The organism is Stenotrophomonas sp. 1L-E-5-B-C3 (genome assembly GCF_057292075.1).
Genome location: NZ_JBXAWS010000022.1, coordinates 1 through 57,498 on the forward strand (window position 1 = coordinate 1; position 57,498 = coordinate 57,498).

At 65.9% G+C, this 57,498-nt stretch carries 46 protein-coding genes and 12 tRNA genes; 18 read left to right on the plus strand and 40 right to left on the minus strand.

Annotation, left to right across the window (positions count from 1 at the left end; translation table 11 throughout):
- Positions 1-161: 161 nt before the first annotated feature.
- Positions 162-252: transfer RNA gene (locus AC0Z6F_RS20035), tRNA-Ser, on the minus strand.
- A gap of 167 nt (positions 253-419) precedes the next feature.
- Between AC0Z6F_RS20035 and AC0Z6F_RS20040 the strand changes: the two genes are divergently transcribed.
- Complete coding sequence (locus tag AC0Z6F_RS20040; RefSeq protein ID WP_004146411.1) at positions 420-1,124, plus strand: PP2C family protein-serine/threonine phosphatase; 705 nt, start codon at positions 420-422, stop codon at positions 1,122-1,124.
- 69 nt (positions 1,125-1,193) lie between these two features.
- Here the strand turns inward: AC0Z6F_RS20040 and dnaQ are convergent, their stop codons facing one another.
- From dnaQ to AC0Z6F_RS20055, 3 genes are read right to left on the minus strand one after another with little or no spacing between them, the layout of a single operon-like run.
- The gene (dnaQ, locus tag AC0Z6F_RS20045; RefSeq protein ID WP_004146409.1) at positions 1,194-1,925 is read right to left on the minus strand and encodes a DNA polymerase III subunit epsilon; all 732 of its coding nucleotides are present in this window, start codon (positions 1,923-1,925) and stop codon (positions 1,194-1,196) included.
- 4 nt (positions 1,926-1,929) lie between these two features.
- Entirely contained in the window at positions 1,930-2,382 is a 453-nt protein-coding gene (gene rnhA, locus AC0Z6F_RS20050) for a ribonuclease HI (RefSeq protein ID WP_012510199.1), read from the minus strand.
- A gap of 13 nt (positions 2,383-2,395) precedes the next feature.
- A complete protein-coding gene (locus tag AC0Z6F_RS20055; RefSeq protein ID WP_012510198.1) occupies positions 2,396-3,040 on the minus strand; it encodes a methyltransferase domain-containing protein in 645 nt (214 codons plus the stop codon).
- An 11-nt stretch (positions 3,041-3,051) separates the two neighbouring features.
- Between AC0Z6F_RS20055 and gloB the strand changes: the two genes are divergently transcribed.
- Positions 3,052-3,816: a hydroxyacylglutathione hydrolase gene (gene gloB / locus AC0Z6F_RS20060; protein ID WP_012510197.1), complete on the plus strand. Its 765-nt coding sequence runs from the start codon at positions 3,052-3,054 to the stop codon at positions 3,814-3,816.
- On the plus strand, positions 3,813-5,012 hold the full coding sequence (locus tag AC0Z6F_RS20065; protein ID WP_012510196.1) for a lytic transglycosylase domain-containing protein: 1,200 nt from the start codon (positions 3,813-3,815) through the stop codon (positions 5,010-5,012). Before gloB ends, AC0Z6F_RS20065 begins: the two co-directional genes overlap by 4 nt.
- A gap of 209 nt (positions 5,013-5,221) precedes the next feature.
- On the opposite strand, the gene AC0Z6F_RS20070 is transcribed toward AC0Z6F_RS20065, so the two are convergent.
- From AC0Z6F_RS20070 to AC0Z6F_RS20155, 18 genes are all read right to left on the minus strand, one after another.
- A complete protein-coding gene (locus AC0Z6F_RS20070; protein WP_012510195.1) occupies positions 5,222-7,177 on the minus strand; it encodes a peptidyl-prolyl cis-trans isomerase in 1,956 nt (651 codons plus the stop codon).
- A gap of 193 nt (positions 7,178-7,370) precedes the next feature.
- A tRNA-Asp gene (locus tag AC0Z6F_RS20075) sits at positions 7,371-7,447 on the minus strand.
- 106 nt (positions 7,448-7,553) lie between these two features.
- Positions 7,554-7,630, minus strand: a tRNA-Asp gene (locus AC0Z6F_RS20080).
- Positions 7,631-7,717: 87 nt separating this feature from the next.
- Positions 7,718-7,794, minus strand: a tRNA-Asp gene (locus AC0Z6F_RS20085).
- A gap of 85 nt (positions 7,795-7,879) precedes the next feature.
- Positions 7,880-7,956 (minus strand) — tRNA-Asp (locus AC0Z6F_RS20090).
- A gap of 26 nt (positions 7,957-7,982) precedes the next feature.
- A tRNA-Val gene (locus tag AC0Z6F_RS20095) sits at positions 7,983-8,057 on the minus strand.
- A gap of 11 nt (positions 8,058-8,068) precedes the next feature.
- Positions 8,069-8,341, minus strand: a complete 273-nt coding sequence (locus AC0Z6F_RS20100) for an HU family DNA-binding protein (protein WP_004146343.1) — start codon at positions 8,339-8,341, stop codon at positions 8,069-8,071.
- A 217-nt stretch (positions 8,342-8,558) separates the two neighbouring features.
- Positions 8,559-11,009 (minus strand): endopeptidase La, encoded by a 2,451-nt coding sequence (gene lon / locus AC0Z6F_RS20105; RefSeq protein ID WP_004146342.1) that lies wholly within the window; start codon positions 11,007-11,009, stop codon positions 8,559-8,561.
- Between the two features lie 142 nt (positions 11,010-11,151).
- Complete coding sequence (gene clpX / locus AC0Z6F_RS20110; RefSeq protein WP_004146319.1) at positions 11,152-12,441, minus strand: ATP-dependent Clp protease ATP-binding subunit ClpX; 1,290 nt, start codon at positions 12,439-12,441, stop codon at positions 11,152-11,154.
- Positions 12,442-12,567: 126 nt separating this feature from the next.
- Entirely contained in the window at positions 12,568-13,194 is a 627-nt protein-coding gene (gene clpP, locus AC0Z6F_RS20115) for an ATP-dependent Clp endopeptidase proteolytic subunit ClpP (protein ID WP_004146318.1), read from the minus strand.
- Positions 13,195-13,270: 76 nt separating this feature from the next.
- Entirely contained in the window at positions 13,271-14,566 is a 1,296-nt protein-coding gene (tig, locus tag AC0Z6F_RS20120; RefSeq protein WP_012510193.1) for a trigger factor, read from the minus strand.
- Between the two features lie 189 nt (positions 14,567-14,755).
- A tRNA-Leu gene (locus AC0Z6F_RS20125) sits at positions 14,756-14,840 on the minus strand.
- A 107-nt stretch (positions 14,841-14,947) separates the two neighbouring features.
- Positions 14,948-15,316: a hypothetical protein gene (locus AC0Z6F_RS20130; protein ID WP_485618256.1), complete on the minus strand. Its 369-nt coding sequence runs from the start codon at positions 15,314-15,316 to the stop codon at positions 14,948-14,950.
- A gap of 225 nt (positions 15,317-15,541) precedes the next feature.
- Positions 15,542-15,617, minus strand: a tRNA-Lys gene (locus AC0Z6F_RS20135).
- 197 nt (positions 15,618-15,814) lie between these two features.
- A tRNA-Lys gene (locus AC0Z6F_RS20140) sits at positions 15,815-15,890 on the minus strand.
- A gap of 79 nt (positions 15,891-15,969) precedes the next feature.
- A tRNA-His gene (locus AC0Z6F_RS20145) sits at positions 15,970-16,046 on the minus strand.
- 174 nt (positions 16,047-16,220) lie between these two features.
- A tRNA-Arg gene (locus AC0Z6F_RS20150) sits at positions 16,221-16,297 on the minus strand.
- Between the two features lie 38 nt (positions 16,298-16,335).
- Positions 16,336-16,412: transfer RNA gene (locus AC0Z6F_RS20155), tRNA-Pro, on the minus strand.
- Positions 16,413-16,592: 180 nt separating this feature from the next.
- Between AC0Z6F_RS20155 and AC0Z6F_RS20160 the strand changes: the two genes are divergently transcribed.
- Both AC0Z6F_RS20160 and AC0Z6F_RS20165 read left to right on the plus strand, forming a co-directional pair.
- On the plus strand, positions 16,593-17,351 hold the full coding sequence (locus AC0Z6F_RS20160; RefSeq protein ID WP_012510191.1) for a Bax inhibitor-1/YccA family protein: 759 nt from the start codon (positions 16,593-16,595) through the stop codon (positions 17,349-17,351).
- Positions 17,352-17,505: 154 nt separating this feature from the next.
- Entirely contained in the window at positions 17,506-18,126 is a 621-nt protein-coding gene (locus tag AC0Z6F_RS20165; RefSeq protein WP_065722643.1) for a flavin reductase family protein, read from the plus strand.
- A 3-nt stretch (positions 18,127-18,129) separates the two neighbouring features.
- On the opposite strand, the gene AC0Z6F_RS20170 is transcribed toward AC0Z6F_RS20165, so the two are convergent.
- The 6 genes from AC0Z6F_RS20170 to grxC form a co-directional block, all read right to left on the minus strand.
- Positions 18,130-18,891, minus strand: a complete 762-nt coding sequence (locus AC0Z6F_RS20170; protein WP_485618259.1) for a sulfite exporter TauE/SafE family protein — start codon at positions 18,889-18,891, stop codon at positions 18,130-18,132.
- A gap of 25 nt (positions 18,892-18,916) precedes the next feature.
- Positions 18,917-19,825, minus strand: a complete 909-nt coding sequence (locus AC0Z6F_RS20175; protein ID WP_004146204.1) for a LysR family transcriptional regulator — start codon at positions 19,823-19,825, stop codon at positions 18,917-18,919.
- A gap of 83 nt (positions 19,826-19,908) precedes the next feature.
- Positions 19,909-20,643 carry a cysteine hydrolase family protein gene (locus tag AC0Z6F_RS20180; RefSeq protein ID WP_012510188.1) on the minus strand — a complete coding sequence of 245 codons (735 nt, stop codon included), beginning with the start codon at positions 20,641-20,643 and terminating at the stop codon, positions 19,909-19,911.
- A gap of 259 nt (positions 20,644-20,902) precedes the next feature.
- Positions 20,903-21,907, minus strand: coding sequence for an isocitrate dehydrogenase (locus AC0Z6F_RS20185; RefSeq protein ID WP_012510187.1), 1,005 nt, complete (start codon positions 21,905-21,907; stop codon positions 20,903-20,905).
- 357 nt (positions 21,908-22,264) lie between these two features.
- Positions 22,265-22,657 (minus strand): carboxymuconolactone decarboxylase family protein, encoded by a 393-nt coding sequence (locus tag AC0Z6F_RS20190; protein ID WP_004146041.1) that lies wholly within the window; start codon positions 22,655-22,657, stop codon positions 22,265-22,267.
- Positions 22,654-22,944, minus strand: coding sequence for a glutaredoxin 3 (gene grxC, locus AC0Z6F_RS20195; protein WP_004146039.1), 291 nt, complete (start codon positions 22,942-22,944; stop codon positions 22,654-22,656). The genes AC0Z6F_RS20190 and grxC overlap by 4 nt, the downstream gene beginning before the upstream one ends.
- Before the next feature lie 142 nt (positions 22,945-23,086).
- Between grxC and AC0Z6F_RS20200 the strand changes: the two genes are divergently transcribed.
- From AC0Z6F_RS20200 to lpxH, 10 genes are all read left to right on the plus strand, one after another.
- Positions 23,087-24,733, plus strand: a complete 1,647-nt coding sequence (locus AC0Z6F_RS20200; protein WP_485618262.1) for a M48 family metalloprotease — start codon at positions 23,087-23,089, stop codon at positions 24,731-24,733.
- A 116-nt stretch (positions 24,734-24,849) separates the two neighbouring features.
- Positions 24,850-25,539 (plus strand): phosphate regulon transcriptional regulator PhoB, encoded by a 690-nt coding sequence (phoB, locus tag AC0Z6F_RS20205; RefSeq protein WP_004146035.1) that lies wholly within the window; start codon positions 24,850-24,852, stop codon positions 25,537-25,539.
- 106 nt (positions 25,540-25,645) lie between these two features.
- Positions 25,646-26,977, plus strand: a complete 1,332-nt coding sequence (phoR, locus tag AC0Z6F_RS20210) for a phosphate regulon sensor histidine kinase PhoR (protein ID WP_485618264.1) — start codon at positions 25,646-25,648, stop codon at positions 26,975-26,977.
- Positions 26,978-26,981: 4 nt separating this feature from the next.
- Positions 26,982-29,069 carry a polyphosphate kinase 1 gene (gene ppk1, locus AC0Z6F_RS20215; RefSeq protein WP_153675037.1) on the plus strand — a complete coding sequence of 696 codons (2,088 nt, stop codon included), beginning with the start codon at positions 26,982-26,984 and terminating at the stop codon, positions 29,067-29,069.
- Between the two features lie 356 nt (positions 29,070-29,425).
- Positions 29,426-30,952, plus strand: coding sequence for an exopolyphosphatase (gene ppx, locus AC0Z6F_RS20220; RefSeq protein WP_004146015.1), 1,527 nt, complete (start codon positions 29,426-29,428; stop codon positions 30,950-30,952).
- Between the two features lie 294 nt (positions 30,953-31,246).
- Positions 31,247-34,174 (plus strand): TonB-dependent receptor domain-containing protein, encoded by a 2,928-nt coding sequence (locus tag AC0Z6F_RS20225; RefSeq protein WP_012510184.1) that lies wholly within the window; start codon positions 31,247-31,249, stop codon positions 34,172-34,174.
- A gap of 332 nt (positions 34,175-34,506) precedes the next feature.
- Entirely contained in the window at positions 34,507-37,431 is a 2,925-nt protein-coding gene (locus AC0Z6F_RS20230; RefSeq protein ID WP_012510183.1) for a TonB-dependent receptor domain-containing protein, read from the plus strand.
- 144 nt (positions 37,432-37,575) lie between these two features.
- Positions 37,576-38,721, plus strand: a complete 1,146-nt coding sequence (locus tag AC0Z6F_RS20235; RefSeq protein ID WP_012510182.1) for a glycosyltransferase family 4 protein — start codon at positions 37,576-37,578, stop codon at positions 38,719-38,721.
- Positions 38,702-39,241: a phosphatase PAP2 family protein gene (locus AC0Z6F_RS20240; protein WP_004145998.1), complete on the plus strand. Its 540-nt coding sequence runs from the start codon at positions 38,702-38,704 to the stop codon at positions 39,239-39,241. Before AC0Z6F_RS20235 ends, AC0Z6F_RS20240 begins: the two co-directional genes overlap by 20 nt.
- A gap of 160 nt (positions 39,242-39,401) precedes the next feature.
- Positions 39,402-40,148 carry a UDP-2,3-diacylglucosamine diphosphatase gene (gene lpxH / locus AC0Z6F_RS20245; protein ID WP_012510181.1) on the plus strand — a complete coding sequence of 249 codons (747 nt, stop codon included), beginning with the start codon at positions 39,402-39,404 and terminating at the stop codon, positions 40,146-40,148.
- A gap of 87 nt (positions 40,149-40,235) precedes the next feature.
- Here lpxH and AC0Z6F_RS20250 read toward each other — a convergent pair whose 3' ends face one another.
- A complete protein-coding gene (locus AC0Z6F_RS20250) occupies positions 40,236-41,489 on the minus strand; it encodes a zinc-dependent metalloprotease (protein WP_012510180.1) in 1,254 nt (417 codons plus the stop codon).
- Positions 41,490-41,714: 225 nt separating this feature from the next.
- On the opposite strand from AC0Z6F_RS20250, the gene AC0Z6F_RS20255 reads away from it, so the two are divergent.
- Positions 41,715-43,172 (plus strand): DUF2235 domain-containing protein, encoded by a 1,458-nt coding sequence (locus AC0Z6F_RS20255; RefSeq protein ID WP_012510179.1) that lies wholly within the window; start codon positions 41,715-41,717, stop codon positions 43,170-43,172.
- A 67-nt stretch (positions 43,173-43,239) separates the two neighbouring features.
- On the opposite strand, the gene AC0Z6F_RS20260 is transcribed toward AC0Z6F_RS20255, so the two are convergent.
- The 7 genes from AC0Z6F_RS20260 to AC0Z6F_RS20290 all read right to left on the minus strand — a co-directional run bounded on the left by AC0Z6F_RS20260 (position 43,240) and on the right by AC0Z6F_RS20290 (position 51,939).
- Positions 43,240-44,064: a ferritin-like domain-containing protein gene (locus tag AC0Z6F_RS20260; protein WP_485618269.1), complete on the minus strand. Its 825-nt coding sequence runs from the start codon at positions 44,062-44,064 to the stop codon at positions 43,240-43,242.
- 9 nt (positions 44,065-44,073) lie between these two features.
- A complete protein-coding gene (gene purF / locus AC0Z6F_RS20265) occupies positions 44,074-45,540 on the minus strand; it encodes an amidophosphoribosyltransferase (RefSeq protein ID WP_012510177.1) in 1,467 nt (488 codons plus the stop codon).
- Between the two features lie 30 nt (positions 45,541-45,570).
- Positions 45,571-46,350 (minus strand): CvpA family protein, encoded by a 780-nt coding sequence (locus AC0Z6F_RS20270; protein ID WP_004145964.1) that lies wholly within the window; start codon positions 46,348-46,350, stop codon positions 45,571-45,573.
- A 46-nt stretch (positions 46,351-46,396) separates the two neighbouring features.
- Positions 46,397-47,437 (minus strand): SPOR domain-containing protein, encoded by a 1,041-nt coding sequence (locus AC0Z6F_RS20275; RefSeq protein ID WP_012510176.1) that lies wholly within the window; start codon positions 47,435-47,437, stop codon positions 46,397-46,399.
- Between the two features lie 81 nt (positions 47,438-47,518).
- The gene (folC, locus tag AC0Z6F_RS20280) at positions 47,519-48,790 is read right to left on the minus strand and encodes a bifunctional tetrahydrofolate synthase/dihydrofolate synthase (RefSeq protein ID WP_485618272.1); all 1,272 of its coding nucleotides are present in this window, start codon (positions 48,788-48,790) and stop codon (positions 47,519-47,521) included.
- 41 nt (positions 48,791-48,831) lie between these two features.
- Positions 48,832-49,476: a histidine phosphatase family protein gene (locus tag AC0Z6F_RS20285; RefSeq protein ID WP_010483945.1), complete on the minus strand. Its 645-nt coding sequence runs from the start codon at positions 49,474-49,476 to the stop codon at positions 48,832-48,834.
- 300 nt (positions 49,477-49,776) lie between these two features.
- Positions 49,777-51,939, minus strand: coding sequence for a S46 family peptidase (locus tag AC0Z6F_RS20290; RefSeq protein ID WP_485618274.1), 2,163 nt, complete (start codon positions 51,937-51,939; stop codon positions 49,777-49,779).
- Positions 51,940-52,246: 307 nt separating this feature from the next.
- Between AC0Z6F_RS20290 and tdh the strand changes: the two genes are divergently transcribed.
- On the plus strand, positions 52,247-53,269 hold the full coding sequence (tdh, locus tag AC0Z6F_RS20295; protein WP_032952044.1) for an L-threonine 3-dehydrogenase: 1,023 nt from the start codon (positions 52,247-52,249) through the stop codon (positions 53,267-53,269).
- A 161-nt stretch (positions 53,270-53,430) separates the two neighbouring features.
- Here tdh and AC0Z6F_RS20300 read toward each other — a convergent pair whose 3' ends face one another.
- Positions 53,431-54,126 carry a TorF family putative porin gene (locus AC0Z6F_RS20300; protein ID WP_012510172.1) on the minus strand — a complete coding sequence of 232 codons (696 nt, stop codon included), beginning with the start codon at positions 54,124-54,126 and terminating at the stop codon, positions 53,431-53,433.
- Between the two features lie 205 nt (positions 54,127-54,331).
- Between AC0Z6F_RS20300 and kbl the strand changes: the two genes are divergently transcribed.
- Positions 54,332-55,540: a glycine C-acetyltransferase gene (gene kbl / locus AC0Z6F_RS20305; protein WP_485618277.1), complete on the plus strand. Its 1,209-nt coding sequence runs from the start codon at positions 54,332-54,334 to the stop codon at positions 55,538-55,540.
- A gap of 99 nt (positions 55,541-55,639) precedes the next feature.
- Here kbl and AC0Z6F_RS20310 read toward each other — a convergent pair whose 3' ends face one another.
- The 3 genes from AC0Z6F_RS20310 to AC0Z6F_RS20320 form a co-directional block, all read right to left on the minus strand.
- On the minus strand, positions 55,640-55,975 hold the full coding sequence (locus tag AC0Z6F_RS20310) for a hypothetical protein (RefSeq protein ID WP_065722659.1): 336 nt from the start codon (positions 55,973-55,975) through the stop codon (positions 55,640-55,642).
- 84 nt (positions 55,976-56,059) lie between these two features.
- Complete coding sequence (locus AC0Z6F_RS20315) at positions 56,060-56,866, minus strand: pseudouridine synthase (protein WP_485618279.1); 807 nt, start codon at positions 56,864-56,866, stop codon at positions 56,060-56,062.
- Between the two features lie 20 nt (positions 56,867-56,886).
- Positions 56,887-57,393, minus strand: a complete 507-nt coding sequence (locus AC0Z6F_RS20320) for a hypothetical protein (RefSeq protein WP_012510168.1) — start codon at positions 57,391-57,393, stop codon at positions 56,887-56,889.
- Positions 57,394-57,498: the final 105 nt, after the last annotated feature.

The window sequence follows — 57,498 nt, forward strand, 5'->3', positions numbered from 1 at the left end:
GCCCCTCTGTTGAGGGGCTGCCCCGACAGGGGCGGGGAGAGGCCGGCAAAGGGAGGGGCCCACAGGTTGCGCAGCAACGTGTGGGGCGGCGCGCAGAGCGCGTCGCGTCCCGCGCCAGATATAGAAAAAGGGCTGCCTTTCGGCAGCCCTTTTTCTATATCTGGCGGAGAGGGGGGGATTCGAACCCCCGAGGCGCTATAAACGCCTGCCTGATTTCGAGTCAGGTACATTCAACCACTCTGCCACCTCTCCGGGTGGTCCCCGGCGGACCGGGGACGCGCATCATACGAGGAAGTGAGGCCGACGACAAGTCATTGCGGCCAACCCGATGAAAATTTCGCGGGCGCATGCCTTGCCGGATCCCGGCCGCCACCCGATGATGCCTGTCTCCCCCCGCAATACCGCGCCCGTTGCCCACCATGATCGAATTCGGACATCTCACCCATCCCGGCATGCGCCGCGAGCTCAACGAGGACACCTACTACGGTGACAGCGAGCTCGGCCTTTGGCTGGTGGCCGATGGCATGGGCGGGCACGCCTGCGGCGAGGTCGCCAGTGCGCTGGCGCGCGAAACCATCGTGCGCGAGATCCGCCGTGGGGCACCGCTGGCGCAGGCCATCCGTACAGCCGATGAAGAAATCATCCGCGCCTCGCGCCGCCGCAACGACACCCTGCCGATGGGCACCACCGTGGTCGCCGCACGCGTGCACGGCAACCGCTATGAAGTAGCGTGGGTCGGCGACAGCCGTGCCTACCTGTGGCGCGACGGCCAGCTGGCCCAGCTCAGCCAGGACCACAGCGTGGTGCAGGAACTGGTCGCCCAGGGCAACCTGACGGCCGAACAGGCACGCGCGCATCCGCATCGCAACGTGGTCACCCAGGCACTGGGCGTGACCGATCCGGCGCATCTGAACGTGGCCACCACCAGCGGCGAACTGCGCCCGGGCATGCAGCTGCTGCTGTGCAGTGACGGCCTGACCGAGGAAGTGGACGACCGCGGCATCGCGCGCACCCTCGCCTTCGACGACGCCAGCGCGCAGGAATGCGTGGATACGCTGGTCGCGGCCGCGCTCGATGGTGGTGGCCGCGACAACATCAGCGTGATCCTGGTGCGCTGCCACTAACCGGTAGATCCACGCCATGCGTGGATGCGACGCTGCCGGCCAGCGGCCGGCACTACCCCACCCCAGGCATTACGCGCTGGCAGGCTCTTCCACCTTCGGGCCATCCCACAGCGCGTGGCCGGCCTTCTTGCGCAGCCGTTCCAGGCGTGCGGTGTGCGCTTCCAGTTCCGACGGCGTAGCCACCACGCGCGGGCGCGGCAGCAGCTTGCTGGTATCGAAAGCCTGCAATGCCGCACCGGCAGCGCCTGCCTCGTCATCGCCCAACCCGAAACCGATCTCTTCCTGGCCCGAGGTCAGGGCGATGTAGACGTCGCCCAGGATCTGGGCATCGAGCAGGCCGCCGTGCAGTGCGCGGTGCGAATTGTCCACGCCCAGCCGCCTGCACAGCGCATCCAGCGAGTTGCGCTGGCCCGGGAAGCGCTCGCGCGCCATCACCAGGGTATCGATCACCGTGCAGCGGTCGGTGATCTTCCCGTACTGCGGCCCCAGCAACGAAAGCTCATTGTCGAGGAAGCCCAAGTCGAACGCCGCGTTGTGAATGATCAGTTCGGCGCCATCGATGAACGCCAGGAACTCGTCGGCGATCTGCGCGAAGTCCGGCTTGTCATCGAGGAACTCCAGGGTCAGGCCGGTGACTTCCTGCGCGCCCTGTTCAAACTCGCAGTCCGGCTTGATGTACTGGTGGTAGTTGTTGCCGGTCGGTCGGCGCTTGAACAGCTCCACGCAGCCGATTTCGACGATGCGGTTGCCCTTCTTCCACTCCAGGCCGGTGGTTTCGGTATCAAGGATGATCTGACGCATGGGCTCAGTTTACCGGGCTGGAGTCGCGGATCTGGATCGCCGCGTTGCGGGCCAGGGTATCGACCCGCTCGTTGTCCGGGTCGCCGGAGTGGCCCTTCACCCAGCGCCAGTCGATCTGGTGGCGCAGCGTGGCCGCGTGCAGGCGCTCCCACAGCTCGCGGTTCTTCACCGGATCGCCGCCGGCGGTCTTCCAGTTCTTGCGGATCCAGCCGGGCATCCACTGGGTCAGGCCCTGCCGCACGTACTGCGAATCGGTGTAGAGCACGATGTCGCACGGCTCGGTCAGCGTTTCCAGGCCGGAAATGGCCGCCATCAGCTCCATCCGGTTGTTGGTGGTGTGTGCTTCGCCACCGCTGAGCTCTCGCTCATGGCCCTTGTAGCGCAGCAACGCGGCCCAGCCGCCCGGACCGGGATTGCCGAGACAGGATCCGTCGGTATGGATTTCAATGGTTTTCAATACAACTCCAGAATCAGGTAGCAACAGTGCCGTGCCAGCGCACCGGCAGCGGTTTCGGCCCAGGCAGGGCCAGCGTGCGTTTTTCGGCATGGAACAGGCAGGCCGCGCGCAGCGGCGCCCAGCCGCCGGGACGACGGCTGCCGCCGCCCTGCCAGAGCGGGCCGAGGTAGCGCATATCCTCGCACTCCAGGCCATGGCGGCCGAGCAGCAGACGGATCCGCTGCGGCGTGCGCACCACCAGCCCATGCTGGCGCCAGCGCGTGCGGTACGGGCTGAACGGATTGAGGCTGCTCAGCCACAGGTGGCCGCCCGGCATCAACACGCGTTCGCACTCATCCAGCAGCTGGTCGGCATCGGCGGCGACCACATGCTGCAGGACGATGGCGTTGACGCTCTCATTGGCCAGCGGCAATGGCAGGGCGCAACGGGTATCGCCGGCATAGCCCTGCCCCTGCCGGAACAGGCGCAGCCCGCGTCCGCCCAGCTGCGCATCGTCCAGCCAGGCCGCACTTGGTGCGATCCACAGCCACGGCTGCGTCGGCAGCACCGACAGCTGCGGCAGCAGCAACTGCCGCTCCAGCACGCGCAATGCCACCGCCGGTTCGCTGTCGAACCACGGGGCCTGGCTCGCTTGACGGGTGCTCTGCAGCGCGGGCATGGTCCAATTCTATGCGACTGACTGCCCTGACCGCATTTGCGGACAACTACATCTGGATGCTAATCGACGACGATGGTGCGGCCGTGGTCGTCGATCCCGGCGACGCCGCGCCGGTGCTCGCGCTGGCCGACCAGGGCCTGCGCGTGGACAGCATTCTGCTCACCCACCACCACGATGACCACATTGGCGGCGTGCCCGCACTGCAGGCGCGTTTTCCCGGCGTGCGGGTGATCGCGCCGGTCGAGGAGCGCATCCCGACGGCGACCGAACGGGTGGGCGAAGGTGAACGCGTTCAGGCACTGGGCCGGATGTTCCACGTACTATCCGTGCCCGGGCATACCCGCAGCCACATCGCGTTTCACACTGCTGAACACCTTTTCAGCGGAGATTCGTTGTTCAGCCTGGGCTGTGGACGCCTGTTCGAAGGTACGCCGTCCCAGCTGCTGGCATCGATGCTGAAGCTGGGTGCCCTGCCCGCGCAACTGCTGCTGTGTTGCGCTCATGAGTACACCGTGTCAAATGCCGTCTTCGCGCGGCATGTCGACCCCGCCAACGCTGCCCTGTGGCAGCGCCAAGAGGAGGCTTTGGCCATGCGCCGCGATGACCGTTCCACCCTGCCGGTAACCCTGGCCAACGAATTCGACTGCAATCCCTTCCTGCGTGTGCACACGGCGCCGATCCGTGCGTCGGTGTCGGCACACCTGGGCCGTGACGTCGTTGACGACGTCGACGTGATGGCCGGTCTCCGGCATTGGAAAGACGGCTTCCGCGCATGATGCGCCGAAGTCTGCCGCTGGCCCTGGGGCTTGTCCTGGGGTTGGCCGGAACCGCGGGCGCGCAGTCGCTGGGCGCCGGCATCAGCCAGAACCTGACCGCCGCTGCGGCGCTGCCGCTGGATCCGTCCGCGCTGCCTGCGCCCTCGGTGCGCAATGGCCAGGAGATCTTCACCAGCTTCCGCGATGGCCTGGCCGAGCCCAGCTGCGATGCCGAGGCCACCAGCCCGCGCTGGCAGAAGCAGTTCGCCCACGCGCCTTCCCGCCTGGCCAACCAGGATGACGACGCACTGGTGCTGTTCGGTTACGTGGTTGAAGAACTGCGCAAGGCCAACCTGCCCACCGAATTCGCCCTGATTCCCTTCGTGGAAAGCGGCTACCGGCCCAATGCCCGCAACGGCAGCGGCCCGACCGGCCTGTGGCAGTTCATCGCCACCACCGCACGCAACCATCGCGTGCCGATGGCCAACGGCTATGACGGCCGCCTCTCGGCGGTCGATTCGACCCAGGCCGCGGTGCGTTACCTCAAGACCCTGCACGGCATGTTCGGTGGCGACTGGCGCCTGGCCACCATGGCCTATAACGCCGGCGAGTACCGCGTGCTGCAGTCGCTGCGCAAGGCTGGCATGAATGCGCAGAACGCCAAGCCATCGGCGCTGCCCGGCCTGTCGCCGGTCACCTATGCCTACGTCGAGAAGCTGCATGCCCTGGCCTGCGTGCTGGAAGACGTGGAAGACCAGCCCCGCGTGATGGCCTCGCTGGACCGCACCGTGCCGGTACTGAAGGACCACACCCTGCCGGCCGGCACCAGCGTGCAGCAGTGGGCCTCACAGCGTGCCCTGGACCCGGCCAGGATCGCCCGCCTCAATCCCGCCCTGGCAGGCGGTGGCCGCGCCTCCGGCACCACCCGCGTGCTGGCGCCGGTCTCGGCCGCCAATGCGACAGTGGCAGAGACTGCCACCGCGCTGGTCGCCAGCGCCGCGCCGGTCGCCGCAGCCGCGCCGACACCGCAGGTGGCCAAGACCGTCGCGGCCATCGCCGACCGTCCGCGCAGCCGTCGCCACACCGTGCGGAATGGCGAGTCGGCCTGGACCATCGCCCGCCGCTACGGCATGCCGGTCAAGGCCCTGCTGTCGCTGAACGGCCTGAGCGGCAGCAGCGTGCTGAAGCCGGGCGCGGTACTGCGCGTCGAAGACTGACGCGCCAGCCAAGCACTCCCTGTAGAGCCGAGCCCACGCTCGGCTTTTTCTTGCGCGTTGCGGCTGCTTCGACATGCTTCTCGTAGAGTCGAGCTTGCTCGACTCTGCCTCCACATGTGCAGTCGAGCAAGCTCGACTCTACGCACCCACACCAACAAAAAAAGGCCCGGCAATGCCGGGCCTTTCTCGTTCCTGCAAACCGATGAGGCTTACAGGTTCGCTTCGGTGGTCTGGATCACGAACTTCTTGCGCATCGCCTCGATGTAGGCCTTGGCTGCGGCCATGCCGTCGATCTGGCTCAGCTGGTCCTTCAGCTGCTTCTGCTGCTCGGCGGTCACTTCCTTGATGTCGCCCGGATTGACCTTGTTCACTGCGAACAGCAGCGCGTGGCCGTTGACGTCAACCTTGCCGTAGCTCGGCTTGCCTTCGGCCGGAACCGGCGCGCTGAAGATCGCGCGATTGATTTCCGGGGTCGGCACCGGCTGGCTGCGCGGCAGGCCCGGCATCGGGCTCAGCTGCAGCTTCTCGCTGGCGGCCAGCGACTGCAGGGTGGCGCCCGCCTTCAGCTTGGCCAGCACGGCGTCGGCCGCCTTGTCGCTGGCCTGGCGCTGGCGGTCGGCGCGGATCGCGGCGATTACCTGCTCGCGGGCCTTGTCCAGTGGCATCGCTTGTTCCGGGGTGTGTGCAGCCACGCGGATAACCACACTGTGGTTGGTGGCGCCCCCCAGAGCGATCGGGTCGCTGGCGGTGCCGTCCTGCACCAGCACGTCGGAGAACGCGGCACGCAGCACGGCCGGATCGGTGGCAATACCGCTGGCGGTGGCACGGGTGATCGGGCCCAGAGTCTGCAGCGGCAGGTTCACTTCCTTGGCCGCAGCGGCCAGATCGCTCGGGCTCTTGTTGATGGCGTCGACCAGGCGACCAGCCAGCTCGTTGAAGCCGCGCTCGCCGTCGGCCTTCAGCTGCTCTGCGGCGAGCGTGTCACGCACTTCCTCGAACGACTTGCCTTCGCCACCGCGCACGGCGGCGACCTTGATGATGTGGTAACCGAAGTCGGTCTTCACCGGGCCGATCACGTCACCCGCCTTGGCGGCGAACAGGGCGTCTTCGAACGGCTTGACCATTGCGCCACGCTCGACCCAGCCCAGGTCACCGCCCTGCTCCTTCGAACCCGGATCTTCCGAGTTGGCCTTGGCCAACGCGGCGAAGTCGGCGCCGGCAGCCTTGGCCTCGGCAGCGATCTTGTTCGCCTTGGCTTCGGCACCGTCACCGGTCAGCAGGATGTGCGAGGCCTGGCGCTGTTCCGGCGAGGTGAACTTCGCCTTTTCGTCTTCATAGCGCTTGCGCAGGGTGGCTTCGTCGGCCGCGGTCGGCGCCGGCAGGTTGCCACCGTTGATCTCGACGTACTCCAGCGACACGCTCTCGGCCTGGCGGAAATCCTTGCCATGGCTGTCGTACCACTGCTTGATCTGCGCGTCGGTGACCGGCGCCGTATCGGCCGGCACTTCCGGCAGCGCGGCCAGCTCCACGTCGCGGGTTTCACCCAGCAGCTTCAGCAGGCGCTCGGTTTCGGCCTGGGTGACGAAGCCGGAGTTCTGCAGGCCGGAAGGAATCACCGACTGCTGCAGGCTCTCACGCACCAGTTCCTGGAACTGGGTAGGGGTACGCGGCGGATTGCCGCCGGCCAGGGCCAGGCGGTAGTTGTTCTCGTTGAACTTGCCGTTCGAATCGAGGAAGGCCGGGATGGTGGTGATGTACTCACGCACCGCGCCATCGCCGATCACGACACCGGCCTGCTCGCCGACCAGGCGCACGACCTGCTCATCGATCAGCTGATCGAGCACGGCCATCTTGCTTTCATTGCTTTCGAACGCACGCGGGTCGAAGTTCTCACCCTGCTGCTGGCGCTCGCGCATGCGCTCCTGTTCGAAGCGGGTGCGGAAATCCTGCGCACTGATCTCATGGTGCTGCCACAGCATCCGCACCGGCCACCACGACGGGGCCGAACGCCACCAGGTCGGAGGCGCGGAAACCTTGGCCACGTTCTGTGCGCCAACGCCACCCAGGTAGCTGTTGTCGATCACGAACAGGAACGGAATCATCAGCAGCCCCAGGATCACAGTGACGATCCAGCCTGAGGTCTTGTCGCGGAGTTTCTGCAGCATGGTGAGGAATCACAAGGCCTGATTGGCGAGCCCGGCAGTGTAACCCGCTTCGCCGCAGGGACCAAAAGCAGCCCCGGCGCGGCCTGCGCCACATCCTCGCAGCAACGCGCCGCTGGCAGATGCATGCTTCGCGTCCGACCGCGCGAACGACACAAAGAAAAAGCCCCCGGCTTGCGCCGAGGGCTTTTAAAGTTGGCGGAGCGGACGGGACTCGAACCCGCGACCTCCGGCGTGACAGGCCAGCATTCTAACCAGCTGAACTACCGCTCCGCGCTGAAACTTTGCAGGCGCCCAGTATATCCGAAGAGACCCTGGAAACCCAGCCCTGTGAACACTTTTTTCAAAGTTTTTTCACAGGGACTTAAGAATTCTGCAATGGCGGAGCGGACGGGACTCGAACCCGCGACCTCCGGCGTGACAGGCCAGCATTCTAACCAGCTGAACTACCGCTCCGTTCTTGCAAAAACCTTTTCGTCTTCCTCCCGGACCTGCCGGGGAGAAGACAAGGCCCCCAGCTTTCGACCGGGGGCCTCGATGTAATGGCGGAGCGGACGGGACTCGAACCCGCGACCTCCGGCGTGACAGGCCAGCATTCTAACCAGCTGAACTACCGCTCCGCATTGTTACCCTTTTTTGTTTTCTGCCCGATCTGGACCGGGGAGAAAACAAAGCCTCCAGCTTTTGGCCGGAGGCCTCGTTGAATGGCGGAGCGGACGGGACTCGAACCCGCGACCTCCGGCGTGACAGGCCAGCATTCTAACCAGCTGAACTACCGCTCCACACTCAAACTTTTACCGCGGTGCTGTGGTGGGTGCTGAGGGTTTCGAACCCCCGACCCTCTCCGTGTAAAGGAGACGCTCTACCGCTGAGCTAAGCACCCCAGCGAGCCGCTTAGTTTACAGCATCCTTCAGGGCCTTACCAGCCTTGAACGACGGATTCTTCGAAGCAGCGATCTTGATGGTGTCGCCGGTCTTCGGGTTGCGGCCGGTGCGGGCAGCACGGTCGCGAACCTGGAAGGTACCGAAGCCAACCAGGGTGACCGCATCGCCGTCCTTCAGCGCCTTGGTGACGGCAGCAACGACGGCATCGACAGCGCGGCTGGACTCGGCCTTGGTCAGGTCGGCAGCTTCAGCAACGGCATCGATCAATTCGGTCTTGTTCATTCTCTACAACTCCTTTGGCGGTGGGTTCCGCAGATTCGACAGGGAAGCAACCGCACGCCTTCTGCATGCGGCCGCCATGTGGAAACGGTTCGCTGATTCAGTCATCGCCGACAGCGATCACTCATTCGCGAGTGCTGCTTTTATACCAGTGGCCCTACCCCCACGCAAGCTGGAAAGCCAGCAACGACGCGGGTTTCAAGCCATTGGACAGCGCGCGTCAATGCTTGACGCGCGCGCTTCCACTCGGTTTGGCCTTGCTGCGCACCGTGACGCGTTGCGCACTCTTGCGCGCCTTCTTCGGTGCCAGCGGACGCTCCAGCGCCAGGTCCAGGACTTCTTCGATGTACTTCACCGGCACGATCTGCAGATCGCGGGTGACGTTGGCCGGGATGTCGGCCAGGTCCTTGCGGTTCTCTTCGGGGATGATGACGGTGCGGATACCGCCACGCAGTGCGGCCAGCAGCTTCTCCTTCAGCCCACCGATGGCAGTGACGCGACCACGCAGGGTGATCTCGCCGGTCATCGCCACATCGGCACGCACCGGCACCTTGGTCAGCATCGACACCAGCGAGGTGACCATCGCGGCACCGGCGCTGGGGCCGTCCTTCGGCGTGGCGCCATCGGGCACGTGCACGTGCACGTCGTGCTTCTGCAGGAAGTCGCTGTCGATGCCGAAGCCGACGGCGCGCGAACGCACCACCGACAGCGCCGCCGATGCCGACTCCTTCATCACGTTGCCGAGCTGGCCGGTCAGGATCAGCTGGCCCTTGCCCGGCACCAGCGTCGATTCGATCTGCAGCAGATCACCGCCCACTTCGGTCCAGGCCAGGCCGGTGACCAGGCCGATCTCGTTCTCTTCCTCGGCGCGACCGAAGTCGAAGCGACGCACGCCCAGGTACTTGTCCAGGTTCTTGCCGGTCACGCTGACCAGCGCCTTGGACTTCTTCGCACCCTTCTTCGCCTTCACCGGCTGCGGGCCGGCCAGCGCGATCTCCTTCACCACCTTGCGGCAGATCTTGGCGATCTCGCGCTCCAGGTTGCGCACGCCCGATTCGCGCGTGTAGTAACGCACGATGTCCTGGATGGCATCGGCGCCGATTTCCAGCTCTTCCGGCTTCAGGCCGTTGGCCTTGATCTGCTTGGGCGACAGGTAACGGGTGGCGATGTTGAGCTTCTCATCCTCGGTGTAGCCGGGGATGCGGATCACTTCCATGCGGTCCAGCAGCGGGCCCGGAATGTTGAGTGAATTCGAGGTAGCCACGAACATCACTTCGGACAGGTCCAGGTCCACTTCCAGGTAGTGGTCGTTGAAGGCGTTGTTCTGCTCCGGGTCCAGCACCTCCAGCAGCGCCGACGACGGATCGCCACGGAAGTCCATCGACATCTTGTCGATCTCATCCAGCACGAACAGCGGGTTCTTGCTGCCGACCTTGTTGAGGTTCTGCACGATGCGGCCCGGCATCGAACCGACGTAGGTGCGGCGATGGCCACGGATCTCGGCTTCGTCGCGTACGCCGCCCAGCGACATGCGCACGAACTTGCGGTTGGTGGCCTTGGCGATGGACTGGCCCAGCGAGGTCTTGCCCACGCCCGGCGGACCGACCAGGCACAGGATCGGCCCCTTCATCTGCTTCACGCGTGACTGCACCGCCAGGTACTCAAGGATGCGTTCCTTGACCTTCTCCAGGCCGTAGTGATCGGCGTCGAGGGTGTCCTGCGCAGCCTTCAGGTCCTTGCGCACCTTGCTGCGCTTCTTCCACGGCACGCCCAGCAGCCACTCCAGGTAGTTGCGCACCACCGCCGCCTCGGCAGACATCGGCGACATCTGCTTGAGCTTGTTCAGTTCGTTGCGCGCCTTGGTTTCCACCGGCTTGGGCATGCCCGCTTCGGCGATCTTGCGGGCCAGCTCTTCCAGCTCGCCCGGCGCGTCGTCAAGGTCACCCAGTTCCTTCTGGATGGCCTTCATCTGTTCGTTGAGGTAGTACTCGCGCTGGCTCTTTTCCATCTGCGACTTCACGCGGCCGCGGATGCGCTTTTCCATCTGCTGCACGTCGATCTCGCCGTCGACCAGGCCGACCAGCATCTCCAGGCGGTCGCCCACCGCCAGCGTTTCCAGCAGGCGCTGCTTGTCGGACAGGCGCACGCTGATGTGCGCGGCGATGGTGTCGGCCAGGCGCGCCGGCTCATCGATGCCGGACAGGGTCTGCAGCAGTTCCGGCGGCAGCTTGCGGTTGGTCTTCACGTACTGCTCGAACAGCGACATCAGCGAGCGGGCGATGGCCTCGACCTCGCGTGCTTCGCGTTCGTCGGTGGCATCGATCTCCACGGCCTGGCCATGCAGCGAGCCGTTGCGCTCGTCGACGTGGGTCACCTGCACGCGCGACAGGCCTTCGACCAGCACCTTGATGGTGCCGTCGGGCAGCTTCAGCAGCTGCAGCACCTGCGCCAGCGTACCGACCTGGTAGAGGTCGGCCGCATGCGGGTCATCGGTCTCGGCCGACTTCTGCGCCAGCAGCAGGATGCGCTTGTCCGCTTCCATTGCCTGTTCGAGTGCGTGCATGGACTTGTCACGACCGACGAACAGCGGGATGACCATGTGCGGGAACACCACTACGTCGCGCAGCGGCAGGACCGGCAGGTCGAGGGTTTCACTTGGGGAACGGGCCATGGGGGCTCCAGGGAAGGGGAAAACCGCCTCCGGGAGGGCATCTTCCGGAGACAAAAAAAGCCGATGGCCCCGTTATGGGGCCATCGGCTTTCAGATGCAAGGCGTTCGTTTAAAATCCTTTCAAATCAAAAACTTGAAAGGATCACTCGGCGCCTGCGGCCTTCTGTTCAGGGGCCGCCGGGGTCTGGTAGATCAGGTACGGCTCGGACTTGTGCTCGATCACCGACTCGTCCACCACCACCTTGCTGACGTTTTCCTGCGACGGCAGGTCGTACATGGTGTCCAGCAGGACCGATTCGACGATGGTGCGCAGGCCACGGGCGCCGGTCTTGCGCTTGAGCGCCTTCCTGGCAATGGCCGACAGCGCGTCCGGACGGAACTCCAGCTCGACGTTCTCCATCTCGAACAGCTTCTTGAACTGCTTGGTGATGGCGTTCTTCGGCTCGGTCAGGATCTTGATCAGGGCCGGCTCGTCCAGCTCCTCCAGGGTTGCCACCACCGGCAGGCGGCCGACGAACTCGGGGATCAGGCCGAACTTGATCAGGTCTTCCGGCTCGACTTCGGCCAGTACCTTGCCCACTTCCTGCTTGCGCTCGGCGCTCTTCACCTTGGCGCCGAAGCCGATGCTGCCGACGTCGGTGGAACGGGCCTGGATCACCTTGTCCAGCCCGGCGAACGCGCCGCCGCAGATGAACAGGATGTTCTTGGTGTCCACCTGCAGGAATTCCTGCTGCGGGTGCTTGCGGCCGCCCTGCGGCGGAACGCTGGCCACGGTGCCTTCGATCAGCTTCAGCAGGGCCTGCTGCACGCCTTCGCCGGACACATCGCGGGTGATCGACGGGTTCTCGCTCTTGCGCGAGATCTTGTCGATTTCATCGATGTAGACGATGCCCTGCTGCGCCTTCTCGACGTCGTAGTCGCACTTCTGCAGCAGCTTCTGGATGATGTTCTCCACGTCCTCGCCCACGTAACCGGCTTCGGTCAGCGTGGTGGCGTCGGCCATGGTGAACGGCACGTTGAGCAGGCGGGCCAGGGTCTCGGCCAGCAGCGTCTTGCCCGAACCGGTCGGGCCGACCAGCAGGATGTTCGACTTGGCCAGTTCGACCTCGTCGTTCTTCTGCCGGCTCTCGATGCGCTTGTAGTGGTTGTACACGGCCACGGCCAGGGTGCGCTTGGCACGGTTCTGGCCAATCACGTACTGGTCGAGGACCTCGAGGATCTCGCGCGGCTTGGGCAGCGAGCTGCGCGCCGACTGCGCCTTTTCCTCAAGTTCCTCACGGATGATGTCGTTGCACAGCTCCACGCATTCATCGCAGATGAACACGCTCGGACCCGCAATCAGCTTGCGCACTTCATGCTGGCTCTTGCCGCAGAAAGAGCAGTAGAGGATCTTGCCGGTGTCCGTGGAACGACCTTGGCGGTCTTCGCTCATGCTTCGCTTACCCAGTTACCCCACCCGCTGAACGGGGGTTCGATTCGAGAATAGCACAGGGCCGGAGGGACACCAGTCCCGCCCGACCCTGCAGGAACGGGGCCTCCAGGGCCCCGTGATGATGGCTCAGCCGGCCTGGATCGACTCATCCGGACGACGCTCCAGGACCTGGTCGACCAGACCATAGGCCTGTGCCTCGAACGCGCTCTTGAAGTTGTCGCGCTCGGTGTCGCGGGCGATCGTCTCCAGCGACTGGCCGGTGTGCTTGGCCAGCACTTCGTTCAGGCGCGAACGCAGGGTCAGGATCTCACGCGCGTGGATGTCGATGTCGGTGGCCTGGCCCTGATAGCCACCCAGCGGCTGGTGGATCATCACGCGCGAATTCGGCAGCGCATAGCGCTTGCCAGCTTCGCCCGCTGCCAGCAGCAGGGCGCCCATCGAGGCGGCCTGACCGATGCAGGTGGTGCTCACATTCGGCTTGATGTACTGCATGGTGTCGTAGATCGCCATGCCGGCGGTGACCACGCCACCCGGCGAGTTGATGTAGATGTTGATGTCCTTTTCCGGGTTTTCCGATTCCAGGAACAGCAACTGCGCCACCACCACGTTGGCCATGTGATCGTCGATCGGGCCCACCAGGAAGATCAGGCGCTCCTTCAACAGGCGCGAATAGATGTCGTAGGCACGCTCGCCGCGGCTGGTCTGCTCGACCACCATCGGAACCAGGTTCAGGGCTTTGGTTCGGTTGTCCATTACGTGAGGTACCTATCTTGGGGGAAAACAACCCCGCGCCGGGACAGGCGCGGGGCATCCGGTGATCCGCCCCGGCTTACTGGCGGATCGCGTCCTGGAACGACAGCTTCTCTTCGGTGTGCTGGGCACGCTCGGCGATCCAGTCGATCACCTGCTCTTCCATCACGCGGTTCTGCAGGCCAGACATCAGCTGGGGGTCATTGCGGTACATCTCAATGACCTGCTCCGGCTCTTCGTAGGTCGAGGCGATCAGGCGCATCGTTTCGTTCAGGCGCTTGGCTTCCAGGCGCAGGTCGTTGACGCGGGCCACTTCGCCGACCAGCAGGCCGACCAGCACGCGCTTGGCAGCAGCGTCCTTGAAGCCTTCATGGGCATCGGCCGGAATCTCACCAACATTCTGGCCGTTGCGGCGGATCTGCTCGACCTGCTGGGCCAGCATGGCGCGGGCTTCGTTCTCGACCAGGCGCGGCGGCATTTCCACCGAGGCGTAGGCCGCGATCAGCTGCTCGCCCACTTCGCGGCGCAGGCGGTTCATCAGCGCACCCTTCAGCTCGCGCTCGAGGTTGGCGCGGATGTCGCTACGGAACTGCTCGACGTCGCCGCCCTTCACGCCGAAGCTCTTGATGAAGGCTTCGTCGACCGCCGGCACGACCGGCTCGGACACTTCGGCAACCTTCACGGTGACCTGCACGGTCTTGCCGGCCAGCACCGGCACGCGCCAGTCAGCCGGGAACTCGACATCCAGGGTCTTCTCTTCACCCTTGGCCAGGCCGACCAGACCCTTCTCGATGGTCTCGAACATCATGCCCTGGCCGAGCACGATCGAACCCTTCTCGGTGCCCTCGGCCGGCAGGCGCTCTTCGCCGGCCTGCGACCAGGTTTCCACCGCGACCAGGTCGCCATCCTGCGCGCCACGGCTGACCGGGGCCCAGGTACGACGCTGGTTCTGCAGGTTCTCGATCATCTGGTCGATGTCGGCATCGCTGATCTCGGCGCTGTGGCGCACGACGGTCAGCTTGCTGACGTCGATATCGCCGAAGTCCGGCACCACTTCGACGGTGGCCACGAAGGAGAACTCACCCTCCTCGCCCTTGTCGATGCGCGGGCTGCCGACGATGCGCAGGTCGTGCTCGCGCACGGCCGCATCGAAGGTTTCGCGCAGCAGGCCGTCCAGCGCCTCACCACGGACCTGCGCGCCGAAGCGCTGCTCGATCACCTTGGCCGGCACCTTGCCCGGACGGAAACCCTTGATGCGGGTGGTACGGGCGATTTCGCCCAGGCGGCCGACGATGTGGCTCTGCAGACGGTCTTCCGGCAGCGAGAAGCTCAGGCGGCGTTCCAGGTTGCCGGTGGATTCGATCGAAGCTTGCATGTTGACTCCTGCCACCGGTGGCCCAGGCCCCCGGCTCGATGATTGGGATGAAACGGTTGTAAGGACACGACGTCTGGGACGCGCCTGCTTGCCGCAGCCCTTTAGTTTCGCCCAATTTGGCCTGCACTGCCAGCGCGTGCCGGTCAAGGGGGCGCAGATGGCCCAATCAGGGCGGGGACAGGCCGGCACTGGTGCGAAAGGGGGGACTCGAACCCCCACGCCTTGCGACACTGGAACCTAAATCCAGGGCGTCTACCAATTCCGCCACTTTCGCGTGGCCGGCACAGGGGTTCATTGTCGCAGGCGGGAGCGATGAGCGAAAGGCCTGCACAAAGCTGAATCCACCGCTCCAAAGCTGAAGCGGATCTGGCGGCCGCCGCCTCAGTGTTGCGGTTCGGCGCGGGCCGGTGCGGCCTCGGCACTGGCGCCCGCCGCCGCATCCACCTTGCGGATCTCCACGCCGCCGTCGGCGGTGCGACGCAGGGCCACCGCTGCCGGCTCAGCCTTGCGGACATCCACTGAGCCGTCCGCGTTGCGCTGCACATCCACCGCTTCGGGCAGGACCTCTGCCTCCGCCGGTCGTGCCGGATGCATCTGCATGGCCTCGCCGGCCTGTTGTGCCGGAACGCTCTGAGCATCGGCATCGCGCTCGACGGTCTGGGCTGGATCACTGTCCGGCGCACAGGCGGTCAACGCCCCCAGCACAAGCGGGCACAACACCATCAGGCGCAGTCGATTGATAGCGGCCATCAACATCTTCCTTCGTGCATGCGCCTTCGGCGCGGAAGATCCATTGGGAGCGATACAGGACACGCCGCGGTGAGAAGCAGCGCACAGCATTGAAAACACCGATGACGCGTATGCCCCTGATTTCAGCACCGCTTCAGTAGATCCACGCCATGCGTGGATGAAGCGCAGCCCGGCCCGGCGCACAGGCAAGAAAAAAGCCACTTGGCGGACCAAGTGGCTTTCGTCTGGTGGGCTGTCAAGGATTCGAACCTTGGACCTATTGATTAAGAGTCAACTGCTCTACCAACTGAGCTAACAGCCCGAAATCGGGGCGCGAATTATGACCCGATCCGCTCGGTGGGCGCAAGCACTTTTTTCAACGCCGTTGAAAGCAGCACTGCGATCCCGCTCCCGCAGAAGACCCGCACCAGCCGGGCCTTCGCAGCATGTCCGCCGTCGAATCGAAGGGGTCACACTTATAAGAAAAAAGCCACCTGGCATGCCAGGTGGCTTCTGTCTTGGTGGGCCGTCAAGGATTCGAACCTTGGACCTATTGATTAAGAGTCAACTGCTCTACCAACTGAGCTAACGGCCCGTGAAACTCAGACGCACATTGTAACGTGCCTTCTGTTTATTGCAATACCGTGTCGGCTGCGCCGATGCGGTTGAATCAGTGGGGTGGCTGAGGGGATTCGAACCCCCGACCACCGGAATCACAATCCGGTACTCTAACCAACTGAGCTACAGCCACCACTGAAACTTTTGCTCCCGCGCCGGTGCAACTGGCGCTGGTGCTTCAAACGTCTGCCTGGGGACTGTCACCGAAGTTCCGGTCCGCCGAAGCGAGTCCGATATTCTGGTGGAGACTTCAGGCTTTTGCAAGCACTTCTTCACATCCGCAGATGCGACCCCGGTGCCTCGCCGATGGCGCGCCCGACAGGAATCGAACCTGTAACCGCCGGCTTAGAAGGCCGGTGCTCTATCCAGTTGAGCTACGGGCGCCCAGACCGAACGGTGTCCAATCCGACGTGGCGTGGGATTGGTCGGGGTAGAGGGATTCGAACCCCCGACATCCTGCTCCCAAAGCAGGCGCGCTACCAGACTGCGCTATACCCCGGTCTTGCAATCCCCTCGGGCCAGGCCCGGGGAGCTGGTCATTGTGGCCAAGCGCATCGCGAACTGTCAACGCAGGATGTGCAGGCCTGACGCCTGCCACAGCGCCGGAAACAGTCATCGGCTATGCTCGCGACCATCGGCCGGATGGCCGTCCTGACCTTCATTCGCACGGAGAACGCGCATGCGCAGCGGCAACCCGGCTCTTTCCGAGTCCACCTTCCTCGACCTCGCCAGCGGCTCGGTGGTGACCAGCCCCGACCAGGCCATGACCCTCAACGGCACCGTCAACAAGACCGGCTTCCTGCTGCTGCTGACCGTGCTGACCGCCGCCTTCGCCTGGAACCAGACCATCGATGATTACGGCCAGGTCATGGCCGGCGCCAAGCTGTATGCCATGGGCGGCGCCATCGGCGGCCTGGTGCTGGCGCTGATCACCGTGTTCAAGAAGGAGTGGTCGCCGGTCACCGCACCGATGTACGCGCTGGTGGAAGGCCTGTTCCTGGGCGCCATATCGGCGGTGTTCAACGCCAAGTTCCCGGGCATCGTGTTCCAGGCGGTGCTGCTGACTTTCGGCACCCTGTTCGCGCTGCTGTTCGCTTATCGCAGCGGCCTGATCAAGGCCACCGAGAACTTCAAGATGGGCGTGGTCGCAGCGACCGGCGGCATCGCCCTGCTCTACCTGGCCTCGTTCGTGCTGGGCTTCTTCAACATCAACGTGCCTGTGATCCACGACTCCAGCTGGCTGGGCATCGCCTTCAGCCTGTTCGTGGTAGTCGTGGCCGCGCTGAACCTGGTGCTGGACTTCGACTTCATCGAGACCGGTGTCGCCCAGCGTGCACCGAAGTACATGGAGTGGTATGGCGCATTCGGCCTGATGGTGACCCTGGTGTGGCTGTATGTGGAGTTCCTGCGCCTGCTGTCGAAGATCCAGCAGCGCTGAGTCACCCCATGCCGTAAACGACAAGCCGCGATCCGCGAGGGTCGCGGCTTTTTTGTGGGTCGCGCCTGCTCGACTGTTTCAGGCGGTAGAGTCGAGCTTGCTCGACGGATGCCGATCCAGTCGAGCAAGCTCGACTCTACGGAACAACACCCCCATGCCCGACACCTTCCACAGCTACCGCCCGGCCGACGGCCATCGCCTGCCACACGACCCATTCAACGCCATCATCGGCCCGCGCCCGATCGGCTGGATTTCCAGCTGCGATGCCAAGGGCACACTGAACCTGGCGCCCTACAGTTTCTTCAACGCCTTCAACTACACCCCTCCGATCATCGGCTTCTCCAGCCAGGGCCGCAAAGACTCGTTGCGCAACATCGAAGCCACCGGGGAATTCGTCTGGAACCTGGCCACCTTCGACCTGGCCGAGGCAATGAACGAAAGCTGCCGCGCGGTCGCGGCGGAGATCGATGAGTTCGCCCTGGCCGGGCTGACCCCGCTGGCGTCCACGCAGGTAGCGCCACCCCGTGTGGCACAGAGCCCGGTGAGCATGGAATGCCGCTGCACCCAGATCGTGCGCCTGCGCGATGCCGCCGGTCAGGACACCAACGGCTGGCTGGTGCTGGGTGAAGTGGTTGCAGTGCATATCGAAGCACGACTGCTGGTCGATGGCATCTACGACACTGCGGCAGCGGCCCCCATCCTGCGCGGCGGCGGCCCCGCCGATTACTTCCGGATCGGCGCCGAACAGCGCTTCCGCATGTTCCGCCCGGCCTGAACTTCAGCCGATGACGGGGCGCGCCAGCAGCACCGGAAGCGACGAGGCCAGCAGCGCGATGCCTGATGCGGTGAGCAGGCCCAGCACGACCTGCCGGAAGCGCGCCTCGCTGATGCCGATGTAGACCCTCGCACCCAGCAGCGTGGGCACCAGCATGGCCGGTGCCACGATGGCGAAGTACGGCAGCATCCGGCGGTCTACCAGACCACTGCCAACGTAGGTGGCCATGGTCACCGCCAGCATCGCCAGATTGAAGTTCTGGATGACCGCGCGCTGCTCGTCCTTGCCGAAGCCGCGCAGCGTGCTCCACAGCGTCGGTACCGGACCGGCAAAGCCACCGATGCCACTGAGCACGCCACCGGCCATGCCGGCGATCGCGTCCCCGAAACGGCCTCCGACGGTGATCGGCGGCAGCGAGCGCGCCATCAGCATCACCGGGCACCACAGCGCCAGGAAGCCACCCAGCAGCGCCTTGAACCAGTTCATATCGAGCTGCGGCAGCACCATCACGCCCAGCGGAATACCAGCCAATCCACCGAGTACGAACGGCAGCAGCAGGCGCAGGTTGAAGCCGCGGCGCACGGTGAACACCGCTACCAGCTGGCCAACCAGTGCACCGAACACCGACAGCGTGGCCGCCAATCGCGGCTCCAGTCCCCATGCCCAGAACGACATCGCCACCATGCCGAAGGCGAAGCCGGACAGCCCCTGCACGAATCCGGCGACAATCGCGCCCAGCGCCACCAGCAGATACACCGACTCCATCACCACCTCGGTTGCAGCTGCGCGGCTAGCCTGCCGCGCCAACCTGTGCAGCGTAGTGCGCGGCGAGGTGCTCGACCAGCGCGCGCACCTTGGGGGCGAGTGCCCTGGCATGCGGGTACAGCGCGAAGTAGTGTCGCTGCCCGGCATGCCAGGCGGGCAGCACGCGGATCAATCGACCGGCGCGCAGGTCTTCCTGCACGGTGAGCGCAGTGAACAGGCTGATGCCCATGCCGGCCAACGCGGCGGCGTACAACGCGGGCGTAGCGTCCACGCGCAGCCGTTGGCCCGCTTCGATGCTCGCGGTGGCACCGCGCGGCCCCTGCAGCTGCCAGGGCAGCATTGACGGCGTGGGGCTGAAGCCGAGCAGCGTGTGCTGCGCGAGATCCGAAGCCTGGCGGGGTAGACCGTGCCGCGCCAGATAGGCCGGTGCAGCGACCAGGATGCGCGGGCAGCTGGCCAGTTCGCGCGCGACCAGCTGGCTGTCCGGCAACGAAGCCGCGATGCGCAGCGCCAGGTCGAAACCACCGCCCACCACATCGACCAGCTGGTCGTCGGCAGAAAGATCCAGCGTCACCTGCGGGTAGCGCTGCAGGAACGACGGCAGCCAATGCGGCAACTCCTGGCTGGCCACGACCTGCGGCACGCTGATGCGTACCGTGCCGCTGGGCTGTGCCTGCCCGGCACGCGCACGATCGTCGGCTTCCTGCAGGCGATCCAGCAGCGCTGCCGCCTCGCGGTAGTAATCGCGACCGGCCTCGGTCAGTGACAGCCGGCGACTGTTGCGATCGAGCAGTCGAACCTGCAGGTGCTCTTCCAACTGCCGCAGTTGCCGCGACATCGCCGAATGGGTGGTTCCCAGGCGTTCTGCGGCAGCAGTGAAGCTGCCCGCGTCGACGATGGCGCGCAGTGCACGCAGGGCAGCGAAGTGATCCATCGGCAAGCAGCTCCAGGTGGCAGGGCCCACGCAACGCGGGCCCTGCCAGCTTAGCAAGCGGCTTCGCCACAACGGCGTGCGGCTTACTTGCCGGCTACCACCGGCAAGGCCAGGATCGCATCGGTGCTCAGGACATCACCGAAGGTGTCTTCGATCTGCGCCAGCGAGGCCTCATGCAGCGCGCGATGATCGATGCGCTGGCCACCGGCCAGGTCCAGATCGCGACTGGCAGTTGCATCGGATGCCACGATCACCCGGTAACCACGCGGTGCGGCTGCGGCATCGCGGGCGGCACCGGCCACGCAGGCATGGGTCTGCAGGCCAGTGACGATCAAGGTGTCGATGCCCGCATCCTTCAGTACCTTGTCGAGCACGGCGGCCGAGTTGCCAGCGAACACGCTGACGTTGTCCTTCTGCACCACGGTCTCACCCTTGCGCGGCTGCAGGTCGCGATGGAAGGCGGCATTGACGCTGCCCTGCGCGAACAGCGGCGCGCCGGCCGGCAACACATGCTGCACATGGATGACGCGGATGCCGTGGGCATCGGCGAACTCGACCACCCGCTTCGCCTGCCGCAGCGCGGCCACGCCATCGGGGATGACCATGCGGCCACCGGCAAAGCCCGGAGCAGCGTTGCCGTCGAAGTACTCGTTCTGGAAGTCGATCACCAGCACGGCGGTCTTCGCCGCATCCAGCGAAGCCGCAACAGGCGCGCCAGCCATGTGGCGGATGGTGGGATGGGCAGGTTCGGCAGCGGTGACGGGGGTAGCGGCGGCCATGCCGATCAGGCTGGCCAGACCAAAGGCGGTGAGGTTCATGTTCAAGCTCCTGTGCGGTGGAAAGTGGGCACATGATGCGGAGCGAAAGGCGCACGATCCAGCCGTGTAAAAGCACATGATCTGTGCGAATTACGCACAGACTGACATTGTAGAGTCGAGCCATGCTCGACTGCTTTTGCCTTTCGTCTGGGGCCCCTGAAAGAGCAGTCGAGCATGGCTCGACGCTACACAGGCGTCCAAACGCAGCGGGGCGCCCGAAGGCGCCCCGCTGTGGATCCAACCGAGGTCTGGCGGCCGCTTACAGGCGGGTAGCGATGGCCTTGGCGAAGCTCATGGTGGTGCCGCTGCCGCCCAGGTCGCCGGTCAGCGAATCCTTGGCTTCCATGGTGGCCACGATGGCCTTGCGCAGGCGCTCGGCGTTTTCCGGCTGGCCGACATGGTCCAGCATCTGTGCCGCTGCCAGCAGCAGTGCGCACGGATTGGCCTTGCCCTGGCCGGCGATATCCGGCGCGGTGCCGTGCACGGCCTCGAAGATCGCCGCGTCCTTGCCGATGTTGGCACCCGGGGCCAGGCCCAGGCCGCCCACCAGACCGGCACACAGGTCGGAGATGATGTCGCCGAACAGGTTGGTGGTAACGATCACGTCGAACTGTTCCGGACGCATCACCAGCTGCATGCAGCAGTTGTCGACGATCATTTCCTGGAACTCGATGTCCGGGTACTGCGCGGCCACTTCACGGGCGACGTTCAGGAACAGGCCCGAGGTCGACTTGATGATGTTGGCCTTGTGCACCGCGGTGACCTTCTTGCGGCCGACACTGCGGGCCAGCTCGAAGGCGTAGCGCACGATGCGCTCGGAGCCCTTGCGGGTGATGCGGGTGCCGGAGAAGGCGGTCTCGCCGTCGGCCGACACTTCCTGGCCTTCAGCCAGGTAGGCGCCTTCGGTGTTCTCGCGAACGGTGATCAGGTCGACGTTGTCGAAACGCGACTTGGTGTTCGGGAAGGTGTGGGCCGGACGCACATTGGCGTACAGGTCGAAGTGGCGACGCAGGCTGACGTTGATCGAGGTGAAGCCACCACCGACCGGGGTGGTCAGCGGGCTCTTCAGCGCGACCTTGTTGCGCGCGATCGATTCCAGGGTCACCGCCGGCATCAGGTCGCCGTGCTTTTCCAGGGCCACCAGGCCGGCGTCGGCGTCTTCGTACTCCAGGCCAGTCTTGAGCTGGTCGAGCACGAACAGGGTAGCGTCCATGATTTCCGGGCCAATGCCGTCGCCGCGGATGACCGTAATTTTCTGCGTCATTGATCGATGTTCCGAACAGGGGGAAAAACGCCGTCCGGACGTGCCCGGAAACGCCGGCGCAAAGGAAGTTTCACCCGCAATTATGCCTTAGCCGGGCCCGGCTACCCAAGTAGACCATGGTCCTGACCCCGGCAAAGGCATAATTGCCCGCGCATTCCTCCTCTACCCCCGCCTGTCGGCGCGCCCCTTCAACAAGAAGGGGCTCCTGGGCTGTTGGATCGCGGGGAGGGCGCCTCGCACGTCCGGTGGTGCCGGCCGCTGGCCGGCAACCTCGACCATGTCGGGTTAACGGGATGCCGGCCAGCGGCCGGCACTACCGGGAGGGCCACAGGGCCCGGTTCCCGGAGCCCGCCAGGTTCAGTGCGCGTGCGCTTCGGGGGCGGCGGCGCCGCCTTCGAGCTGGTCGAGGAAGTCGACCGCGCGGCGCAGGTGCGGGATGACGATCGAGCCGCCGACCACCAGGCCGACCGAGAAGGTCTCGAAGAACTCTTCACGGGTCACCCCGGCGTCCTTGCACTGGGCCACGTGGTAGCTGATGCAGTCGTCGCAGCGCAGCACCATCGAGGCCACCAGTCCCAGCAGCTCCTTGGTCTTCACGTCCAGCGCGCCGGCCTGGTAGGTCTGCGTGTCCAGCGCGAAGAAGCGCCGCACCACCTGGTTCGGCTCGCCCAGGATGCGCTCGTTCATGCGCTTGCGGAAATCGGTGAACTCGGCGATGCGGTCCTTGCTGCCGTCGTCGGCCGCGCTCATGCCTGGCCCTGCCCGGCCAGCAGCGGCTCGAGCTTGCCTTCACGGTGCAGGGCCATCATGTCGTCGTAGCCGCCCACGTGGACGTCGCCGACGAAGATCTGCGGCACGCTGGTACGGCGGGTCCTGGCCATCATCTTCTCGCGCTCGACCGGGTCCAGGTCGATGCGGACCTCGGTCCACTGCTGGCCCTTGCTCTTCAGGAAGTTCTTGGCGGCCACGCAGTACGGGCAGACGGCGGTGGAATAGATGGTGATGGCGGGGGCACCGCCGGCGGTCTGGGCTGTCACGGGAAACTCCACGATGGATCGACGGTCTACATATGGTACCGGTGCGCTGGAATTTCCACGCCACGGCCGCAACACTGTGGATTAACGAATGGTTGCCCCCCGCCCTGCCACGCTTGGCACGCCCTGCCCGAGGACCCTCTGCTTGCGAGCCCTGCTGCTGACTACCGCCGTCACCCTGGCCCTGACCATGCCGTTGGCCCAGGCCCAGGAGAAGCTGCCCGACATCGGCTCCTCGGCCGGCGAGCTGCTGACCCCGGCCCGCCAGGCCGAGTACGGCGCGATGATGCTGCGCGAGCTGCGCAACTACGGCTACCTGCTGGATGACCCGCTGGTCAACGACTGGCTGCAGACCATGGGTACCCGGCTCGGCTCCAACAGTGACCAGCCACGCCAGCCCTACACCTTCTTCGTGATGAAGGACCGGCAGATCAATGCCTTCGCCACCTTGGGCGGCTACATCGGGGTCAATGCCGGCCTGGTGCTGACCGCCGAACGCGAGGACGAAGTGGCCGCCGTGCTGTCGCACGAAATCGCCCACGTCACCCAGCAGCACGTGCTGCGCGGGGTAGAGCGCGCGCAGCGCGACCAGATTCCGATCCTGCTCGGCATGCTGGCGGCCGTAGTGGCCGCCCAGGCCAGCAACAGCACCTCCTCGGGCAACGCGACCATGGCCGCGATCAGCTCGGGCATGGGCCTGATGCAGCAACGCCAGATCAACTACACCCGCTCCAACGAGTCCGAGGCCGACCGCCTCGGCATCCGCACGCTGGCGCGCAGCGGCTACGACGTGGATGCGATGGCCGGCTTCTTCGAGCGGATGTCGGCGGCGATGCGCGGCAACGAGGGCGGCTACAGCGTCCCCGAGTTCCTGCGCACGCACCCGGTCAACATCACCCGCATCAGCGAAGCCAAGGCCCGCGCCGACCAGATGAAGAAGGACACGGTGCTGCTGACCACCAGCACCCCCAGCGGTGAGCGCAAGGAACGGGTGGACCCGGCAGACCCCAGCCTGGCCGAACCGCTGCTGCGTGGAAACAACCCGTTGCTGCCCAGCAGCGTGCTGCGTATTCCGATGGGCCAGCTCAGCCGTGGCGCCAGCGGCGACTTCGATTGGGCACGCGAGCGCCTGCGCGTGCTCAGCGCGGATTCCACCGCCGAGCTGGAGCGCGAGTATGCGGACATGGCCAAGCGCCAGAAGGACGGTCTCAACGACACCCAGCGCTATGGCCAGGCCCTGGCCATGATGCGGAGCGGTCGCAACGGCGCCACGCAGGCCCGGCAGACGCTGGCGGGCCTGCTGCAGACCCGCCGGGACAACCTGTGGCTGGCACTGGCCCTGGGGGAGGCCGAACTGCGTGCCGGGCAGGCCGCCCAGGCCAACAGCCGCTTCGAGCAGCTGCTGCGTGAGCACCCCAACAGCCGCCCGGTGGCGCTGACGTATGCCGAAATCCTGAACGAACAGGGCAACCGCGAGGCCGGCCAGCGCGCGCAGGCCATGCTGCGCCCCCTGCTGTCGCAAAGTGGTAACGATCCGGTCTTCCAGCAGCGTTATGCCCGCGCCAGCGAACTGGCTGGTGACAGCGTGCGGGCCAGCGAGGCCTATGCCGAGGCGGCCTTCCTCAGCGGCCGCCCGGAACAGTCGCTGATGCAGCTGCAGGCGCTCAAGCGCAATCCGGCGCTGGACTATGTGGGCCGGGCCCGGGTGGACGCTCGCATCGAGGCGATCACCCCCACCGTGCTGGAACTACGCCGGCAGGGCGTGCAGGACCCGGACCTGGACCGCCGCTGAGCGCTGCATGACCGGCCGATGGCAATCCGCGCGGGTTCCGGCCGGTTGGTCACAAACATGTCATCAAACCGTAGTCTACTGGCACCACTCCAGTAACCGAGCCCTACGGTGTCCTCGTGCAGAAACGCATCCTGATCGTCGACGACGAGCCCGCGATCCGTGAAATGGTCGCCTTCGCCCTTCGCAAGGGCGATTACGAACCGGTCCACGCCGGCGACGCCCGCGAGGCCCAGACCGCGATCGCCGACCGCGTTCCGGACCTGATCCTGCTGGACTGGATGCTGCCCGGCACCAGCGGCCTGGACCTTGCCCGCCGTTGGCGCAAGGAAACCCTGACCCGCGAAGTGCCGATCATCATGCTGACCGCACGCGGCGAAGAGAACGACCGCGTCGGTGGCCTCGAAGCCGGCGTTGACGACTACGTGGTCAAGCCGTTCTCGGCGCGCGAACTGCTGGCCCGCATCCGCGCGGTCATGCGCCGTGCCCGCGAGGACGACGAGGACGGCAGCGTTGCGGTTGGCCCGATCCGCATCGACGGCGCCGCCCACCGCGTGTTCGCCAACGACCAGCCGGTGCCGATCGGCCCGACCGAATACCGCCTGCTGCACTTCTTCATGACCCACCCGGAGCGCGTCTACACCCGCGCCCAGCTGCTGGACCATGTGTGGGGCGGCAGCGTGTACGTGGAAGAACGCACCATCGACGTGCACATCCGCCGCCTGCGCAAGACGCTGGAACCGTTCAACGCCGAGAACATGGTGCAGACCGTGCGCGGCGCCGGCTACCGCTTCTCCACCTCCACCTGAGTCTCGTCGTGCCGGCACCGCGCACCCGCGGGTGCCGGCGCCGGCAACTCTGCTATAACCCTCGGTTCACCCCAGTGAACCGCCGCACCTCAACGACGAGATCGCAATGCCCCGCCACATCCGCTCTGCCTGGTTGAAGACCCTGGCCACTGTCGCCGCGGTACTGCTGTTCTCCGGACTGGTGGGGTGGTTCACGGGTCATCTGTGGTTGTGCATCGCACTGGGCGCACTGGCGACCCTCACCTGGCATTACTGGCGGCTGCGCAGCGTGCTGCGCCGGCTGACCGCGCGCCAGCGCTGGGATACCGCCGAAGAAGGCACCGGCGTCTGGAACGAGCTGGACCGCCTGCTGTACCGCAACCAGGTGGAGATGCGCGTGCGCAAGCGCCGCCTGCTGGACATGCTGCGCAGCTATCGCGCCGCGGCCGCCGCACTTCCCGATGCGGTGGTGGTGCTGGATCGCAACAGCCAGCGCGTGCAGTGGTTCAACGAGGCAGCCACCGCCCTGCTCGGCCTGCATCACCCCGGCGATCTCGGCGAGGCGCTGGTCGAGCGCCTGCAGCCGATGCCGCTCGCGCACTGGCTGGCCGGCGGCCGCAATGCCGAGCCGATCCTGGATGCGCCCTCGCCGGTCGATCCGGCAATCCGCCTCAACCTGCGCCTGATCCCCTATTCGTCGGATTACTGGCTGCTGATCGCCCGCGACGTCAGCAAGCTGCTGCGCCTGGAACAGGTGCGCCGCGATTTCGTGGCCAACGTTTCACATGAGCTGCGCACGCCACTCACCGTGGTCCACGGCTACCTGGACATGATGGACCCGGAAGACTTCCCGGGAACCGGACCGATGCTGGAAGAGATGCGCAAGCAGAGCCAGCGCATGGCCCAGCTGGTGGAAGACCTGCTGACCCTGTCACGGCTGGAATCGCAGGAGCACAGCGAGGAAGAGACCGTGGCGATGCAGCCGATGCTGGCGACGCTGCGCCGCGAGGCCGAAGCGCACAGCCAGGGCCGCCACCAGATCAGCATCGACGACCTCGCCGGCGTCGACCTGCAGGGCTCGACCAAGGAACTGCACAGTGCGTTCTCCAACCTGGTCACCAATGCGGTGCGCTACACCCCGGCCGAGGGCCGCATCGCGGTCGAGTTCCGTCGCGAAGGCGATGGCGCGGTGCTGGCGGTACGCGACTCCGGCTATGGCATCCCGGCCAACCATCTGCCGCGCCTGACCGAACGTTTCTACCGTGTCTCCAGCAGCCGTTCGCGCGAGAGCGGTGGTACCGGCCTGGGCCTGTCCATCGTCAAGCACATCCTCGGCCTGCATCACGCACGGCTGGAGATTGAAAGCGAAGTCGGCAAGGGCTCGGTGTTCTCCTGCCATTTCGATGCCGACCACGTGCGCCCGCGCGAGTCCGCCCCCCTGACCTCCATCGAAGAATGACGCCATGAGCAGCCTCGGATCCCTCCCCCTCCCCGTGAGCCCGGACAACGATCCGTTGCGCGACCCGGCGCTGTACATCAACCGCGAACTGTCACAGCTGGATTTCAACTTCCGCGTGCTGGCACAGGCGATGGACCCGCAGGTGCCGCTGCTGGAGCGCCTGCGCTTCATGTGCATCTCCTGCACCAACCTCGACGAGTTCTTCGAGATCCGTGCCGCTGCCGTGCGCCACGCGCAGGAATTCGGCCTGCCACCGGCGCCGGATGGAATGAGCCCGCAGGCCATCCTCAACGCCATCCACGACCGCGCCGCGGAACTGGTCGACCAGCAATACCGCTGCTGGAACGAGACACTGCGCCCGGCATTGATGGACGCCGGCATCGGCGTGCTCGGCCGCCACTCCTGGACGCACCGCCAGAAACGCTGGCTGCGTGCCTACTTCCGCAACGAGATCATGCCGGTGCTGTCACCACTGGGCCTGGATCCGGTGCACCCGTTCCCGAAGATCCTCAACAAGTCGCTGAACATCGTGGTGGTGCTGAAGGGTACCGATGCGTTCGGCCGCACCGGCCACCTGGCCATCGTGCGTGCGCCGCGCTCGCTGCCGCGCATCATCCAGCTGCCGGAGAAGCTCGGCGGGCCGCAGAACTTCGTGTTCCTGTCCTCGGTGCTGTCCACCTTCGTCGACGAGCTGTTCCCGGGCCTGGAAGTCCAGGGCGCCTACCAGTTCCGCGTCACCCGCAACTCCGAACTGGTGGTGGACGAGGAGGAAGTAGAGAACCTGGCACTGGCCCTGCGCGACGAGCTGGTCGACCGTGGCTACCGGCCGGCGGTGCGGCTGGAGATCGCCCACGACATGCCGCGCGAGATCGTGCGTACCCTGCTGCAGAATTTCGGCCTGACCGAGAACGCGGTGTACCGCATCGACGGCCCGGTCAACCTCAACCGCATCATCCAGCTGTACGACCTGATCGCACAGCCTGAGCTGAAGTACCCGCCGATGACCCCGCGCACCTTGCGCGACAGCGACGGCATCTTCGAGACCACGGCCCGTCAGGACCTGCTGCTGCATCACCCGTTCGACGCCTTCACCGCCGTGCTGGACCTGATCCGGCAGGCCGCGATCGACCCCAACGTGCTGGCGATCAAGCAGACCCTGTACCGCACCGGCAAGGATTCGCTGATCGTCGACGCACTGATCCAGGCCGCACGCAACGGCAAGGACGTGACCGTGGTGGTCGAGCTGCGCGCCCGTTTCGACGAAGAGGCCAACCTCGGCCTGGCCGATCGCCTGCAGGAAGCCGGCGTGCAGGTGGTGTATGGCGTGGTCGGCTACAAGACCCACGCCAAGATGCTGCTGATCGTGCGCCGCGAGGGCCGCAAGCTGCGCCGTTACGTGCACCTGGGTACCGGCAACTATCACAGCGGTACCGCCCGCGCGTACACCGACATCAGCCTGATCACCGCCGATCCGGACATCGGCAACGACGTGCACCTGCTGTTCCAGCAGCTGTCCGGGCTGGCCTCGAAGATGAAGCTCAAGCGCCTGCTGCAGTCGCCCTTCACCCTGCACACCGGCATCCTCGGCCGCATCGAGCGCGAAACGCGCATCGCCGCCGCTGGCCGCCCGGCGCGGATCATCGCCAAGATGAACGCCCTGAACGAACCGCAGGTGGTGCGCGCGCTGTACGCCGCCTCGCAGGCCGGCGTGCAGATCGACCTGATCATCCGCGGTGCCTGCACCCTGCGTCCCGGCGTGCCGGGCGTGTCGGACAACATCCGCGTGCGCTCGATCGTCGGCCGCTTCCTTGAGCACAGCCGTGTGTACTGGTTCGGCAACGACGGCGCACCGGAGCTGTACTGCGCCAGCGCCGACTGGCTGGAACGCAACCTGCTGCGCCGGGTCGAAACCTGCTTCCCGATCCTCGACCCGGGACTGGCCAAGCGGGTTTACCGCGAGGTCCTGCAGAACTACCTCGATGACAATCTCAACGCCTGGGACCTGGACGCCGACGGCATCTACCACAAGCGTGCCCCGGCCCACGACGAGGCACCGCATTCTGCGCAGATGGCACTGATGCAGGGTCTCTGACACGGTGTGTCGACCAAGGGCGACACCTACCAAGAGCGGTAGGCACCGATTGTGGTCGGGATTGGATCAGTGCCGACCAACGGTCGGCACCCACCATCAGATCGCGGAATTCTGTCGAAGGCGGGGTGGGTCCGGTTGAGGGGGCGTGAGCCGCATGGATGCGGCGACCAAGCCCCCATGGACGGGTTTACAGCGTCCCCCTCAACCGGACCTACCCCGCCATCCCACGGATAGCCAGCTCTTGACGTTGACGTTGCCTCTGCAGGTGCAGGGCGCAGCCCTGCCGCACTCCCCTCTTCCAAAATGTGAAGGTCGCGCGGTGACGAGCACACCGCCCCTTCGGCTAACATTCGTCCATGCCGCATACCACCACGACTCCGCCCGCATTGCAGGATGGCGACCTGCTGGCCGCCATCGACCTTGGCTCCAATAGTTTCCACATGGTCATCGCGCGCTACACGCTCGGCCAGCTGCGGGTGATCGACCGCCTGCGCGAAACGGTGCGCATGGCCGATGGCCTGGATGGCAAGGGTGGACTTTCCGCCGCCGCGCGACAGCGCGCGCTGGAGTGCCTGGCCCGTTTCGGCCAACGCATCCGCAATGTGCCGCCGCACCAGGTACGCGCGCTGGCCACCAATACCGTGCGTCAGCTGCGCTCGCCGCAATCGTTCCTGGTTCCGGCCGAGACCGCGCTCGGGCATGCGATCGAAGTGGTCAGCGGCCGCGAAGAGGCGCGCCTGATCTATCTGGGCGTGGCCCACGCGCAGCCACCCAAGCCCGGCCAGCGCCGGCTGGTGATCGACATCGGCGGCGGCTCCACCGAATTCATCATCGGCATGGGCATGCAGACCCTGGAGCGCGAAAGCCTGCAGGCCGGCTGCATCGCCAGCACCCGTCGTTTCTTCCCGGGTGGCAAGCTGAGCAAGAAACGCTGGAAAGATGCACTGGCCGAGATCGGCCGCGAGTTCCAGCCCTTCGCCAGCAAGTACCGGGCGCTGGGCTGGCAGGAAGCACTGGGTTCATCGGGAACGCACAAGGCGATCAGCGAAATCTGCGCGACCATGAAGCTGAGCAAGGGCGCGATCACCGCCGAAGCCCTGCCGCAGCTGCGCGACGAACTGCTGAAAGCCAAGAAGATCGACGACATCGAACTGCCGGGCCTGTCCAGCGACCGCCGCCCGATCATCGCCGGCGGCATCCTGGTGCTGGAGGCCGCCTTCCAGGCACTGGGCCTGCAGAAGCTGCTGGTCAGCAAGGCGGCGATGCGCGAAGGCATCCTCTACGACATCGTCGGCCGCGCCGGCGAAAACGACCTGCGTGACGAATCGGTCACTGCGCTGACCCAGCGTTATGGCATCGACACCGTGCAGGCCGACCGCGTGCAGGACACCGCGCTGTCGCTGCTGGAGCAGGTGCAGGAACGCTGGAAGCTCGACGCCGACGACGCACGCATGCTCGGCTGGGCCGCGCGCCTGCACGAGCTGGGGCTGATGATCGCCCACAGCGGCTACCACGTGCATGGCAGCTACGTGCTGGAGAACTCGGATATCGCCGGCTTCTCGCGGCAGGAACAGCAGATGCTGGCCGCGCTGGTGCGCAGCCACCGCCGCAGCGTGACCAAGACCGCCTTCGATGCCCTGCCCGAACGCCTGCTGCAGACCGCGCGCAGGCTGGCCGCGCTGCTGCGCCTGGCGGTGCTGCTCAACCGCGCCCACGAGGACGACCCGATGCCGGGGCTGGAGCTGACCGCGGACGACAACCGGCTGTCGCTGATCGTGCCGCAGGCGTTCATCGATGCCCGCCCGCTGCTGCGGGCCGACCTGATCGGCGAAACCGACGGCATCGCCGGCCTGGGCATCCAGTTCCGTCCGTTCGTGGCCTGACCCCCCACACCCCAGGACAGGCGCGTCATTACGCGCCGCGTTCTGCGCGTTTTTCGCGCAATTCCTGCTGCATCGCAGCAGTTGAAAGCGACCTGCACGCCCACGTCAACAACTTAAGCATCTGCTTTTGTTCATTTTTCGTGAAATGACGTGATGAGAAACGACAAATTTCGACACGTTCTCTTTACAGGACATTAACCAACGAGACTACTATCGGTCGTCGGTCTGATTAACGACCGGCTTCATCGACGCCCGGAGTGGCGTCTCGTGTACGACCTGAGAGAGAGATCGTTAATGACTTCACGTACCACCGCGCTGGGCCAGGCCATCCGTTACGCCCTGGCGACCACCGCAACGCTGGCTGCCCTGCCCGCCTTCGCCCAGAGCAGCAACGCTGCACCGACCACCCTGGATCGCATCGAGATCACCGGTTCGCGCATCCGCCAGGTCGACGTCGAAACCGCCCAGCCGGTGCTGGCCCTGTCCCGCCTGGACATCGAACGCCAGGGCTTCAGCTCGGTATCGGACATCCTGCAGAACGTCACCGCAATGGGCAGCCCGACCATCAGCCGCGCCAACGTGCTGTCGGCTGGTGAAGACGCCGGTGGTACCTACGTCAACATGCGCAACCTCGGCACCCAGCGCACGCTGGTGCTGGTCAACGGCAAGCGCTTGGGCATCAGCACCTCCGGCTTCCAGGACGTGTCGACCCTGCCGGTGTCGGCAGTGGAGCGCATTGAAGTCCTGAAGGACGGCGCCTCGGCCATCTACGGCTCCGACGCGATGGCCGGCGTGATCAACATCATCACCCGCACCAACGTCACTGGCATCACCGCCAACGTCTACCATGGCCAGTACGGCGAAGGCGACGGCGCACGTGATCGCTTCGACGTGGTTGCCGGCTGGTCCAACGACCGCTTCTCGGCCACCTTCGCCGCCGAACACTCCGAAGAAAAGGGCGTGTGGGCGCGTGACCGTGGCTTCAGCCGCTACAGCAACACCGACCGCCACCCGACCGACGGCTGGACCACCAACAGCCAGTGGGGCCAGTTCTTTGGCGTGAAGGGTGGCCCGGGCTGCACCAATGCGAAGGAAGGCTGCAACTACGCACTCAACCGCGGCAGCGACCCGACCAACCCGGCCAACTACCACTTCACCGATCCGACCGCGTTCACCGGTGACGTCAGCAACACCAATGATCAGATGCACCTGAGCTATCCGATCAAGCGTGATTCGCTGTACTTCTCGGGCCAGGCCAACATCACCGACAACGTGCGCTTCAAGGCCGAACTGGGCTACAACAAGCGCAGCTCGACCCGCGTCACCGCCGGCTATCCGTTCGATGTCGACGTCGCCAAGATCAACCCGATGTCGATCGACAGCTACTTCAACCCGTTCGGCAACCAGCATGGCTATGCCACGCCGACCGAAGTGAAGTGGAACCGTCGCCTGTGGGAGCTGCCGCGCACCAGCACCAGCGAACTGAAGACCTACCGCGCGGTGGCCGCGTTCGACGGCTCGTTCGAGATCGGTGAGCGCTACTTCGACTGGGAAGTGGGCTACCAGTACAACAAGAACGAGCTGCGCCAGCACACCACCGGCAACCTGCACAAGGGCCGCGTACAGGCCGCCACCGGTCCGTCGTACTACAACGCCAGCACCGGCAAGGTCGAATGCGGCAAGCCGGGTGCGCCGATCGCCGGCTGCCTGCCGTGGAATCCGCTGGTTCCGTACGGCGTGGACAGCCCGTATGGCATGACCAACAACCAGGCCCTGCAGGACTGGCTGTTCCCGGCCGAGAACGCGACTGGCCGCACCACCTCCAAGAACGCCTTCGCCACCATCAGCGGCAGCCTGTTCACCCTGCCTGCCGGTGACCTGGGCTTTGCCTTCGGCGTGGAAAACCGCGAAGAAACCGGCAAGTTCGTGCCGGACGCGCTGGCCCAGACCGGTGCCACCACCAACCTGGCCGCTGGCCCGACCGGTGGCTCGTACAAGGTGAAGGAAGCCTACCTGGAGTTGAATGTTCCGGTGCTGGCCGACCTGCCGGGCGCACGTGAGCTGAGCCTCAACGCCGCGACCCGCTTCTCGGACTACAACACCTTCGGCAACACCCTCAACAGCAAGTTCGGCTTCAAATGGAAGCCGATCGACCAGCTGCTGGTGCGCGGTACCTGGGCGCAGGGCTTCCGTGCCCCGACCATCTCCGACCTGTACGGCGGTGGTTCGGAAACCTTCGCCAACTTCTCGGATCCGTGTGACAGCAAGTACGGTTCGGCCAAGAGCAGCGCCGAAGTGCGTGCCCGCTGCGCGAGGGACATCGCCGATGTCGCCAACTTCCGCCAGCTGGACAGCAGCAACAAGCCGACGGAAGGCTCGGTCGCCGCTACGCCGACCCCGTTCATCGGTGGTTCGAACCCGAACCTGAAGCCGGAAACCTCGACCAGCCGCACCCTGGGCGTGGTCTGGAGCCCGACCTTCGTCAGCAACCTCAATGTCTCGCTGGACTGGTGGAAGATCCGCATCGACGACACCATCGTCGATGACAGCCCGAACCAGATCCTGATCGACTGCTACGAGCAGGGCCTGGCCGATCGTTGCGCGCGCTTCACCCGCAATCCGTCCAACGGCATCGTCACCGGCCTGAAGTTCGGCGGCCGCAATGCCGGCTTCGCCGAGGTCGAAGGCTACGACATGGACCTGTCGTACCGCCTGGAAACCGACTACGGCAAGCTGAGCACCTCGTGGTCGACCACTTACGTGGCCAAGGACATCTCGCGCTCGTCGAACGACAGCACGATCGTGCCTACCGTCAGCAACGGCATCGTGACCAACACGGGCATCGGCTTCCGCGTACGTTCCAACCTGACCGTGGGCTGGGATCTGGAGAACTTCGGCGTGAGCTGGACCGCGCGCTACTACTCCAGCGTCAAGGAACAGTGCGTCAACCCGACCAAGTACGCCGACGAGTGCTCGGATCCGGGCGTGATCGCGCCGTGGTACAAGGGCGCACGCAACTACAACGAGCGTGGCGCGGTGACCTTCCATGACGTGCAGTTCCGCTACAACCTGCCGTGGGACGCCACCGTCTCCGTCGGCGCCAACAACGTGTTCGACAAGCAGGGCCCGGTCATGTACACCAAGCCGCGCTCGGTGTTCTCGTACTACGGCGGCTACGACATCGGTCGTTTCATCTACATGAAGTACACCCAGCGCTTCTGATCCATCCGCGCTGTTGACGCTCCACGACCACGGCCCTTCGGGGCCGTGGTTTTTTTCGGCCCGCGCAGTCTGACGTTATCTGCATCGCCATTGACGTTTCCAAACCCGAGGACAGATGCATGTTCCTCTGCCTCGGTCATCGCAGACTCCTCGGCAATCGACTGATTCCATGTCGATTTGTGCAGAAGCGACATAACCACCCGGCGCATTTTCATCGGTTTCCCATACCTCTCCCGACAGACCTTCACTAGGTTCGAACGTCCACCGCCTGCGGTGGTATTGGCGCCGTCCGGCTTGGCAGCGCACCGAAGACTTCGAAGAGAGAGAGACCCATGATCATCCGTATTCCCGAACTGGGGTTGGCGATCCGCCGCGTGCTGGCGATGACCGCAACCACCGCATTGGCCGCTCCTGCACTCGCCCAGCAGGCCCCGGAAGCCACCACGCTGGACCGCATCGAGATCACCGGCTCACGCATCCGCCAGGTCGACCTGGAAACCGCGCAACCGGTGCTGACCATCAGCCGTGCCGACATCGAGCGACAGGGCTTCAACTCGGTTGCCGACATCCTGCAGAACCTGACCGCGACCGGCAGCCCTGCCCTCAGCCGTGCCAGCCCGCTCAGCGCGGGCGAGGCCTCTGGTGGCAGCTACGTGGACATGCGCGGCCTCGGCCCGCAGCGCACCCTGGTGCTGGTCAATGGCAAGCGCCTGGGCATGACCACCTCTGGCTACCAGGACATCTCCAGCATTCCTGCCGCTGCCGTGGAGCGCATAGAAGTCCTCAAGGATGGCGCCTCGGCCATCTACGGTTCCGATGCGATGGCCGGCGTGGTCAACATCATCACCCGCCGCAACGTCGAGGGCGTGACCGCCAGCGTCTACCACGGCCAGTACAGCGAGGGCGACGGCGCCCGCACCCAGTACGACGTGGTGGCCGGCTGGTCGAACGAACGCGCTTCGATCAGCATCGCCGCCGAGCATGTCGAAGAAAAGGGCGTGTGGGCGAAGGACCGTGGCTTCAGCGCCTACACCTACACCGACGGTCATCCGGCCGATGGCTGGACGACGGTCGGCCAGTGGGGCCGCATCACCGGTTTCAAGGGCCCAGGCTGCAGCAACAGCCGCGGCTGCAGCTATTCGCTCGACCGTGGCAGCCAGCCGGGAGGCCCGGACAGTTTCCACCTCAGCGACAATACGCCATTCACCGGTGATGTCAGCAACAGCAACGAGCAGATGCATCTGCAGACGCCGATCAAGCGCGACTCGATCTTCGTCGACGCACGCATGGATCTCAATGAGCAGGTCCGCTTCAACACCCAGCTGGCCTACAACCGGCGCACCACCACCCGCCAGATCGCGGGCTATCCGTTCCAGTCCGCTGTCGCCGGCATCACGCCGATGTCCGCCGACAGCTGGTTCAACCCGTTCGGCAGCCACCATGGCCATGAAAGCCCCAGCGACGTGCACTGGAACCGCCGCACCTGGGAGATCCCACGCGTCAGCGTCAGCGAACTGACCACCTGGCAGGGTGTTGCTGCATTCGAAGGCAGCTTCGCGTTCGGCGGTCGTGACTTCGATTGGGAAGCAGGCTACCAGTACAACCGCAGCGAACTGATCCAGCGCGCTACCGGCAACCTGCACAAGCAGCGCGTTGCCGATGCCACCGGCCCCTCGTTCTACAACCCGGCAACCGGCAAGGTCGAATGCGGTACGCCGGAGGCGCCAATCGCCGGCTGCAAGCCCTGGAACCCGCTGGTTCCGTATGGCCAGGATGATCCCTATGGCCTGACCGGCAATCCGGAACTGCAGGACTGGCTGTTCCCGGAAGAACTCACCCGTGGCCGTACCACCACCCGCAACCTGTTCGCCAGCCTCAGCGGCAGCCTCGCCACGTTGCCGGCCGGTGAGCTGGGCTTCGCCGTCGGTGCCGAGAGCCGTCGCGAAGATGGACGTTTCATCCCCGATGCACTGGCACAGACCGGCGCCACCACCAACCTGGCCGCAGGTCCTACCGGCGGCGGCTATCGTGTCGACGAGGCGTACCTGGAGCTGAGCGTGCCGGTGCTGCGTGACCTGGCCGGTGCACGTGAGCTGAGCCTGAGCGCTGCGACCCGCTACTCGGACTACACCACCTTCGGCGGTACCCTCAACAGCAAGTTCGGCTTCACCTGGAAGCCGATCGACCAGTTGCTGGTCCGCGGCACCTGGGCCCAGGGCTTCCGCGCACCGACCATTTCCAACCTGTACGGCGGTGGTTCGGAGACCTTCACCACCGGCTTCCGTGACCCTTGCGACACCGTCTACGGCGCTGCGGCCAGCAGTCCGGAAGTGCGTGCACGCTGCGCCGCCGACATTGCCAATGCGGACAGCTACCGCCAGCTCGGCCAGGGCAATGAACCGATCACCGGCAGCAGCGGGCAGACCCCCCTGCCCTTCACCAACGGCTCCAATCCCGACCTGCAGCCGGAAACCTCAACCAGCCGCACATTGGGCCTGGTCTGGAGCCCCTCGTTCGCCCAAGGGCTGAACATCGCGCTGGATTGGTGGAAGATCCGCATCGACAACACCATCGTCGCCGACCACCCCAACGACATCCTTCGTGACTGCTACGAGTTGGGCATTGCCGAGCGCTGCGGCAGTTTCACCCGCGATCCGGAACTGGGCATCGTCAACAAGCTCAACTATGGCAGCCGCAACAGCGGCTTCCGCCAGGCCGAAGGCTATGACCTGGAAGTCGGCCACAAGATCGAAACGTCCTGGGGCACGCTGAGCGCGGACTGGAAGACCACCTATGTGGTTGCTGCGGAAGAACGGACTACCAACGAGGCGGATGTACCGCCGATTCCCAGCAATGGCATCGCCACCAACGATGGAATCGGCTTCCGTGTTCGCTCCAACGCATCATTGGGCTGGGAGCGTGGCGACTTCGGCCTCACATGGAGCCTGCGCTATTTCTCCGCAGTGAAGGAACGCTGCCTGGGCCTGGCGGACTATCCGAACGAATGCTCGCACACGGACCAGCGCGCACCGTGGTTCAGTGGTACGCGTGACTACAACCGTCGCGGATCGGTCACTTTCCACGACGTGCAGGCACGCTACAACCTGCCGTGGGATGCCACGGTTTCGGTCGGCGCCAACAACGTGTTCGGCCGCCAGGGTCCGGTCATGTACAGCCAGCCGAGTGCCAATTTCTCCTACTACGGCGGCTTTGACATCGGCCGTTTCATCTACATGAAATACCAGCAGCGCTTCTGATCCACTGCACAGCATGAGCGTTTACGCCACGGCCCTTCGGGGCCGTGGTTTCATGCTCCCAGGGCTACGTCATCTGGCGGTCGCAAAGCGGTCATATCGGCTACATCGCCAGGCCCGAGCATGCCGGAAACCCGGAGGCCCGCCATGCGCTATGCCATCGTCACCGAGACCTATCCGCCGGAAGTGAACGGCGTTGCCCTCACCGTGCAGGGCCTGGAACAGGGACTGCGCGCATCGGGGCATGACATCGACCTGATCCGGCCACGCCAGGCCAGCGAAGCGCTGGATTCGGCACCCGGCACCCTGCTGGTCCCGGGCGCTGCACTACCGCGCTACCCCGGCCTGCGCTTCGGCCTGCCAGCACCGATCCGGCTTGGCCGCCACTGGCAGCAGCAGCGCCCGGATGCGGTCTACGTCGCCACCGAGGGCCCGCTGGGCTGGTCGGCACTGCGCACCGCGCGCCGCCTCGGCATCCCGGTCGCCAGCGGCTTCCACACCCGCTTCGACGAGTACCTGCCCGACTACGGCGTGGCCTGGCTGCAGGCAGCGGCAATGCGCTGGATGCGCCGCTTCCACAACCAGGCCGATGCGACCCTGGTGCCGACCCGCGAGCTGCAGCAGTTCCTGGGCGAGCAGGGATTCGAACGCGTGCGCCTGCTGGCGCGCGCAGTCGACAGCCAGCAGTTCGATCCGAGCCGTCGTGACCCTGCGCTGCGCGAGGAATGGGGCGTGGACGGCAATGGCCTGGTAGCGATCTACGTCGGGCGGATCGCCGCGGAAAAGAACCTCGGGCTGGCCGTGAAGGCGTTCCGCCGGCTGCAGCAGATCCGGCCGAAGGCGCGTTTCGTGTGGGTCGGTGACGGCCCGGCCCGCGAAAAACTGGCGCATGAAAACCCCGACTTCATCTTCTGCGGCATCCAGCGCGGCGATGCCCTGGCACAACACTTCGCCAGCGGCGATCTGTTCCTGTTCCCCAGCCGCAGCGAGACTTTTGGCAACGTGACCCTGGAAAGCATGGCCAGCGGCCTGGCAACCGTGGCCTTCGACTACGGCGCCGCGCGCGAGTACCTGCGCAACGGCGAGAACGGCGCAGCGGTGGACAACGACGAGCAGTTCATTGAAGCGGCGGTGCAACTGGCCGCTGATGATGCGCGGCGCCACGCACTGGGCAGCAACGCCGCGCAGGCGATGAAACGCCTGCATCCGCAGCAGGTGGTGGCCGAGTTCGATGCCCTGCTGGCCGAGCTGGCCCAGTCACGGAGGAGCGGCCATGCGCACCACGCCGCTTGAGCTGCTGGCCGGCCGCGAAGCACGGCTGTGCCGGCGGGCCAACCACTACTGCCGGCGCCGCCGCGTGCGCCGCCTGTTCTCGGTCATCAGCCGGCTCGGCGATGGCGTGTTCTGGTATGTCCTGATGGGCGCGCTGGTGGTGTTGGACGGCTTCGACGGCCTGCGCGCCTCGGTGCACATGGCCGCCACCGGCCTGGCCGCGCTGCTGCTGTACAAGAGCCTGAAGCGCTGGACCCGGCGCCCGCGCCCGTATGCCGCCGACCTGCGCATCCGCGCCTGGGTGGCACCGCTGGACGAATTCAGCTTCCCCTCCGGGCACACCCTGCACGCGGTGTCCTTCACCATCGTCGCACTGGCCTACTACCCGTGGCTGGCGCCGCTGTTGGTGCCGTTCACCGTCGGTGTGGCGCTGTCGCGGGTGGTGCTGGGCCTGCACTACCCCAGCGACGTCCTCGCTGCCACCGGCATCGCCGCGTTGCTGGCCGCGGCCAGCCTGGCCTGGTTGCCACTGCCGGTGTGAGGTGCTTTCCGCCGGGCATGGCCCGGCGCTACCGGTCAGCATACGATTCCCGGGCAACGCCGGGCCAGGCCCAGCGAGCGCAGCGGTCCCTTGGTAGCGCCGGGCCGCGCCCGGCGAGCGCAGCGGCATCCCCGGCGGGCGGATGCCCTAGAATGCAGGCATGACCACGCTGTTCATTTCCGACCTGCACCTGGACCCCAGCCGTCCGGAGATCACCGACCTGTTCCTGCGCTTCCTGCGCGAGCAGGCGCCCACCGCCGATGCGCTGTACATCCTCGGCGACCTGTTCGAAGCCTGGATCGGCGACGACACCCCCTCGCCCGCCGCCGATGCGGTGGCCGATGCGTTGAAGGTGCTGACCGACAGCGGCGTGCCTGCATACTTCATCCGAGGCAACCGCGATTTCCTGCTCGGCGAGGACTACGCACGCCGCGCCGGCCTGCGCATCCTGCCCGACCCGTGCGTGATCGAGCTGTACGGCCGCCCGGTGCTGCTGCAGCACGGCGACCTGCTGTGCACCGATGACATTCCCTACCAGCAGTTCCGCGCACAGACACGCGATCCCGCGTTCCAGGCGCAGTTCCTGTCGCAGCCGCTGGCCGCGCGCATCGCGTTCGCACAGAAGGCCCGCGAAACCAGCCAGGCCCGCCAGTCGGAAATGAAGCAGGGTGATCGTGCGACGTTCGAGAACGTGACCGACGTGGCCCCGGCCGAAGTCGATGCCACCTTCGTGCGCCACGGCGTGGACACCATGATCCACGGCCACACCCATCGCCCGGCCATCCATGCACTGCAGGCCGGTGGCCGTGCCTGCACCCGTATCGTGCTGGGCGACTGGTACGAACAGGGTTCGGTGCTGCGCGTGGACGCCAATGGCTGGACCCTGGATACGCTCAGCCGCGAATGATGGATCGCAGGGTGCCAACCAAGGTTGGCATCTACCAGAGCAGGTGCACGCGCCCTGGTAGACGCCGACCCTGGTCGGCGCCTGGACTCAGCGGAAGGCCGCGATGGTGGCCTTGGTGTTGACCAGCACGCGCTGGTTGTCGGCACTGCTGGCGATGCCCATCGGCACACCGTTGTAACTGATGTTCGGATTGGACCAGTAGTTCAGCCGCGGGCAGCCGGCCGAGCAGTCATAGGCCATGATCGTGCGCCAGCGCGATCCGCTCGCCGGCTCATAACGATAGCCGTGGCCATAGGCGTAGGGCGAGGTGCTGGGATCACTGGCGATGTCGTGCCGTGCACTCTGCAGGTGGCCGATTTCATGGGCGAACGAGTAGTAGCCGGTGGCGCAATCCCAGTACACCGCGGCAAACGCGGTCGATGCGGTGGAACCGATGCCCGAGGCCAACCCGCAATAGCTGGTGTTGTTAATCAGCAGTACGCCGACGTCGGCAGCGGTGTTGTTACGGCTGGTATGGATGCTGTCCATGTAGCCGTCGCTGGTGTTGCGGAAGCGGGTCAGGTCGGTGGTGAAGTTGCCCGACTCGGTGTAGCTGGTGGTCTCGTAGCCGGCCAGCTGCAGGGTGATGCCAACGTTGCTGTTGACGTAGCCCTGGTTGGATTCGGCTACCGCCAGTTGCACCAGCGACTGCATGTTGCCGCCATAGGCCGCCACGGCAGCGTTGGTCGCCACTACCAGCACGCGGATGGTCGCCGGCGTACCGGACGAGGCCTGTGCGATGCCGATGCGATCGTTGTTGCCCATCGGAATCTTCGGCAGCTGGTTGTAGTCGGCCGGATGGTCGGCCGGCATCCGCGACTCGTCCACTTCCACCAGCACATGGCGATTGCCCAGCGGACGCAGGCGATACAGCTTGCCATCCTTGCGGATCGAACCGGTGACGGTGTTGCCCGAACGTACCAGGATCACTGAATTACCAGGATCATCCTGGCCGTTCGAAGTGGCAGCGGTCAGCCGATCGGACGGCGAACGGAACTGGCCATACCAGATGCTGCCGCCATCGGGCAGCGACTCGACCTTGCTGCGCACCGCCTGTACGCGCTGGCCTAGCAGCTCGAACTCCAGCTGTGGCTGCGCGGTGGCCGCCGCATCCACACGTACTTCCTGCACCGTCGCCGTGGACGGCGTCGCCAGCAGTTTCCCCAGGGCGGGTTCACTGCCTGCCGCTGCACGGCTGAGTACCGTCACCGGCTCGAACAACGGTGCGGCATGCGCAGCCGCCGCCACCGACAACCCCAACACCAGGCCACCTGCCGCTTTGCCAATCGATCTGGACAACATTGCGTCGCTCCTTGAATGATGTGAACAGCGTTGATGCAGCACGCCCGGGTTTGCCGGGTCTGGCCATCTGGCCTGCGCGGGTCGTGTGAATTCAATAGAAGATGGGAATGAAAATCAGGAACTGTGATCGACCGCATCTGCGTTCAGTCAGGTCAAAAGCGTCACTACACTTCGCCAACACACCGCTTTCGCGCTACCGTGACGCAGCCACGACGGGGAATGCACATGGCACCACCGCAGGACACGGACGAAGATGTCGGCTTGCTGCGGATCGGCCTGTTCTTCGATGGCACCCGCAACAACGCACACAATCTGGAACGCGGTCGCCCGCAGCTGCCACAGCCACGCCCGGCCCAGCTGCGCGCCGACGACGATTCGACCTACCAGAGCCGGCTGACCAGCAGCTACGACAACGGCCTGACCAACATCGCCCGTCTGCAGCAGCTGTACCCGGATAGCCGCCGCGATACGCTGGCGACTGCATCGCTGTCGATCTATGTGGAAGGCGTCGGCACCCGCGACGATGCAGACGACGACCTGATCGGCCTGGCCTTCGGTATCGGCGCCAGCGGCGTGCGGGCGAAAGTGCAACGCGCGCTGCAGGTGCTGCTGCCGGTCGCGCTGACCGAGCTGTCCACACGCTGGCGGCAACCGCTGCGGCGCGTGCAGCTGGACCTGTTCGGCTATTCGCGCGGTGCCGCCGCTGCACGCGATATCGCCAACCAGTTGCAGGCCTGGGACAACGCACGCTGGCGACAACTGCTGCAGTCATCCGGCCTGGCCTGTGCTGGTGATTTCACTGCGGCAACACCGGCACTGCGCTTCATCGGCCTGTTCGACACCGTGGTTGCGGTCAATGGCGGCCGCGCCGATGAGCAGCCACGGCTGGCACTGCGTACCGGTATCGCCGGCCAGGTGCTGCAGCTGACTGCACGCGACGAACACCGCCAGCACTATCCACTCACCAGCGTGGCGCCTCCCTTCACTGAAATCGCACTGCCGGGCGTGCACGCCAACATCGGCGGTGGCTACAACCAGATCGAAGAAGGCCCCAAGCTGCTCAGTCGTCCACGTCGGCAGCAGCTGCGTCGCACGGCCGTTGCCGATTACCAGATTCCGCCCCTGACGGTGCTGCAGGCGACCACGGCCTATGCCGAAGCGCAGGCCGATGCCGAGCGCTGGCGGCAACAGCTGGGCGCGGACCAGAAGGAAGTGTGGGTCGATGTCTGGCACCAGTGGCAACAGCAGCGTCGTGCAGGCAGCCGCAGCGTCCTGCTGTCACCGGTGCTGTACGTGACTGCTGCGGTGGTGCTGCGCCGGCGCATCGACTGGCGGTACCAGCTGATTGCCCTGCAGGTGATGCAGCAGCACGCACGCGATGCCGGCGTGCAGTGGCGTGCCGATGCAGCCGATGTTCCAGGCTGGGCGCTCCCCTCCGCGCTGCTGCCGATCGCACGGCGACTGGTGGCCGGACAGGCGCTGACCCCGACCCAGGAGGCACTGCTGCGACGGCGCTACCTGATGCAGTCGGCGCACTGGAACTTCGATGCACTGGGCGATACCGCACTGACCTATGCCGCCGATGCCGGGGTGAGCGAACTGCCCTACCGGCCAGGGCCCGGCCTGTTCTACATCAACCGGCCGACCGTGGATGGCAGACGCGTGGTGCTGCCAAACGGGTGAAGCAAAAAAGGGACGGAGGGGATTAAGTCGTTTGAGGCACAAACGACTTAATCCCCTCCGTCCCTTTTCAGCCGGCCTGCTCGACCAGGTTGGCCAGTTCGTCAGCATCGAAGCCGGCCAGCAGGCGCGCTTCCAGATTGAAGGGGCCATACAGATAGCCGCCAGCGTATTCGACCAGCAGCTCCTTGAAGCGTGCGCGCGGCTCGATACCGGCACGGTCGCAATGCCAGCGGAACCAGCGCGAACCCGCAGCGACGTGCGCCACTTCCTCACGCAGGATCACCTCCAGCACGTCGGCGGTTTCAGCGTCACCGACATTGCGCAGTTTCTCGATCATGCCCGGAGTCACGTCCAGGCCACGTGCTTCCAGTACCCGCGGCACCAATGCCATGCGTGCCAGACCGTCATGCGCAGTCTTTTCGCACATTTCCCACAGGCCGTTGTGCGCGGGGAAATCGGCGTAATCATGGCCGTGTGCCTGCAGGCGTTCGCGCAGCAGCATGAAGTGCCGCGATTCGTCGTCGGCACAACTCACCCAATCGGCATGGAACGCCGACGGCAGGCCACGGAAGCGATACACCGCATCCCAGGCCAGGTCGATCGCGTTGAGTTCGATATGGGCGATGGCGTGGATGAAGGCGGCACGCCCTTCCACCCCGCCCAGTCCGCGCCGCGGCACTTCGCGCGGATGCACCAGCACCAGCTTCGCCGGCCGGCCCGGCATGCGGATCGGCTCCGGCGACGGCGCATCGGCCGTCACCTTCAGGCGGCCGGCACGGAACGCGGCCGCATAAGCCTGGGTCAGCGCGACCTTGCGCAGCGGGTCGGCTTCCGCCAGGCACTGCTGCGCGGCGCGCAGCAGATCGCCTCCGACGTCGGGCACGTCAACCACGCCTGGACCTCAGGCGCGGCGCTTGTGCTTGGCGTCATCCGAACGCAGTTGCTGGATGCGCTCGAAGTAGCCCGGCTCGATGCCGGTCGGGTAATGGCCATTGAAGCAGGACGAATCGAAGTTGCGCAGCGCCGGATTGCCCTCGCTCACCGCCGCTTCCATGTCTTCCAGGTCCTGGTAGATCAGCCAGTCACAGCCGAGGTGGGCTTCGATCTCTTCCACGGTGCGGTTGTGCGCGACCAGCTCTTCGGCCGCTGGCATGTCGATGCCGTAGATGTTCGGGTAACGCACCGGCGGCGCGGCGCTGGCCAGGTAGACCTTGCGCGCGCCCGCATCGCGGGCCATCTGCACGATCTGCTGGCTGGTGGTGCCACGCACGATCGAGTCGTCCACCAGAAGCACCACGCGGTTGCGGAACTCCAGGTGGATCGGGTTGAGCTTCCGGCGCACCGACTTCACCCGTTCGCCCTGGCCCGGCATGATGAAGGTGCGGCCGATGTAGCGGTTCTTGATGAAGCCTTCGCGGTACTTCACCCCGAGCACGTTGGAGATCTCCAGCGCGGCATCGCGCGAGGTATCCGGAATCGGGATGATGGTGTCGATGTCGTGGTCCGGGCGCAGGCGCAGGATCTTCTCGCCCAGCTTGATGCCCATGCGCATGCGCGCCTTGTGCACCGAGACGTTGTCGATCATCGAATCCGGGCGCGCGAAGTACACGTATTCGAAGATGCACGGGGTGTGCTCGGCCGGCTCGGCGCAGATCTCCGAGAACAGCTCGCCACGCGCGGTGATCACCAGCGCTTCGCCCGGCTGCACGTCGCGCACGCGCTGGAAGCCCAGCACGTCCAGCGCGGCCGATTCGGAAGCCACGATGTACTCATCGCCTTCGGCGTGGCTGCGCTTGCCCAGCACCAGCGGACGGATGCCATGCGGGTCGCGGAAGGCGACCAGGCCCAGGCCCAGCACCACGCTGACCACCGCATAGCCGCCCTTGCAGCGACGGTGCACGCCGGCCACCGCGCGGATCGCGGCTTCCGGGCTGAGCTGGCGCTGCTGCTCCAGTTCGTAGGCGAACACGTTCAGCAGCACTTCGCTGTCCGAATCGGTGTTGACGTTGCGGCGGTCCTGCTCGAACACCTGCTGGCGCAGCGCCTCGGTGTTGATCAGGTTGCCGTTGTGGGCCAGCGCGATGCCGTACGGCGAATTGACATAGAACGGCTGTGCCTCGTCCATGCCTTCCGAGCCCGCGGTCGGGTAACGCACATGGGCGATGCCGACGCTGCCTTCCAGGGTGGACATGGTGCGTGCATCGAACACATCGCGGACCAGGCCCGTGGCCTTCTGCACCCGCAGGCGGCTGCCATTGACGGTGGCGATGCCCGCCGCATCCTGGCCGCGATGCTGGAGAACGGTCAAGCCGTCATACAACTGCCCGGCGACGTTCTGGTTGCCGACGATTCCGACGATGCCACACATGGTGCGAGGTCTCCGCTGGGCTGTGCCCAGTTACAAGGAAGGTGGCCGTACCTGGCCGCGGTGGTCGCCGCGCGCGCGGTCGACATTGGCCGGATCGCCCGGCTCGATACTGTCCGGCAGTGCTGGGGCGTCCGGACGCACTTCGGCCGGATCGTAGGAATCGCCCTGTTCCGCTTTCGCAGGCCGCAGCCATCCGCTGCCTGCCACTACCTGGTTGAGGATGCCATTATCGCCTGCCGCGCCCGGCTTTCCCAACCCGGCGCCTGCGTTCTTGCCCAACTCCATCAATGCAGATGGGGACAGCGCGTCGGTCGGCAAGGCCTTGGGCAGCAGATCGGCCCCGGGAACCTGCCAGTGCGGCAGCTTGCTGTTCATCCAGGCCACGGTGGGGTTCAGCAGTGGGCGCACCGCCGAACGCTGCCAGGACGGCTCGGCGGTCAGCGGGGTGAAACTGCCCAGCAGCAGCAGGATCGCGGCGATCAGGCCGCCACGGACAACGCCCAGCACCCCGCCCAGCAGGCGGTCCAGGCTGGTCAGCATGCTGCGATGGACCAGGGCCTTGATGACCATGCCGATCACCGCGACCACGATCATCACGCCGATGCCGACCCCCAGGTAGCCACCGACGAAGTGCTCGCCACCCGGTGCAGCCGGTGCGGCCCACCAGTGGGCCGCGTCATTGCCGAAGGCGAAGGCGGCCCACGCGGCCAGCAGCCACGACAGGGTGCCGATGACGATGCCGACGAAGCCGCGCAGCATCCCAAGCAGGGCCGAGGCGGCGATCACGATCAGCAGCACCACGTCGATCATGGCGCCCCGCTCCTTCGGCGGCGCTGGCAACGGGGCTGCGCGTGGGTCATGGGTGCGGTCGCACCATGCCGGCCACGCCGACCTTGGCGGCGACCTGCGCCTTCAGCTGTTCGGCGTCGGCGCGGTTGGCCACCGGTCCGACGCGGACACGATGCAGGGTGCCCTTGTCGGTACGCACCTGCTCGACGAAGGCGCTGAAGCCTGCGGCGCGGACCTTGTCGCGCAGGGCATTGGCATCGTTGGCCTGACCGAACGCGCCCAGCTGTACGGCAAAGCCGACGCCGCTGGCGGCAGGTGCTGCCGGTGTGGTCGGCGCCGTCGCCGGCTTGCTGGCCGCGGTTTCCGGCTTGGGCTCAGGCTTGGCTTCCGGCTTCGGTGCCGGCTTCGGCGGTTCCGGCTTGGCCACCGGGGTGGTGGTGGCGGTCGGCGTGCTCGGCGGCAGGCTTTCGCTGCGCACCGGATTGCCAGTGGCCGACGGCGCGGTGGCCGCCGCCGGGGTGCTCGCACTCGCCGGCGCAGGCGCCGGGGTGGCGGCAACTGCGGCGTTGCTGCCCGTCGCCGCATCCAGGGCAATGACCTCAGCCTTCACATCGGCACGGATCTTCACCGCCTGCAGCCGGGCCGCCTCGGCCTGGGCGCGGTCAGCATACGGCCCGACCCGCACGCGCCATGCCTGGCGGCCGTTGATGGTGGCGCTCTCAGCGAAGCCCGGCAGCTGCGAACGCTTCAGGTAGGCGATCACCGCCTCGGCGTCGGCCTTGCTGCCGTACGCGCCGAAGGTGACCGCGTAGTTGCCGGCGGCCACCGCAGGCGAGGTGTCCACGGTCGGCGGCGTGGCCGGCGCGGCAGCATCCGGCACCGGCTTGGCCTGGCCGGTCTGCAGGCCGGTGGCACCGCCCGCCGGCGCAACCAGCGGCAGTTCGCGGGTTTCGAACTGGCCATCGGCTGGCGCATCCGGCGCGGCGATCGGCACATTGGCCACGCCACTGTCCGGGGCCGGCCCCTTGACCAGCATCGGCAGGAAAATCACGGCCAGCGCTACCAGCACGATGGCACCAATCAGACGCTGTTTCAGAGGCGTATCCACGTGAGGCAGGCAACTGTCCGGGGGTTGCGGTCGATTATACGGGTGCCGGACCGGACGGCGTCGGCGTTGGCTGAACGTGGATCAGGCCGGGTCCCGCAGCCACTGCAGGGCCGCGGCGGCGGTATGGAACGAGCCGAACACCAGCACCCGGTCGCCACGCCGGGCCTGGGCCAGCACCTGCACCAGAGCCTGTTCGACGCTGTCGGACAGCTGTGCGGTGGCGGCAGCGGTATCGGCCAGACGTGCCTGCAGCTGCGCCGCGCTCTGCCCGCGCGGGCCATCCAGGCTTGCCAGGGTCCACTCGCCCACTACGTCCTGCAGCGCCTGCACCACGCCCGCCGCGTCCTTGTCCTGCAGCGCGGCGTACACCGCCAGGGTACGGCCAGGTACCGCCTCGGCCTTCAGCGCGCGCGCCAGCTGGCCGGCCGCCTGCGGGTTGTGGCCGACGTCGACGCGGATCTGCACGCCATCGCGCTCGAACGCCTGCAGGCGGCCGGCGATGCGGGCGGCGGCCACGCCTTCGGCCCACGCCGCGCGCGGCACCGGCTTGTCCAGCGCACGCAGTGCAGCGATCGCGGCACCAGCATTGGCCAGCTGGATCGGCCCGGCCAGCGCAGGGGTCGGCAGCTCCAGGCGGGTACCGACATCGCGCCAGCGCCAGCGCTCGGCATCGATCGGTTCGTAGAAGTAGTCGCTGCCGCCGCGGATCGCGTTGGCACCGACCAGGTAGGCTCGCGCCAGCACGCTCGATGGCGGATCGGTCTCACCCAGGATCACCGGCTTCCAGCCGCGGATGATGCCGGCCTTCTCGGTGCCGATCGCTTCGCGGTCATCGCCCAGCCATTCGGCGTGATCGATGTCCACGGTGGTGATCACCGATACATCGGCGTCGACGATGTTGACCGCATCCAGGCGGCCACCCAGGCCCACTTCCAGCACGGCCAGATCCAGCCCGGCGTCGGCGAACAGCTGCAGCGCAGCGAGCGTGCCGTACTCGAAATAGGTCAGCGTGGTGTCGCCGCGCGCGGCTTCGACAGCATTGAACGCAGCAACCAGCGCCGCATCGTCGACATCCTGGCCATCGATGCGCACGCGCTCGTTGTAGCGCAGCAGGTGCGGCGACGTGTACGCGCCGACCTTCCAGCCGGCAGCACGCGCGATGGCCTCGATGAAGGCCACGGTGGAACCCTTGCCGTTGGTGCCACCGACCACGATGGTGCGCCCGGCCGGTGCACTCAGGCCCATCGCGGTGGCGACGGTGCGCACGCGCTCCAGTCCCATGTCGATAGTCGCCGGGTGCTGGCGTTCAATGTAATCCAGCCAATCGGCCAGGGTGGTCGGGGTGTTCGTCACGGCAGCGGTTCCAGCAGAAACAGGTGGTTCGATGGGATGGATCAGAGAGCGCGGTGCTTGGCTTCGCCGAAGAACGGCGTGTGGTGGGCGCAGTCGTTCAGGCGCACCACTTCCAGGCTGTCCAGATCGGCGCCTTCGAGCAGGTTGAGCGTGGTCGGTGCCTGGCGGAAGGTCCACAGGCGGGAAATCGGCAGGCCCAGCACCTTGCACAGGATCACGCGGTTGACCGCATCGTGCGCAACCACCAGCAGCGTGTCGTGCTCGCCGAGGCCTTCGGTAGCACGGGCCAGGCCACGCCAGCTGCGCTCTAGCACCAGGCGCAGCGATTCGCCGCCGGGCATCAGCACGGTATCGGGCTCCTCGCGCCAGGCCTGCAGGCGCGACGGATCCTTTTCGTTGATCTCGCTGGCGAGCAGGCCTTCCCACTCACCGTGGGCGATTTCCTGCAGCTCCGGCTCGGTCAGCAGCATGTCGGCACGCGCGGCGCCAAGCGCCAGCTGTGCGGTGCGCTGGGCGCGCGACAGCGGCGAGGCGACGGCACGGGTGATGTCCACCGACGCCAGGCGGGCACCCAGTGCCTGGGCCTGGGCTTCACCGATCGGCGAAAGCGGAATATCGATCTGGCCCTGGTAGCGGCCTTCGGCGTTCCACGGCGTTTCGCCGTGGCGGGCAAGCAGGATGCGCATGCGTGCAAGGGGTCCTGGGGGGAGGAGGTTTCCGCGTTTCGTTCACATCCTGTGAAGTACGCGGAACAGGGATGATACCTGTTCGGCGCACCGGGCCGGGCCGGGCATGAAAAAACCCCGCGACGTGGGTCGCGGGGTTTCGATGTCTCCTGGCCATTCCCGCCGAGCATGAACCGTTTTCAATGCCGAGCGGGAGGTTCCGCGCGCATTGCGATGCGCTCATTGCAATGGCGCCCACAGGTCATGGGGCGCGGCTCGGCGCTACAACCGGCGGTCCCCCCCGCGCGGGGACGGCGGATCTTATTTGGCCAGGTTCAGTTCCTTCAGCAGCTGCGGCGCCGGCGCCACTTCCTGCATGATCCACTGCATGTAGCGGCTGTCGACGGCGATCATGCGGGTCATCACCGGGTCGAACACCCAGTTGGAGCTGACCGATTCCCAGTTGCCATCGAAGGCCAGGCCGACCAGCTTGCCGTTGGCGTCCAGCACCGGCGAACCGGAGTTGCCACCGGTGATGTCCAGGTTGGACAGGAAGTTCACCGGCACCGAACCGATGCGCTTGTCTTCCAGGCCACCGTAACGCTTGGCCTTGACCGCATCGAGCAGCGCCTTCGGCGAATCGAACGGATCTTCACCGGTTTCCTTCGCTGCCACGCCTTCCAAGGTGGTGAACGGGGTGTACTTCACGCCGTCCTTGCCATAGCCCATGACGTTGCCGAAGGTGATGCGCAGCGACAGGTTGGCATCCGGATAGACGAACTCGCCCTGGCTCTTCTTGTAGTCGGCCACGGCCTGCAGGTACAGCGGGCGAGCGGTCAGCGATTCGCCTTCGCGGATCTTCTTCTGCTCTTCCTGCTTCAGCAGTGCCGGCATGACCGCAACGGCGTACTGGATAGCCGGATCGTTGCTGGCTTCGAACGCAGCGCGGTCGGCCTTGAACCACTTCAGGCGGGTGTCCAGGCTGCCCAGCTCGGTGCCGCCCAGCTTGTTCACCAGCGACTTCACCGCAGCGGCATCGCTGCCGGCCAGCCACTTGTTCAGCACTTCGTTGTCGCGCTGTGCGGCCGGCAGGGCCACGTACTGGTCCAGCCAGTAGGCCTGCAGCTGCTGGTCCATCTTCGCCACGTAGCGACGGTCCATCTGCTTCAGGCCACCTTCGATGGTGGTCAGGTCGCGTTCCTGATAACCGGCTTCGCGCTCGGCATCCGGCTTGCTGCGCTCGATCGACAGGCGGTACAGGGTGATCGCCGCGCCGACGGCCGAGGTGTTGTTGAACTGGCCGACGAACAGGTCGCGCTCGCGCGTGGACTTGCTGGTGTCCAGGTGCTTGAGCAGCTGCGCGTGCGCGGCCAGGGCCGGCTTGCCGGCAGCACCCTGCTTCTTCAGCCAGGCCAGCACGGCGGCTTCTTCAGCCTGCTTCTGGCCTGCGGCGTCGATGCGCTTGAAGCCTTCCAACTGGCCCAGGTAGTTCTTGGCCACGTTGTTCATGCTGGCGGCGGTCGCTGCGTACTTCACCTTGACGTCGGCGTCGGCCTTGCCGGCGTCGGCGATCATCTTCAGCACCGCGTTGTAGTGCTTGGCGATGGTCGGGTAGGTGAAGCTGGCGGTTTCGTTGAACTCACCGGCCAGTGCATAGCGGTTGGTGCGGCCCGGGTAGCCGGCCACCATCACGAAGTCGTCGGCGCCCAGCGGCTGGTCGGCGAACTTCAGGAAGTGCTTGGGCTGGTACGGCACGTTGTCGGCGGCGAAGGCGGCCGGCTTGCCATCCTTGCCCACGTAGGCGCGGTAGAACGAGAAGTCGCCGGTGTGGCGCGGCCACATCCAGTTGTCGACGTCGCCACCGAACTTGCCGACGCTGCCCGGGGGGGCGTAGACCAGGCGCACGTCCTTGATTTCCATGTTGCGGAACAGGCGGTAGGTGTTGCCGCCGGAGAAGCTGTACAGGCGGCAGCGGAAGCCGGCATCGGCTTCACAGGCGGCGACCTGGGCCTTGTCGAACGCGTCCAGCGCGCGGCTGCGGGCCAGCGGATCGTTGCCGGCGCCAGCAATGGCGGCCTTGGCCTGGGCGGTGACGTCGGTGATCTGGTCGAGCACGAACACGCGGGCGTTCGGGCCGGCACTCAGTTCGTCCTTCAGGGTCGGCGCATTGAAGCCGTCCTTGATCAGGTTCTTCTGCGCGGTCGAATTCAGCTGGATGGCGCCGTAGGCGCAGTGGTGGTTGGTGACCACCAGGCCCTGCGGCGAGACGAAGCTGGCGGTGCAGCCGCCGAGGGCGACGACCGCGCCCATCGGGTCGCCGGTCAGGTTGGCCAGCTGTTCCGGGGACAGCTTCAGGCCGGCCTTCTGCAGCGGGCCGGCGATTTCCGGCAGCTGCTGCGGCACCCACATGCCTTCAGCGGCATGGGTGACCTGGGCCAGCCCGAGGCTGGCGACGATGGAGAATGCAAGCAGGTTCGAGCGCATGGAGCGGCCCCTGGTAGTGGAACCTTCGATTGTAGCCCGCCACCCTGCCCCGCCCCGAACCCCGGAAGTCATGGGCCAGGCGCACCGATGCCCTCCGCCGGGCATGGCCCGGCGCTACCGCTTGCGCGCACCCTCCCCGGTAGCGCCGGGCCATGCCCGGCGAGCGCAGCGGCGTTGTTCGAAACGCCCGCCAGCACACGCCTTTCGTTCCGCCACTGCACCCGCAGCGCAACATGGGAATTCCGCGCTGGCCTCTATAATCCGCGTTTTCCCCCTGATGAGTTCCACCCCGATGGCGCAGCAAACGATGAAGGCCCTGGTCAAGCGCGAAGCAGCCAAGGGCATCTGGATGGAAGAGGTTCCGGTGCCGACCCCGGGCCCCAACCAGGTGTTGATCAAGCTGGAAAAGACCGCGATCTGCGGTACCGACCTGCACATCTACCTGTGGGACGAATGGAGCCAGCGCACGATCAAGCCGGGCCTGACCATCGGCCATGAGTTCGTCGGCCGCATCGCCGAGATCGGCCCGGGCGTGACCGGCTACGAGATCGGCCAGCGCGTCTCGGCCGAAGGCCACATCGTCTGCGGCCATTGCCGCAACTGCCGTGGCGGTCGCCCGCACCTGTGCCCGAACACCGTCGGCATCGGCGTCAACGTCAACGGCGCGTTCGCCGAATACATGGTGATGCCGGCCAGCAACCTGTGGCCGATCCCGGACCAGATTCCGTCCGAGCTGGCCGCGTTCTTCGATCCCTACGGCAACGCCGCGCACTGCGCGCTGGAGTTCAACGTGATCGGTGAAGACGTGCTGATCACTGGCGCCGGCCCGATCGGCATCATCGCCGCAGGCATCTGCAAGCACATCGGTGCGCGCAATGTGGTGGTGACCGACGTCAATGATTTCCGCCTGAAGCTGGCCGCCGACATGGGCGCCACCCGCGTGGTCAACGTCGCCAACACCTCGCTGAAGGACGTGATGAAGGAGCTGCACATGGAAGGCTTCGACGTGGGCCTGGAAATGAGCGGCAACCCGCGCGCGTTCAACGACATGCTCGACTGCATGTACCACGGCGGCAAGATCGCCATGCTCGGCATCATGCCCAAGGGCGCCGGCTGCGACTGGGACAAGATCATCTTCAAGGGCCTGACCGTGCAGGGCATCTACGGCCGCAAGATGTATGAGACCTGGTACAAGATGACCCAGCTGGTGCTGTCCGGTTTCCCGCTGGGCAAGGTGATGACCCACCAGCTGCCGATCGATGATTTCCAGAAGGGCTTCGACCTGATGGAAGAAGGCAAGGCCGGCAAGGTGGTGTTGAGCTGGAATTGACCCTTCGGGTCAATTCCCCCGCAGGTTTCCTTATCCCCGCGCCGTCGGCGCGCCCCCTTGAACAACAAGGGGGGCTCTCCCCCAGCCGGGGTGAGGCATGCTGCTGGAATTGAAAAAGGCGCCCATTGGGCGCCTTTTTCGTGGACATCAGCGAAGGCGCATCAGTTACCGATCGCGACGCTCAGCATCACCCGGCTGTGGGCCAGCTTGCCGGAGTTGTCGCGGCCGTTGCCGTCGGTGCCGTAGTAGCCCAGGCCGACCTTGGCCATCCCGAACTGGCGCTCAACGCCGACATTCCAGTCGGTGTAATCCTTGGCGATGCCGTCTTCAAACGTGCTGCGGCCGACGTTGGCATTCAACGTGAACTCCTTCGGCAGGCCCCAGCTGCCGCCCAGGCCGAAGTACCAGCCATCGGTGCTGCTGTTCCATACATCGTTGGTGTAGGCCACCGTCAGCTTGTAGGTGTCATCCAGCGTGGTGGTGGTGATCAGCTCGTTGTAGTTCTGGCGGCTGGACTTCAGGTAGGTGTAGCGATTCAGCAGCACGTCGAAGTTGACGCGCTCGGTGACGTCCACGCCGTAGCCGATCAGGTAGTCGACTTCGGTCTTGGGATCGCCGGCACCGAAGTCCACGCCCGAGCCCCAGACGCCGGCATACAGGCCAACCGGGCTGGTGTAGGTGAAGCCAGCCTGCAGGGTCGGATCCTCATCGGTCTGCGACACACCGCGGAACAGGTAATCGGAAACAGCGGTGACGTTCCAGCTGTACGGCGATTCGTTTTCCTGGGCGCTGGCGGCGAACGGGGTGGCCAGGGTCAGGGCAGCGGCAATGGCGAGGCAGGCACGGGCGTGCTTCATGAGCGTCTCCGGTGGGGTCGGTGGCGTGGAAGGCGGGAGCGGGCGTAGCGGCCGGAGCGGGACAGCTCCGGTTCACGAATTCTTAACCAGTTTGCTATTGCGATGCAACATGTGCCGGCCGTGGCGATGCCCCGACCAAGCCGGTTGGTGAGCGGCGATGCCCGGTAGAATCAGTGGTTTCCCCGTTCAGAACCGTGCCCACGCCATGACCGACGCCTCCTCCGCCCTGACCCGCCACTATGCCGAGGAACTGGACGCCATCCGCGCCCAGGGCCTGTTCAAGTCCGAGCGGATCATCACCAGCCCGCAGTCGGCCGAGATCACCCTCGATGACGGCCGCACGGTGCTGAACTTCTGCGCCAACAACTACCTGGGCCTGGCCGACCATCCGGACCTGATCCAGGCGGCCAAGGACGCACTGGACAGCCATGGCTTCGGCATGGCCTCGGTGCGCTTCATCTGCGGCACCCAGGACCTGCACAAGCAGCTGGAAGCCCAGATCGCCAGCTTCTTCGGCAAGCAGGACACCATCCTGTACGCGGCCTGCTTCGACGCCAACGGCGGCCTGTTCGAGCCGCTGCTCGGCGAGAACGACGCGATCATTTCCGACGCGCTGAACCATGCCTCGATCATCGACGGCGTGCGCCTGTGCAAGGCCAAGCGCTTCCGCTATGCCAACTGCGACACGGCCGACCTGGAAGCGCAGCTGCAGGCCGCCGATGCCGCCGGCTGCAAGACCAAGCTGATCACCACCGACGGCGTGTTCTCGATGGACGGCTTCATCGCCCCGCTGGACGAGATCACTGCGCTGGCGAAGAAGTACAACGCCCTGGTGCACATCGACGAGTGCCACGCAACCGGCTTCCTTGGCGCCAGCGGTCGCGGTTCGGCCGAGGTGAAGGGCGTGCTGGAAAAGATCGACATCATCACCGGCACCCTGGGCAAGGCGATGGGCGGTGCGCTGGGCGGCTTCACCTGCGCCAGCGCCGAAGTGATCGAACTGCTGCGCCAGCGCTCGCGCCCCTACCTGTTCTCCAACTCGCTGCCGCCGCACGTGGTTGCTGCCGGCATCAAGGCCTTCGAGATGCTGGCTGCCGCTGACGACCTGCGCAGCACCCTGGCCGAGAACACCACCTACTTCCGCGAGAAGATGACCGCCGCCGGTTTCGACGTGAAGCCGGGTGTGCACCCGATCAGCCCGGTGATGCTGTACGACGCACCGCTGGCGCAGAAGTTCGCCGAGCGCCTGCTTGAGGAAGGCATCTATGCGATCGGCTTCTTCTTCCCGGTGGTGCCCAAGGGCCAGGCCCGCATCCGCACCCAGATCAGCGCCGCGCATACGCGTGCGCACCTGGACCGCGCCATCGATGCATTCACCCGCATCGGTGTCGAGCTGGGCGTGATCAAGGGTTGAACAACGGTAGCGCCGGGCCATGCCCGGCGGCTTCCTGATATCCGCGCTGCGCGCTCGCCGGGCATGGCCCGGCGCTACCGAAATGACGCGCTCTGCGCGTCATTTCTTTTTCTTCTTGCCCTTCGGTTCGTCCTTGCTGGCCACCACCACCGGCTTGGCAGCAGTGTCCTGGCCGTTGCCCTTGGCAACGCGGATGCCGTTGGCCTTCATCCAGGCATCGAATTCGTCGGCGGTCATCTTCTTGTCGCCGTTGCTCATCAGGAAGCGGTAGCTGCCGCGACCATCCAGTTCCGGGGTCTTCACTTCCACCACCGGGGTCTCGGCCGGCCTTTCCGCCTTGGCCACTTTCTTGTGGCCGCCACAGGCCGTGAGCAGCACCATCGGCAGCAGCAGGCCTGCGCAGCGCAGGGTTTTGTTGAGGGTCGGGTGGTACATGGCAGGCTCCGTTCGGGAAATTCAACAACCAGGCGCCCCCTACGCCTGGAACGGTGGCCGGCAGTTGCCGGCCGCAGGCGATGATCAGCCTGTTGCAGCGGCCCCCAGCCGCTGCTGGTCGCTGACCTCAAGCACCCGCCACTGGCCCTTGCCGAGATCGCCGAGCGTGAGCTCGCCGATCGCAACCCGGACCAGGCGCAGCACCTGCAGGTCGAAGGCCGCCAACAGGCGACGGATATGGCGGTTGCGACCCTCGTCGAGGACCACCTCCAGCCACGCGGTCTTGTCGCCGCTGCGCAGCACGCGCACGGCCAGGGCGACCAGGAATTCGCCCTCGTCTTCGACACCGGCGCGCAGCGCGGCCAGGGTGTCCTCGTCGGGCAGGCGGTCCACCTGCACGTGATAGGTCTTCTGCGGCCCGGTCTCCGGATCGGTCAGATGCGCGGCCCACTGCGGATCATTGCTGAACAACAGCAGGCCTTCACTGGCCTTGTCCAGGCGCCCGACCGGTGCGATCCACGGCAGGCCGGCACCATCGAAACAACGGTAAACCGTGTCACGTCCACGCTCGTCCTGAGCAGTAGTGACCACCCCGCGCGGTTTGTTGAGCATCAGGTACAGGCGCTGCGGCGCAGCCATCGGCTGGCCGTCGACCTCGATCGGCGGTGCCGGGCTGGCAATTGGAAATTCAGGATCACGGACGATGCGACCAGAGACGCGTACGCGCCCTTCGGCGATCCAGCGCGCGGCCTCGCTGCGCGAGCACACGCCGGCCTTGGACAGCACGCGCGCCAGGCCATGGCGCATACCACTGGAGGCGTTCGGGTTCGCACGCCCACGCGGGGCGTGGGAGCGGGCGGCGGGGGCGGCAGGTGGGCGGCGCGTGCGCAAGCCTCTGCTCCCCGCGTCGCTTACTTCTTGTCGACCGGCTTGGTCTCAGCCGGTGCTTCGGCTGGGGCCGGAGTGGCGGCCGGAGCCGGACGCGCCTTGACCACGCGCACGCCACGCGCCTTCATCCAGGCGTCGAACTCCTCGGCGGTCATGCGCTTGCCGTTCTGGCTCATGTCGAAGCGCCAGGGCGTGTTGTCGAATTCGGTCTGCGGCTTGTAGGCCGCCGGATCGTTCGGCTTCACCGCCGGTGCACTGGGAATGGCCTTGGCGATGTTCTGGCAGCCATCGATGCGCAGTCGCTGCAGCACCTGGTCCAACGACTGCGACGGGTCGTAATTGCCGCTCAGCACGCCGGCCGGCATGCCCAGCTGGTTGCCGCGGATGTACAGCTCGTCAGCCACCGGTGCAATGGTCGTGGCCGGCAACGGCAGCGGCGAGGCGCTGGTATTGACCGAGCAATCGACCGCAGCGTGGGCGGCGGGAACCAGGGCCAGGGCCAGGACGGCGGCCGATGCAGAGCGCAGCATGAAGGGCATCCAGGAAAGGAAGTAACGCGGCGAGTTTAGCAATGCCGCGACAGCTTTCAAGCGCCACTTTCAATGAATACGGCAACTCATTGGTTTTATAAGAAA

Excerpts from the sequence above, each read along its gene's own strand:
- AC0Z6F_RS20235 (WP_012510182.1), top strand. The coding sequence starts at position 37,576 with ATGCGCTATGCCATCGTCACCGAGACCTATCCGCCGGAAGTGAACGGC.
- AC0Z6F_RS20270 (WP_004145964.1), bottom strand. The coding sequence starts at position 46,350 with ATGATCGACGTGGTGCTGCTGATCGTGATCGCCGCCTCGGCCCTGCTT.
- AC0Z6F_RS20170 (WP_485618259.1), bottom strand. The coding sequence starts at position 18,891 with ATGGAGTCGGTGTATCTGCTGGTGGCGCTGGGCGCGATTGTCGCCGGA.
- tdh (WP_032952044.1), top strand. The coding sequence starts at position 52,247 with ATGAAGGCCCTGGTCAAGCGCGAAGCAGCCAAGGGCATCTGGATGGAA.
- AC0Z6F_RS20185 (WP_012510187.1), bottom strand. The coding sequence starts at position 21,907 with ATGACGCAGAAAATTACGGTCATCCGCGGCGACGGCATTGGCCCGGAA.
- clpX (WP_004146319.1), bottom strand. The coding sequence starts at position 12,441 with ATGAGCGAAGACCGCCAAGGTCGTTCCACGGACACCGGCAAGATCCTC.
- AC0Z6F_RS20100 (WP_004146343.1), bottom strand. The coding sequence starts at position 8,341 with ATGAACAAGACCGAATTGATCGATGCCGTTGCTGAAGCTGCCGACCTG.
- AC0Z6F_RS20180 (WP_012510188.1), bottom strand. The coding sequence starts at position 20,643 with ATGAACCTCACCGCCTTTGGTCTGGCCAGCCTGATCGGCATGGCCGCC.
- AC0Z6F_RS20065 (WP_012510196.1), top strand. The coding sequence starts at position 3,813 with ATGATGCGCCGAAGTCTGCCGCTGGCCCTGGGGCTTGTCCTGGGGTTG.
- AC0Z6F_RS20250 (WP_012510180.1), bottom strand. The coding sequence starts at position 41,489 with ATGTTGTCCAGATCGATTGGCAAAGCGGCAGGTGGCCTGGTGTTGGGG.
- dnaQ (WP_004146409.1), bottom strand. The coding sequence starts at position 1,925 with ATGCGTCAGATCATCCTTGATACCGAAACCACCGGCCTGGAGTGGAAG.
- AC0Z6F_RS20225 (WP_012510184.1), top strand. The coding sequence starts at position 31,247 with ATGACTTCACGTACCACCGCGCTGGGCCAGGCCATCCGTTACGCCCTG.
- tig (WP_012510193.1), bottom strand. The coding sequence starts at position 14,566 with ATGCAAGCTTCGATCGAATCCACCGGCAACCTGGAACGCCGCCTGAGC.
- AC0Z6F_RS20255 (WP_012510179.1), top strand. The coding sequence starts at position 41,715 with ATGGCACCACCGCAGGACACGGACGAAGATGTCGGCTTGCTGCGGATC.
- AC0Z6F_RS20070 (WP_012510195.1), bottom strand. The coding sequence starts at position 7,177 with ATGCTGCAGAAACTCCGCGACAAGACCTCAGGCTGGATCGTCACTGTG.
- AC0Z6F_RS20055 (WP_012510198.1), bottom strand. The coding sequence starts at position 3,040 with ATGCCCGCGCTGCAGAGCACCCGTCAAGCGAGCCAGGCCCCGTGGTTC.
- AC0Z6F_RS20240 (WP_004145998.1), top strand. The coding sequence starts at position 38,702 with ATGCGCACCACGCCGCTTGAGCTGCTGGCCGGCCGCGAAGCACGGCTG.
- lon (WP_004146342.1), bottom strand. The coding sequence starts at position 11,009 with ATGGCCCGTTCCCCAAGTGAAACCCTCGACCTGCCGGTCCTGCCGCTG.
- AC0Z6F_RS20300 (WP_012510172.1), bottom strand. The coding sequence starts at position 54,126 with ATGAAGCACGCCCGTGCCTGCCTCGCCATTGCCGCTGCCCTGACCCTG.
- AC0Z6F_RS20285 (WP_010483945.1), bottom strand. The coding sequence starts at position 49,476 with ATGCGCATCCTGCTTGCCCGCCACGGCGAAACGCCGTGGAACGCCGAA.
- AC0Z6F_RS20230 (WP_012510183.1), top strand. The coding sequence starts at position 34,507 with ATGATCATCCGTATTCCCGAACTGGGGTTGGCGATCCGCCGCGTGCTG.
- ppk1 (WP_153675037.1), top strand. The coding sequence starts at position 26,982 with ATGAGCAGCCTCGGATCCCTCCCCCTCCCCGTGAGCCCGGACAACGAT.
- AC0Z6F_RS20290 (WP_485618274.1), bottom strand. The coding sequence starts at position 51,939 with ATGCGCTCGAACCTGCTTGCATTCTCCATCGTCGCCAGCCTCGGGCTG.
- AC0Z6F_RS20040 (WP_004146411.1), top strand. The coding sequence starts at position 420 with ATGATCGAATTCGGACATCTCACCCATCCCGGCATGCGCCGCGAGCTC.
- kbl (WP_485618277.1), top strand. The coding sequence starts at position 54,332 with ATGACCGACGCCTCCTCCGCCCTGACCCGCCACTATGCCGAGGAACTG.
- ppx (WP_004146015.1), top strand. The coding sequence starts at position 29,426 with ATGCCGCATACCACCACGACTCCGCCCGCATTGCAGGATGGCGACCTG.
- AC0Z6F_RS20130 (WP_485618256.1), bottom strand. The coding sequence starts at position 15,316 with ATGGCCGCTATCAATCGACTGCGCCTGATGGTGTTGTGCCCGCTTGTG.
- AC0Z6F_RS20190 (WP_004146041.1), bottom strand. The coding sequence starts at position 22,657 with ATGAGCGCGGCCGACGACGGCAGCAAGGACCGCATCGCCGAGTTCACC.
- AC0Z6F_RS20320 (WP_012510168.1), bottom strand. The coding sequence starts at position 57,393 with ATGCTGCGCTCTGCATCGGCCGCCGTCCTGGCCCTGGCCCTGGTTCCC.
- purF (WP_012510177.1), bottom strand. The coding sequence starts at position 45,540 with ATGTGTGGCATCGTCGGAATCGTCGGCAACCAGAACGTCGCCGGGCAG.
- AC0Z6F_RS20175 (WP_004146204.1), bottom strand. The coding sequence starts at position 19,825 with ATGGATCACTTCGCTGCCCTGCGTGCACTGCGCGCCATCGTCGACGCG.
- gloB (WP_012510197.1), top strand. The coding sequence starts at position 3,052 with ATGCGACTGACTGCCCTGACCGCATTTGCGGACAACTACATCTGGATG.
- AC0Z6F_RS20160 (WP_012510191.1), top strand. The coding sequence starts at position 16,593 with ATGCGCAGCGGCAACCCGGCTCTTTCCGAGTCCACCTTCCTCGACCTC.
- AC0Z6F_RS20310 (WP_065722659.1), bottom strand. The coding sequence starts at position 55,975 with ATGTACCACCCGACCCTCAACAAAACCCTGCGCTGCGCAGGCCTGCTG.
- phoR (WP_485618264.1), top strand. The coding sequence starts at position 25,646 with ATGCCCCGCCACATCCGCTCTGCCTGGTTGAAGACCCTGGCCACTGTC.
- lpxH (WP_012510181.1), top strand. The coding sequence starts at position 39,402 with ATGACCACGCTGTTCATTTCCGACCTGCACCTGGACCCCAGCCGTCCG.
- AC0Z6F_RS20165 (WP_065722643.1), top strand. The coding sequence starts at position 17,506 with ATGCCCGACACCTTCCACAGCTACCGCCCGGCCGACGGCCATCGCCTG.
- clpP (WP_004146318.1), bottom strand. The coding sequence starts at position 13,194 with ATGGACAACCGAACCAAAGCCCTGAACCTGGTTCCGATGGTGGTCGAG.